Annotated in this window: 34 protein-coding genes, 1 tRNA gene and 1 pseudogene; 18 read left to right on the plus strand and 18 right to left on the minus strand. The window is 43.0% G+C overall.

Annotated features, from left to right (window positions below; translation table 11 throughout):
- The first annotated feature begins 97 nt into the window (after positions 1–97).
- A complete protein-coding gene (locus tag DXA54_RS22790) occupies positions 98–796 on the plus strand; it encodes a SprT family zinc-dependent metalloprotease (protein WP_008649174.1) in 699 nt (232 codons plus the stop codon).
- A gap of 124 nt (positions 797–920) precedes the next feature.
- On the opposite strand, the gene DXA54_RS22795 is transcribed toward DXA54_RS22790, so the two are convergent.
- Positions 921–1,316, minus strand: a complete 396-nt coding sequence (locus tag DXA54_RS22795; protein ID WP_004298257.1) for a hypothetical protein — start codon at positions 1,314–1,316, stop codon at positions 921–923.
- 172 nt (positions 1,317–1,488) lie between these two features.
- Between DXA54_RS22795 and rimP the strand changes: the two genes are divergently transcribed.
- The 8 genes from rimP (at position 1,489) to DXA54_RS22835 (ending at position 12,027) form a co-directional block, all read left to right on the plus strand.
- Entirely contained in the window at positions 1,489–1,956 is a 468-nt protein-coding gene (gene rimP, locus DXA54_RS22800) for a ribosome assembly cofactor RimP (RefSeq protein WP_004298256.1), read from the plus strand.
- Positions 1,957–1,958: 2 nt separating this feature from the next.
- Positions 1,959–3,254: a transcription termination factor NusA gene (gene nusA / locus DXA54_RS22805; protein WP_004298255.1), complete on the plus strand. Its 1,296-nt coding sequence runs from the start codon at positions 1,959–1,961 to the stop codon at positions 3,252–3,254.
- Between the two features lie 91 nt (positions 3,255–3,345).
- Complete coding sequence (gene infB / locus DXA54_RS22810; protein WP_008776069.1) at positions 3,346–6,444, plus strand: translation initiation factor IF-2; 3,099 nt, start codon at positions 3,346–3,348, stop codon at positions 6,442–6,444.
- Between the two features lie 186 nt (positions 6,445–6,630).
- Positions 6,631–7,164, plus strand: coding sequence for a CvpA family protein (locus tag DXA54_RS22815; RefSeq protein WP_008776068.1), 534 nt, complete (start codon positions 6,631–6,633; stop codon positions 7,162–7,164).
- Position 7,165: 1 nt separating this feature from the next.
- Positions 7,166–8,644 carry a Fe-S cluster assembly protein SufB gene (gene sufB, locus DXA54_RS22820; protein WP_008776067.1) on the plus strand — a complete coding sequence of 493 codons (1,479 nt, stop codon included), beginning with the start codon at positions 7,166–7,168 and terminating at the stop codon, positions 8,642–8,644.
- A 42-nt stretch (positions 8,645–8,686) separates the two neighbouring features.
- Positions 8,687–9,439 (plus strand): Fe-S cluster assembly ATPase SufC, encoded by a 753-nt coding sequence (sufC, locus tag DXA54_RS22825; RefSeq protein ID WP_004298251.1) that lies wholly within the window; start codon positions 8,687–8,689, stop codon positions 9,437–9,439.
- A 13-nt stretch (positions 9,440–9,452) separates the two neighbouring features.
- Positions 9,453–10,796 (plus strand): Fe-S cluster assembly protein SufD, encoded by a 1,344-nt coding sequence (sufD, locus tag DXA54_RS22830; protein WP_008649179.1) that lies wholly within the window; start codon positions 9,453–9,455, stop codon positions 10,794–10,796.
- Between the two features lie 19 nt (positions 10,797–10,815).
- Positions 10,816–12,027 (plus strand): aminotransferase class V-fold PLP-dependent enzyme, encoded by a 1,212-nt coding sequence (locus DXA54_RS22835; protein ID WP_008776065.1) that lies wholly within the window; start codon positions 10,816–10,818, stop codon positions 12,025–12,027.
- Positions 12,028–12,404: 377 nt separating this feature from the next.
- Here the strand turns inward: DXA54_RS22835 and DXA54_RS22840 are convergent, their stop codons facing one another.
- Together DXA54_RS22840 and DXA54_RS22845 are read right to left on the minus strand one after the other, a co-directional pair.
- The gene (locus DXA54_RS22840) at positions 12,405–14,594 is read right to left on the minus strand and encodes an alpha-galactosidase (RefSeq protein ID WP_008776064.1); all 2,190 of its coding nucleotides are present in this window, start codon (positions 14,592–14,594) and stop codon (positions 12,405–12,407) included.
- Positions 14,595–14,676: 82 nt separating this feature from the next.
- Positions 14,677–17,046: a TonB-dependent receptor gene (locus tag DXA54_RS22845; protein ID WP_120080742.1), complete on the minus strand. Its 2,370-nt coding sequence runs from the start codon at positions 17,044–17,046 to the stop codon at positions 14,677–14,679.
- A gap of 242 nt (positions 17,047–17,288) precedes the next feature.
- On the opposite strand from DXA54_RS22845, the gene DXA54_RS22850 reads away from it, so the two are divergent.
- From DXA54_RS22850 to DXA54_RS22865, 4 genes are all read left to right on the plus strand, one after another.
- Positions 17,289–20,117, plus strand: coding sequence for a two-component regulator propeller domain-containing protein (locus tag DXA54_RS22850; RefSeq protein WP_120080744.1), 2,829 nt, complete (start codon positions 17,289–17,291; stop codon positions 20,115–20,117).
- 476 nt (positions 20,118–20,593) lie between these two features.
- Entirely contained in the window at positions 20,594–22,798 is a 2,205-nt protein-coding gene (locus tag DXA54_RS22855; protein ID WP_120080746.1) for a sodium-translocating pyrophosphatase, read from the plus strand.
- A 90-nt stretch (positions 22,799–22,888) separates the two neighbouring features.
- A complete protein-coding gene (locus DXA54_RS22860) occupies positions 22,889–23,491 on the plus strand; it encodes a ribonuclease HII (protein ID WP_004298244.1) in 603 nt (200 codons plus the stop codon).
- A gap of 180 nt (positions 23,492–23,671) precedes the next feature.
- The gene (locus DXA54_RS22865) at positions 23,672–25,213 is read left to right on the plus strand and encodes a DUF5723 family protein (protein ID WP_061448386.1); all 1,542 of its coding nucleotides are present in this window, start codon (positions 23,672–23,674) and stop codon (positions 25,211–25,213) included.
- A 127-nt stretch (positions 25,214–25,340) separates the two neighbouring features.
- Here DXA54_RS22865 and DXA54_RS22870 read toward each other — a convergent pair whose 3' ends face one another.
- Together DXA54_RS22870 and DXA54_RS22875 are read right to left on the minus strand one after the other, a co-directional pair.
- Positions 25,341–26,270, minus strand: a complete 930-nt coding sequence (locus DXA54_RS22870; RefSeq protein ID WP_008776058.1) for a magnesium transporter CorA family protein — start codon at positions 26,268–26,270, stop codon at positions 25,341–25,343.
- 230 nt (positions 26,271–26,500) lie between these two features.
- Positions 26,501–28,951 carry a TlpA family protein disulfide reductase gene (locus tag DXA54_RS22875; protein WP_120080748.1) on the minus strand — a complete coding sequence of 817 codons (2,451 nt, stop codon included), beginning with the start codon at positions 28,949–28,951 and terminating at the stop codon, positions 26,501–26,503.
- A 172-nt stretch (positions 28,952–29,123) separates the two neighbouring features.
- On the opposite strand from DXA54_RS22875, the gene gpmI reads away from it, so the two are divergent.
- Positions 29,124–30,638: a 2,3-bisphosphoglycerate-independent phosphoglycerate mutase gene (gene gpmI / locus DXA54_RS22880; protein WP_032842877.1), complete on the plus strand. Its 1,515-nt coding sequence runs from the start codon at positions 29,124–29,126 to the stop codon at positions 30,636–30,638.
- 66 nt (positions 30,639–30,704) lie between these two features.
- Positions 30,705–31,286 (plus strand): DUF3109 family protein, encoded by a 582-nt coding sequence (locus DXA54_RS22885; protein ID WP_004298239.1) that lies wholly within the window; start codon positions 30,705–30,707, stop codon positions 31,284–31,286.
- On the opposite strand, the gene DXA54_RS22890 is transcribed toward DXA54_RS22885, so the two are convergent.
- From DXA54_RS22890 to DXA54_RS22950, 12 genes are all read right to left on the minus strand, one after another.
- A complete protein-coding gene (locus DXA54_RS22890) occupies positions 31,283–31,492 on the minus strand; it encodes a hypothetical protein (RefSeq protein ID WP_004298238.1) in 210 nt (69 codons plus the stop codon). The two genes, DXA54_RS22885 and DXA54_RS22890, sit on opposite strands and share 4 nt — an antisense overlap.
- Before the next feature lie 211 nt (positions 31,493–31,703).
- Positions 31,704–33,662, minus strand: coding sequence for a DNA topoisomerase (ATP-hydrolyzing) subunit B (gene gyrB, locus DXA54_RS22900; protein WP_004298236.1), 1,959 nt, complete (start codon positions 33,660–33,662; stop codon positions 31,704–31,706).
- Positions 33,663–33,860: 198 nt separating this feature from the next.
- Positions 33,861–34,115 carry a 30S ribosomal protein S20 gene (gene rpsT / locus DXA54_RS22905; RefSeq protein WP_004298235.1) on the minus strand — a complete coding sequence of 85 codons (255 nt, stop codon included), beginning with the start codon at positions 34,113–34,115 and terminating at the stop codon, positions 33,861–33,863.
- Between the two features lie 42 nt (positions 34,116–34,157).
- A tRNA-Glu gene (locus tag DXA54_RS22910) sits at positions 34,158–34,229 on the minus strand.
- A 527-nt stretch (positions 34,230–34,756) separates the two neighbouring features.
- Positions 34,757–35,731 carry a FimB/Mfa2 family fimbrial subunit gene (locus tag DXA54_RS22915; protein ID WP_120080750.1) on the minus strand — a complete coding sequence of 325 codons (975 nt, stop codon included), beginning with the start codon at positions 35,729–35,731 and terminating at the stop codon, positions 34,757–34,759.
- 31 nt (positions 35,732–35,762) lie between these two features.
- Positions 35,763–37,256, minus strand: coding sequence for an Mfa1 family fimbria major subunit (locus DXA54_RS22920; RefSeq protein WP_120080752.1), 1,494 nt, complete (start codon positions 37,254–37,256; stop codon positions 35,763–35,765).
- A 24-nt stretch (positions 37,257–37,280) separates the two neighbouring features.
- A complete protein-coding gene (locus tag DXA54_RS22925) occupies positions 37,281–38,696 on the minus strand; it encodes a DUF3868 domain-containing protein (RefSeq protein ID WP_120080754.1) in 1,416 nt (471 codons plus the stop codon).
- Positions 38,697–38,744: 48 nt separating this feature from the next.
- Positions 38,745–38,936: a hypothetical protein gene (locus tag DXA54_RS22930; protein ID WP_165863283.1), complete on the minus strand. Its 192-nt coding sequence runs from the start codon at positions 38,934–38,936 to the stop codon at positions 38,745–38,747.
- Positions 38,937–38,947: 11 nt separating this feature from the next.
- On the minus strand, positions 38,948–39,517 hold the full coding sequence (locus DXA54_RS22935; RefSeq protein ID WP_120080758.1) for a DUF3575 domain-containing protein: 570 nt from the start codon (positions 39,515–39,517) through the stop codon (positions 38,948–38,950).
- 12 nt (positions 39,518–39,529) lie between these two features.
- Positions 39,530–40,561 (minus strand): DUF3868 domain-containing protein, encoded by a 1,032-nt coding sequence (locus DXA54_RS22940; protein ID WP_120080760.1) that lies wholly within the window; start codon positions 40,559–40,561, stop codon positions 39,530–39,532.
- Between the two features lie 25 nt (positions 40,562–40,586).
- Entirely contained in the window at positions 40,587–41,258 is a 672-nt protein-coding gene (locus DXA54_RS22945; protein WP_120080762.1) for a DUF3575 domain-containing protein, read from the minus strand.
- A 349-nt stretch (positions 41,259–41,607) separates the two neighbouring features.
- Positions 41,608–42,567 carry a tyrosine-type DNA invertase cluster 3b gene (locus DXA54_RS22950; protein WP_120080764.1) on the minus strand — a complete coding sequence of 320 codons (960 nt, stop codon included), beginning with the start codon at positions 42,565–42,567 and terminating at the stop codon, positions 41,608–41,610.
- A 141-nt stretch (positions 42,568–42,708) separates the two neighbouring features.
- Between DXA54_RS22950 and recO the strand changes: the two genes are divergently transcribed.
- The 3 genes from recO to DXA54_RS22965 all read left to right on the plus strand — a co-directional run bounded on the left by recO (position 42,709) and on the right by DXA54_RS22965 (position 45,894).
- A complete protein-coding gene (recO, locus tag DXA54_RS22955) occupies positions 42,709–43,437 on the plus strand; it encodes a DNA repair protein RecO (RefSeq protein WP_022200135.1) in 729 nt (242 codons plus the stop codon).
- Between the two features lie 269 nt (positions 43,438–43,706).
- Positions 43,707–44,660 carry a hypothetical protein gene (locus DXA54_RS22960; protein WP_117513792.1) on the plus strand — a complete coding sequence of 318 codons (954 nt, stop codon included), beginning with the start codon at positions 43,707–43,709 and terminating at the stop codon, positions 44,658–44,660.
- 7 nt (positions 44,661–44,667) lie between these two features.
- Positions 44,668–45,894, plus strand: coding sequence for an acyloxyacyl hydrolase (locus DXA54_RS22965; protein ID WP_120080766.1), 1,227 nt, complete (start codon positions 44,668–44,670; stop codon positions 45,892–45,894).
- A gap of 44 nt (positions 45,895–45,938) precedes the next feature.
- Here the strand turns inward: DXA54_RS22965 and DXA54_RS22970 are convergent.
- Positions 45,939–46,191 (minus strand): annotated as a pseudogene (locus tag DXA54_RS22970) (hypothetical protein); the annotation flags it as partial.

Here is a 46,191-nt window from a genome sequence, read left to right on the forward strand (position 1 = left end):
AGCCTTTTTATTTTAATACACTATATAGAATCGCGGAGACGCTTACATTGGAATCTTCTTTTTTATTACTTTTGTGGCTGTTGATAGGAGGATTATAATGGATAAGATCGTAGAAGATGACGAATTAGGACGTCTGATAGTGCGTGTCAATTCACGTGCGAGGAGTCTTGTGTTTCGTACAAAGAGTGATGCTGTTTATGTTTCAGTTCCTCCCGGCACTACATTGAAAGAAGTGAAGCAGGCAATCGAGAATCTGCGTGGTAAACTTCTGGCCTCCCGTCAAAAATTAGCCCGGCCATTGATTGATTTGGGCTATAAAATTGATGCGGAACACTTTAAGTTGTCCTTGGTGTCCGGTGAAAAGGATCAGTTTTTGGCTAATTCCCGGTTGGGGGTTATGGAAATTGTTTGTCCGCCTCATGCGGATTTTACGGACGAGAAACTGCAAAGCTGGTTGCATAAGGTGATTGAAGAATCGTTGAGGCGGAATGCGAAAAGTATCCTTCCTTCACGTTTGGCTTCCTTGTCCAAGCAATGCGGACTTCCTTATTCGAGTGTGAAAATAAACTCCAGTCAGGGCAGATGGGGCAGTTGCTCGGCTCGAAAGGATATTAATTTGTCCTATTACCTGGTTCTGTTACCTTCTCATTTGATAGACTACGTGTTGCTGCACGAATTATGTCATACTCGCGAGATGAATCATAGCGAACGATTTTGGGTATTGCTCAATCAATTTACAGAAGGAAAAGCATTGGCTTTGCGGGGGGAATTGAGAAAGTATCGTACGGAGATTTAGAATACTTTATTGCCAGGATAGTGCTATCGTGTTGGCACACTTGTGTCAACACGTTGGCACAGTCGTGACAATGCGATGGCATGGTTGTGCCAATATGGTGGCACAGACTTAGTTAATACTTTTATTACTTGGCTAATTGTTTAATCCCGTCTGATTCTTTTTCGAACTGATAAGTTCCTCCTTTTTCACTAAGATCAAACGTAGACACTAATTCTGTGTTATTATCTACAATCAACAAGGCGCTCTGTTCGGCAAAACGTCCTATTTCTACAGTGTAAGGTTCTTCCGACATGGTTTTGTTGGAGATCAGACTGTCGTTGACAAATAAAGAGATAGAATCTCCGGCAAAACCTTTTACCAGACTGATCGTATAGCTTTCGATGAAATGACGTTCTTCCTGCTTTTCCCGTTGTAGCCGCATGCTCATATAGACAAAAATAACCACGACAAAAATGACGGCAAAAGCAAGAATTCCGTTACCTACCATAAACTGTTTATTTGTGTTGAGACGATGTGCCATAGTCGTTATTTTTTGAATTACGGCGTAAAGATACGAATATAGCACTGTTAATTCATACTTTTTTTCTTTAATGTTTTGTAGTCGAACAGATTATTTATATCTTTGCAACCGAAAACGGATGAAAGGTGGAGGGGCAATTAAGCTCCTTTTTTTGTTCTTATATAGCTAATAAATGATAGAAAAGAAAACTGTTTGTCAGATTGTAGAAGAGTGGCTGGAAGGAAAAGACTACTTTTTAGTAGAGGTAACCGTGAGCCCGGATGACAAGATTGTGGTTGAAATAGACCATGCAGAAGGTGTTTGGATTGAAGATTGCGTGGAGCTTAGTCGCTTCATAGAGTCGAAACTGAACCGCGAAGAGGAAGATTATGAACTGGAAGTAGGGTCGGCTGGGATCGGACAACCCTTTAAAGTTCTGCAACAGTATTATATCCACATCGGACAAGAGGTGGAAGTGCTGACCGGAGACGGACGGAAGCTGGCCGGTATACTGAAAGATGCCGATGAAGAGAAGTTTACGGTAGGCGTACAAAAGAAAGTGAAAACCGAAGGATCAAAGCGCCCGAAATTGGTAGAAGAGGACGAAACCTTCACTTATGAGCAAATAAAATATACTAAATACTTAATTAGCTTTAAATAGTTATGGCCAAAAAAGAAGAAACAATCAGCTTGATTGATACATTTTCGGAATTTAAGGAACTGAAGAATATCGATAGAACGACGATGGTTAGCGTACTCGAAGAGTCGTTCCGTAGCGTAATCGCGAAAATGTTTGGCACCGATGAAAATTACGACGTAATCGTGAACCCGGACAAGGGTGACTTCGAGATATGGCGTAACCGTGAAGTTGTGGCCGATGAAGATTTGACTAACCCGAATATGCAGATTTCGTTGAGCGAAGCACAGAAAATTGATGCTTCTTACGAAGAAGGTGAAGAGGTGACTGACGAGGTTATCTTTGCCAAGTTCGGACGTCGTGCGATCCTGAATCTTCGCCAGACACTGGCTTCCAAGATTCTGGAACTCGAAAAAGACAGTATTTATAATAAATATATAGATAAGGTAGGTACTATCATCAATGCAGAAGTATATCAGATCTGGAAAAAAGAGATGTTGCTTTTAGACGATGAAGGAAACGAATTGCTGTTACCTAAGACCGAACAAATTCCGAGCGACTTTTATCGTAAAGGTGAAACGGCCCGTGCAGTAGTTGCCCGCGTGGATAACAAGAATAATAATCCTAAGATTATCTTGTCACGTACTTCTCCCGTTTTCCTGCAACGCCTGTTCGAGATGGAAGTACCCGAAATTAATGATGGTTTGATTACCATCAAGAAGATTGCCCGTATCCCCGGCGAACGTGCCAAGATCGCGGTGGAATCTTACGATGACAGAATCGACCCTGTAGGAGCCTGTGTAGGTGTAAAGGGAAGTCGTATTCATGGCATTGTTCGTGAACTTCGCAATGAGAACATCGACGTAATCAATTATACATCGAACATTTCATTGTTTATACAGCGCGCTTTAAGCCCGGCTAAGATTTCTTCTATTCGTCTGAACGAGGAAGAGAAGAAAGCAGAGGTATTCCTCAAACCGGAAGAAGTTTCGCTGGCTATCGGTAAAGGCGGTTTGAATATCAAACTGGCCAGTATGTTAACTGAGTACACTATCGACGTGTTCCGTGAGTTGGATGAGAATGTAGCTGACGAAGATATCTATCTCGACGAGTTTAGAGACGAAATCGACGGATGGGTGATCGACGCTATCAAAGCTATCGGCATCGATACAGCGAAGGCTGTGTTGAATGCTCCTCGTGAGATGTTGATTGAAAAGACGGACTTGGAAGAAGAGACAGTGGACGAGGTAATACGCATTTTGAAATCGGAGTTTGAAGAAGAAGATCCTTCAATTGAAAATAAAGATGAAATTAAAGATTAAAAGTTGCGATACAATATAATGCAGCAGACTTTTATTTCTTAATTCTCAATTTTCAATTAAACAAGCTCCATTTATTCATTAATTTTAAAATATGACGATAAGGTTAAACAAAGTTACAAGAGATTTGAACGTAGGAATCGCGACGGTAGTTGAGTTCCTGCAAAAGAAAGGGCATACCGTTGAGGCTAATCCTAATACTAAAATTAGCGAGGAGCAATACGCTATACTCGTAAAGGAGTTTAGTACAGATAAGAACCTTAGACTTGAATCGGAGCGTTTCATACAGGAACGTCAGAATAAGGAACGTAATAAGGCGTCGGTATCGATTGAGGGCTTCGAAAAGCAGCCCGAAAAACCGAAGTCGGAAGATGTGATTAAGACAGTCGTACCTGAGGATGCACGTCCGAAGTTTAAACCTGTCGGAAAAATAGATTTGGATAAATTGAACGGTCGTAAACCTGAAAAGGTAGAGAAAGAACCGGAACAGAAACAGGAAGAACCGGTTGTGGAACGGCCTGTCGTTAAACCCGAAGTGAAAAAGGAGCCCGAGAAGAGAGAACCCGAGGTGAAGGAGGAAGAGGTGGTGACACCTCCTGTTTCTGTAGTAGAGCCTACTCCAGTGGTGGTTGAACCCGTAGTAGTGCCGGAACCTGTAGTGGAGACGAAGCCGGTAGAAGTTGAAAAAGTAGTAGAAGAAGTGAAAAAAGAAGAGCCGAAGGTAGTAGTAGCTGCACCTGTGAAGGCGGAAGAACATAAAGAAGAAGAAAAGGTGGAAACTGCACAGGCTGAAGTAACCCCGGTAGCGGAAAAGGCTCCGGAGGATGATGGTGTTTTCAAAATCCGTCAACCGGAATTAGGCGCAAAGATTAATGTGATCGGTCAGATCGACTTGGCTGCATTGAATCAGTCTACTCGTCCCAAGAAGAAATCGAAGGAAGAGAAACGTCGCGAACGTGAAGAAAAGGAAAAAATCCGTCAGGATCAGAAGAAGTTGATGAAGGAAGCTATCATCAAGGAAATCCGTAAGGATGATTCTAAATTGGCGAAGAGCGGACCTAAGGACAGTGCGGAAGCGGCTGCTAACAAGAAGAAACGTAACCGTATCAATAAAGAGAAGGTGGACGTTAACAATGTTGCAACCTCCAACTTTGCTGCTCCAAGACCTAATGTACAGGGTAAAGGCGGCAATAGTAACGGTCAGGGTGGCCAGGCCAATGGACAGGGAAATAACAACAGAAGAAATAACAACAATAAAGATCGCTTCAAGAAACCGGTTATCAAACAGGAAGTGAGCGAGGAAGACGTAGCAAAACAGGTAAAAGAAACCCTTGCACGTCTGACAACCAAAGGTAAGAATAAAACGTCCAAATACCGTAAAGAGAAACGTGAAATGGCTTCCAACCGTATGCAGGAACTGGAAGATCAGGAAATGGCAGACAGCAAGGTATTGAAGTTGACCGAGTTCGTTACGGCTAACGAATTGGCAACGATGATGGATGTTTCTGTTAACCAGGTTATCGCTACTTGTATGAGTATTGGTATCATGGTTTCCATCAACCAGCGTTTGGATGCTGAAACCATCAATCTGGTGGCTGAAGAATTCGGATTCAAGACTGAATATGTAAGTGCGGAAGTGGCACAAGCTATCGTTGAAGAAGAAGATGCTCCGGAAGATTTGCAACCGCGCGCTCCGATTGTAACGGTGATGGGACACGTTGACCACGGTAAGACTTCTTTGCTTGACTATATCCGTAAGGCGAATGTAATTGCCGGTGAGGCCGGAGGTATTACCCAGCATATCGGTGCTTATAACGTGCAATTGGAAGACGGTCGTCGTATTACATTCCTCGATACTCCGGGTCACGAAGCGTTTACCGCTATGCGTGCACGTGGTGCCAAAGTAACGGATATTGCTATCATTATTGTGGCTGCCGATGATAACGTGATGCCACAGACGAAAGAAGCGATCAATCACGCGATGGCTGCCGGTGTACCTATTGTATTTGCAATCAATAAGGTAGATAAACCGACTGCAAATCCGGATAAGATTAAAGAAGAACTGGCTGCAATGAATTACCTTGTTGAAGAATGGGGTGGTAAATATCAGTCACAAGATATCTCTGCCAAGAAAGGTATGGGTGTGGAAGACTTGCTGGAAAAAGTATTGCTCGAAGCGGAAATGCTCGACCTGAAGGCAAATCCGAACCGTAATGCTACGGGTTCCATCATCGAATCTTCACTGGATAAGGGACGCGGATATGTAGCTACTGTATTGGTATCTAACGGTACTTTGAAAGTAGGAGACATCGTATTGGCGGGAACCAGCTACGGACGTGTGAAGGCTATGTTCAACGAACGTAACCAACGCGTCAAGGAAGCAGGACCTTCCGAACCGGCATTGATTCTGGGATTGAATGGTGCTCCTGCCGCAGGTGACACATTCCATGTAGTCGAAAGCGATCAGGAAGCTCGTGAGATCACTAATAAACGTGAGCAGCTGGCTCGTGAACAAGGTTTGCGTACGCAGAAGATCCTTACATTGGATGAATTGGGTCGTCGTATTGCTTTGGGTAACTTCCAGGAATTGAACATCATCGTTAAGGGTGACGTGGATGGTTCTGTGGAAGCGTTGAGCGATTCGTTGATTAAGTTGTCTACGGAACAAATTCAGGTAAATGTTATCCATAAGGGTGTGGGAGCAATTTCTGAATCTGATGTTTCTCTGGCTGCTGCTTCGGATGCGATTATTGTCGGATTCCAGGTACGTCCTTCGGGTGCTGCCGGTAAGATGGCCGACCAAGAGGGTGTTGACATCCGTAAGTATTCTGTCATCTACGATGCAATCGAAGAGGTAAAGGCTGCTATGGAAGGTATGTTGGCTCCGGAAGTAAAGGAACAGATTACTGCAACCATCGAAATCCGCGAAGTATTCAATATTACGAAAGTCGGTCTTGTAGCCGGAGCAATGGTGAAGACCGGAAAGGTGAAACGCAGCGACAAGGCTCGTTTGATCCGCGATGGTATCGTAATCTTTACCGGAAACATCAACGCATTGAAACGCTTCAAGGACGATGTGAAGGAAGTAGGTACAAACTTCGAGTGTGGTATCAGTCTGGTGAACTGCAACGACATGAAGGTAGGCGATATGATCGAGACATTCGAAGAAATAGAAGTGAAACAGACGCTGTAAATATAGTAAGGTTATAAGTGTATTATAATGTTATAATATAGCAGAGGTCATGATTGATAAAGAGGTGGTAATGTGGTACTGTTTGCAGAACACCACCTTACCACCTTATTTTTTATCATTCGGCACCTTCTCATTATAATCAGCTTATATACGACTTATTGGTTTATAGCTTATAACATAATAAATGTGGCAACGATTGATATAATTATCCTTATTGTAATAGGCGCCGGAGCGATTGTAGGTTTTGTAAAAGGCTTCATTCGTCAGTTGGCTTCTATTTTGGGGTTAATAGTCGGTCTGTTGGCAGCGAAAGCTCTGTATGCTTCTTTGGCGGAAAAGCTTTGCCCGACAGTGACGGATTCAATGACAGTTGCGCAAGTGTTGGCTTTTATCATGATCTGGATTGCCGTACCATTGATCTTTGTATTGATTGCCTCGCTATTGACAAAAGCAATGCAGGCTATTTCGTTGAACTGGTTGAATCGCTGGTTAGGAAGTGGGCTGGGAGCACTTAAGTTTCTGTTGTTAACGAGTGTAGTGATTGGTGCGATAGAGTTTGTGGACAGCGATAATAAGTTAATTAGTGCAACAAAAAAGGAAGAATCTTTGTTATATTATCCGATGGAAACGTTTGCGGGGATCTTTTTCCCTGCTGCGAAGAATATGACGCAACAATATATATTAGAGAATAAAGATAAAGATGCAACAAGAACCCAATAAAATGAAACCCAATCAGAAAGACGAACTTGAAAAGAAGACTGATAATGAGTTTGTCCGGAAATTTGCGGAGGAGAAATATAAATACGGTTTCACCACAGAGGTGCATACGGACATCATTGAGCGTGGACTTAATGAAGATGTCATTCGTCTGATTTCATCGAAAAAGGACGAACCGGAGTGGTTGCTGGAGTTTCGACTGAAAGCGTATCGCCATTGGCTGACGCTGGAAATGCCTACCTGGGCACATCTCCGTATCCCTGAAATTGATTATCAGGCGATTTCTTATTATGCCGATCCGACAAAGAAGAAAGAAGGACCGAAGAGCATAGAGGAAGTCGATCCTGAACTGATAAAGACGTTTAATAAACTGGGAATTCCTTTGGAAGAGCAAATGGCTCTTAGTGGAATGGCAGTGGATGCCGTTATGGACTCTGTTTCCGTAAAGACTACCTTCAAGGAAACGCTGATGGAGAAAGGAATTATATTCTGCTCGTTCAGTGAAGCCGTGCGGGAGCATCCGGATTTGGTGAAGAAATATATGGGCTCGGTAGTAGGTTATCGGGACAATTTCTTTGCAGCGTTGAATTCCGCAGTGTTCTCTGACGGCTCTTTCGTGTATATTCCGAAAGGAGTACGTTGCCCGATGGAGCTTTCCACTTATTTCCGTATCAATGCCCGTAACACGGGACAGTTTGAGCGTACGCTGATTGTAGCGGATGATGATTCGTATGTTTCTTATCTGGAAGGATGTACGGCTCCGATGCGGGATGAAAATCAGCTGCATGCCGCTATCGTTGAGATCATTGTGCACGACCGTGCAGAAGTAAAATACAGTACCGTTCAGAACTGGTATCCGGGAGATGCAGAAGGCAAGGGCGGTGTATACAACTTTGTGACTAAACGCGGTAACTGTAAAGGAGTGGACAGTAAATTATCCTGGACACAAGTGGAAACCGGTTCGGCAATCACCTGGAAATATCCTTCCTGTATCCTGACGGGCGATAACTCGACCGCTGAATTCTATTCCGTAGCTGTAACGAACAACTATCAGCAGGCAGATACCGGAACGAAGATGATTCATCTGGGTAAGAACACTCGTAGTACGATTGTAAGTAAAGGCATTTCTGCCGGACATAGTGAGAACTCCTATCGTGGGTTGGTACGCGTGGCCGAGAAAGCGGATAATGCCCGTAATTATAGCCAGTGTGACTCTCTGTTGCTGGGAGATAAGTGTGGTGCACATACCTTCCCGTATATGGATATTCACAATGAGACGGCAGTGGTAGAACATGAAGCTACGACAAGCAAGATTAGTGAAGACCAGATATTTTATTGCAACCAGCGCGGTATTCCGACAGAAGATGCTATCGGACTTATTGTGAACGGATATGCAAAGGAAGTGTTGAATAAACTTCCGATGGAGTTTGCGGTAGAAGCACAGAAGCTGCTTACCATCTCATTGGAAGGAAGCGTGGGGTGATGTTGACTTTTTAATAGTAAATCGTAAAATCGTAAATATATCATGTTAGAAATAAAAGACCTGCATGCCAGCATTAATGGCAAAGAGATATTGAAAGGTATTAACCTGACGGTGAATCCCGGTGAGGTGCACGCTATTATGGGACCGAATGGTTCCGGTAAAAGTACGCTTTCCTCCGTATTGGTGGGTAATCCGGCTTTTGAGGTAACAAAAGGTTCGGTCACTTTTTATGGAAAGGATCTGTTGGAGTTGAGCCCCGAAGATCGTAGCCATGAAGGAATCTTCCTTAGTTTCCAGTATCCGGTGGAAATCCCGGGTGTGAGCATGGTGAACTTTATGCGTGCTGCTGTGAATGAGCAACGTAAATATAAAGGTCTGCCTGCACTGACCGCCAGTGAGTTTCTGAAGCTGATGCGTGAGAAACGTGCGGTGGTAGAGTTGGATAATAAACTGGCTAACCGTTCGGTGAATGAAGGCTTTTCCGGTGGTGAGAAGAAACGGAACGAGATTTTCCAGATGGCTATGCTGGAACCGCGTTTGAGCATCCTCGACGAGACAGACTCCGGTTTGGATATTGATGCGCTCCGTATTGTTGCGGAAGGAGTGAACAAGCTGAAAACTCCTGAAACAAGTACAATCGTTATTACCCACTACCAACGTTTGCTCGATTATATCAAGCCTGATATTGTGCATGTCCTTTATAAAGGTCGTATCGTAAAAACTGCCGGACCGGAACTTGCTCTGGAACTGGAAGAAAAAGGATACGATTGGATCAAGAAAGAAGTAGGAGAATGACAAATATAAAACGATGATGGTTGAACAACAATATATAGAACTTTTCTCACAGACGGAAGCGATGATCTGTAAGCATAGTGCCGAAGTGCTGAATGCGCCTCGTGCGTCAGCATTTGCCGATTTTGAGCGACTCGGATTTCCGACCCGTAAGATGGAGAAGTACAAATATACGGATGTGAGCAAGTACTTTGAACCGGATTTCGGTTTGAACTTGAATCGTTTGGCTATTCCGGTCAATCCGTATGAAGTGTTTAAGTGTGATGTGCCGAATATGAGTACCTCCTTGTATTTTGTGGTAAATGACACATTTTATAATAGAGCGCTTCCCACAGGAAATCTGCCGGAAGGTGTGATTTTCGGTAGTCTGAAAGAAGTGGCCGAGCAACACCCGGAATTGGTGAAGAAATATTACGGTCAACTGGCAGATACCTCTAAAGATGGTGTGACTGCTTTCAATACCGCTTTTGCACAAGATGGCGTTGTCTTTTATGTGCCGAAGAATGTGGTGGTGGAAAAAACAATCCAGTTGGTAAATATCCTGCGTGCAGATGTTAACTTTATGGTGAACCGTCGCGTACTGATTATCCTGGAGGATGGCGCGCAAGCCCGTTTGCTGATTTGTGACCATGCAATGGATAATGTGAACTTCCTGGCGACACAAGTTATTGAAGTATTTGCTGGTGAGAATGCGGTATTCGATATGTATGAACTGGAAGAAACACATACAAGCACAGTTCGTATCAGTAACCTGTATGTAAAGCAAGAGGCCAACAGCAATGTATTGCTCAACGGAATGACTTTGCATAATGGTACTACCCGCAACACGACCGAAGTGTTGCTGGCAGGAGAAGGAGCTGAAATAAACCTCTGTGGTATGGCAATTGCCGATAAGAACCAGCATATAGACAATCATACAAGTATTGACCATGCCGTACCGAACTGTACCAGCAATGAGCTGTTCAAGTATGTACTCGACGATCAATCGGTAGGTGCGTTTGCCGGATTGGTACTCGTGCGTCCCGATGCACAACATACGAATTCCCAACAGACTAACCGGAATCTTTGTGCTACGCGTGATGCAAGAATGTATACACAACCTCAATTGGAGATTTATGCGGATGATGTGAAATGTTCGCATGGAGCAACAGTAGGTCAGTTGGATGAAGGTGCATTATTCTACATGCGTTCGCGCGGTATTGCAGAGAAAGAAGCCCGTCTGCTGTTGATGTTCGCATTTGTCAACGAAGTGATCGATACCATTCGTTTGGAAGCGCTGAAAGATCGTTTGCATCTATTGGTAGAGAAACGTTTCCGTGGCGAGTTGAATAGATGTCAGGGTTGTGCCATTTGTAAGTAACCACTAAAAAATAATGAACGTGGATATTCAAAAGATACGTGAAGATTTTCCGATATTGAGCCGTACGGTTTACGGTAAACCTTTGGTTTATTTCGACAACGGTGCGACAACACAGAAACCCCGTCTGGTGGTTGATGCGTTGGTGGATGAATATTATTCCGTCAATGCCAATGTGCATCGCGGCGTACATTATCTTTCCCAGCAAGCTACGGAACTGCATGAAGCTTCCCGTGAAACGGTACGTGAGTTTATCAATGCCCATAGCACGAATGAAGTTGTCTTTACACGCGGAACAACAGAAAGTATCAACCTGCTTGTTTCCAGCTTCGGCGACGAGTTTATGGAAGAAGGGGATGAAGTGATTGTTTCCGTGATGGAACATCATAGCAACATCGTTCCCTGGCAACTGTTGGCTGCCCGTAAAGGAATTGCCATAAAAGTAATTCCGATGAATGATAAAGGTGAACTTCTGCTGGATGAATATGAAAAACTATTTTCCGAACGTACGAAAATAGTCAGCGTAGTTCATGTATCGAACGTACTGGGTACAGTGAATCCGGTGAAGGAGATGATCGCAACAGCTCATGCGCATGGTGTACCTTGCCTGATAGATGCTGCACAGTCTATTCCTCACATGAAAGTGGATGTACAGGAGTTGGATGCCGATTTTCTGGTATTCTCCGCCCATAAGATATATGGCCCGACAGGTGTCGGAGTGCTTTACGGAAAAGAAGAATGGTTAGATCGCCTTCCACCTTATCAGGGAGGAGGAGAGATGATTCAGCATGTCTCTTTCGAGAAGACCACTTTTAATGAACTTCCTTTCAAGTTTGAAGCCGGTACGCCCGACTATATCGGAACTACCGGACTGGCAAAAGCCCTTGATTATGTGAACGGACATGGCATTGAACAGATAGCCGCCCATGAGCATGAACTGACAACTTACGCTTTGCAACGTCTGAAAGAAATCCCCCATATACGTATATTCGGTGAAGCAGCCGAACGGGGAGCGGTCATTTCTTTCCTGGTGGGAGATATCCATCATTTCGACCTCGGCACGTTGCTGGATCGTCTAGGTATTGCCGTGAGAACAGGGCATCATTGTGCACAACCTCTCATGCAACGTCTTGGCATAGAAGGAACTGTACGTGCTTCGTTTGCCATGTACAATACCAAATCGGAAATAGACACTTTGGTGGCAGGAATTGAACGTGTCAGCAAGATGTTTTAAAGATATGAGCTGCTATTCCTGTGGAGTAGCGGCTTTTTTTATTCTTTAACTAAAAAAAGAGGGCCTCGAGTGCAGTGATTTGAGCTTTCGTGCGTCTAATAGGTAAAGAAACAAAATGTTCATTGAATATCAGGAGGGTCGTGAGACCATGCTTATATTATATAAATTCTCTCTCTTTAACATTAATGCAGCTATATCGTAAAAAGTTACGGTGTAGCTGCAACTTTTTTAGAGACTTCCTCCGTCTAATAGAATAGTTGTAACCATTGAAACAGCTGTTGCGATTGAAGATGAATTGAATATTATTGTATGTAAAAAGAAAGGGGAAACGCTGATAACAGCGAATCCCCCTTTTTTATCGATTATTTCCTTCCTTTTTATTCAGCAGTCAGCTCAATTACGCGGCTGAAAGCCTGATTTGTTGTGAAAGCATTGATTCCCACTTTCATCAGATAATCTCCTGAATAAGTTTTCTCATTGGCAGCCAGATTCGATTTGGAATTCGGCATCAGGTTGATTTCTTTCACCTTATACATTTTCTTCGCATCCAGTCCCTGAAGTTTTACCGGGAGCAGTTTCTCACCGAAACGTGGGTGGATATCGTAGGTATAAAGCACAGCTTTGTTCTTATCCGGTGAGGCATACATGAGAGACATGTGATTGCCATCGTAGGGAGAAACCAATCTGTATTGATCGCCGTCCAGAATCACTTTTTTCAGACGCGTCCAGTTGGCAACTGCATTCTGGCAGTAAGTCTGTTCGTCTGCATTCAGTTCCTTCAGTCCAAGGTCAAAGCCCAGTTTGCACATACTTGCCACATCCGTACGGAACTTCACGCTTGTGTTCTTGTTCCAGCTGGTTACGTGTGCACACATGGCTTTTGCCGGGAAGATTTGTGAGAATCCCCACTGGATAAACAGACGTTCTATCGGGTCTGTGTTGTCGCTGCACCAGAATTCTGTGTAATATTTCAGAGCTTCGTAGTCGCAACGGGCGCCACCGCCGGAGCAGAGCATCATTGGCACGTTTGGATATTTGTCTTTGATACGTTTCAATACATTGTATATACCACGTACATGGTCGATATAAAGCTGTCCCTGTTTATTTTTTAAATATGGAGAATAAACATTTGTAATTGGAGAGTTACAGTCCCATTTAAAGAAAGCCACTTCCGGATTCTCTGTCAGGATCTTATCCACTACACCATATACAAAGTCCTGTACTTTCGGATTGCTAAGATCGAGTACCAGCTGATTACGGTAATAATATGTTTCGCGGTTAGGCAGTTGGATAGCCCAGTCGGGATGTTTTTCGAACAACTCACTTTTAGGGTTAACCATTTCCGGTTCAATCCAGATACCAAATTTCACTCCGGCTTCTTTGGCAGACTGTACAAGGGCAGGAATACCGCCCGGCAGTTTGGATCTCATCACTTCCCAGTCACCCAGTCCGGCATTGTCACTGTTGCGTGGGTGCTTGTTGCCAAACCAGCCGTCATCCAGCAGGAACATATCTACACCAAGATGTTTAGCTTCCTTCATCAGTTCGGCAAGCAGTTCCTCATTGAATTTGAAGTAAGTATTTTCCCAGTTGTTTAATAAAGTCATACGGTCGCCTTGTCCGTCTTTCAGCTGATAGTTGCGTGCCCATGCGTGAAGGTTGCGGCTGGCTTCGCCCGTACCGTTGTTGCTGAAAGTAAAGATGAATTCAGGAGTTGTAAACACTTCATTCGGCTTCAGTTCATAATCAGATGCATAAGGATTGATGGCGGGGATTACACGGAGGTTACCTACGTTGTCCACTTCGAAAGTGAACTGGAAGTTTCCTGTCCATCCGATAGTACCTAGCATGGCACGTCCCTGCGCTTCCTGTGCCGGTTGTTCAAAACCAAGCTCAAAGAACGGGTGGGTGTGCATGGCAGCACGGCTTCCCAGTTTGGTGTCGATCACCTTTTTACCGAACAACAGAGGTTGTGTGCTCATTTGTGCTTCTTTTGCCCAATCGCTACTGAATTCTGTCAGGTAATATTCGTTTCCGGAGAAATAAAGCATGGTGGAAGCATAACGCCATAAGGTCACAGGCTTCTTTTCAGCATGTTTGATTTCGCTCCACGTCTTGATGACGTTTTCTTTCGGATAAGCGATGTAATGCAGTGTGACTTCTACCGGATACTGATTATCTTTTAGTTGAATAATCGTTTCCGTTCCGCCCGCCACTGCCTTCTGCTCGGAGGATATATAGCGGAGAATCGTACTCGGGTTCCCGTCATTGTGCGTGATAGCTACAGCCGGTTCAAAATAATCTTCGGCGCCGGAGCCCGGATATACTTCCCATCCGCGGGTGGATACGCTACCGTCACTTCCTCCTTTTACGTAAGGAGAAAAGTTGTTGATGTCTTTCTCGTTCAGTAACTTATCGCCCAGATAAGCCTGATAGAGTCGTCCGTTAGGAGCTACTTGGAGAATTAAGTCTGTGTTGTCCGTTGCGATGCGGATAACGTTCTTTTCCTGGGCGTCCACTTGCGCCAGGGTAAACAATGCCATAAGTAATACGAAAAGTTTCTTCATGGTTTTTTAATAATTAATTAGGTATTAGTTAGTTTGTGGGCATAGAATGCCGCAAAGATAATTATAATTCGTCAGGAATGAACTAGAATTTAATGCTTGCGCTAAATTCTACGGTAAATGGGCGTAAATAATTTCCACTCATATAGTTGCCGGCATACTGGGCAGCTTCTTCTTTGGTAATCAGTTCCGAACCGTTGATGGTTCCGCTGGCCCCCTTCTGATTCAGGAAGTTGATGACTGTTGCCCCTAAAGAAAGATGCTTGTTTACATTCCAGTTGATCCCCCCGAAAGTTTCCCAGCGACCGTTGAAATAGAGGGCTTCCTGGAGATTGGCGTAAGTCTTGCCGAAATAGCGGAAACTAAGCCAAAGGCGTAAGTCCTTCGTGATATTATAGCTTGGGTCGAGTTCGACAAGAATCTGCGGAATCTCTTTTACAATCATCCCATTGGCGTTGACAGACATTTCCGAACCATCGTTGAATGTGACGCTTGCGTTATAGTTCTTGTAAACAGGTTTCTGATACGTGAACAGAGCGTGCAGGTGAAAACCTTTGAACGGGTCGATTTCGGCAGATGTGGTCCATCCCAGTGTTTTGATATTATAAATAAGCAATACGGTCTTTCCTTCTTCCGTTCCCGGTTTCGTCAGGTTTTGCTGGTCAATATTATTAGATTTAGAGATATAGGTAACCATAGAGGTGAGGTTGATCCACTTGTTCTTGTAGAACAAACCGCCACGGATTAACGGTATGGTGACACGTTTGTATTGCTCTTCCGTAGGACCTGTTCCGGCATATTCGTTGATACGTGGGAAGCGGGTGGCTACTGTTCCGTCGGCAGTCAGGCCGAATTGCCCGGTTACGTTGTAAGCGGCGCGGAGCGTGGCGGCATAGTTCAGTTTATCCTTTACCACTTTGGCGGGATGAATGCTGCGTTGTGTGGCAATGATATTTCCTGTTTCTTCCTCTTTGCTATAAGTGGTAAAGTCGCCGATGCGGAAACCCGGGAAACGGGAAGCGGATATTTGATCGGCACTCATCCGGTAATATTCCAGGCGTCCGCCATAATAGATATTGAATTGGGGAGTTACTTGCCAGTTGTCTGTAAAGTAAAGGGCGAGTTTATTTTCATATCCCTTTGTATATTCGGGACTAAGTTCGTTGTACCCGTATGTCTGTACGCGCTGACCGGTCAGGGTGGGGTCCAGGGAACTTGTAGTTGTGGAAGTCAGCAACTGTGGATAGTTCTGTACGGTGGCCATCCATTGCAGAGAAGAGGAATAATAATCAAGATGGTAATACCATTCGTTCACTCCCAGACGCAGATCATGGTTGCCAAAGGTCTTGTTTAGCTCGGAAGTGATTAGGAAGTTTTTCACTTTGCCTACGTGCAACCAGGTGCGGCGACCTTCTGCCAGTCCCTCATACGGATCACCGTTTGATAACGTAAAACCATCGTTGGCGGTTACTTCGCTGATGGTGCTGCCTCCGAAGTCGACATAGTTGGCACGTGGAGCATCCATATATTTCAGATTGAATTTCCATAGCAGAGCGTTCCTGAAACGATAATCGGAGATCAATGCAATCTCATTGGCACGGTTTTCAGAACCATTGCCCAAGTTCCATGTTTTCATCTTTCCGTCTCTTACGTCCATGTATGGGAAAGAACCGTTCTGCGGAACATAAGAATTTGTTCCCAGTTTGAAACCGTCTATCTCTTTGACCGAGCCGTCGCCGACATAGATAAAAGGAACTGCATTGGTATAGCTGGCCGGATTTTCACTGCGGGAGTGTTTGTAGAGCAAAGATATTTTGCCGCGTCCGTTGTTGAAGAGACGGGTCAGGCCGGCATGATAAATCTCTGTGCGGTCTGCATAGTTCGTAAATTCCAGGTCGAAACTTCCCGGGTCGAAGTTCTGGTAAATGCTTGCCGTGTAAAGCCATTGGTCATTGATGGCTCCTGAAACATTGAAGTCGAAGTTCTGCATACCGAAATGATTGGTGCGGTAGTTTAATATACCTTGGAAATCCTTTTGTCCCAGTTTGCTGAATGAGTTGACGGAGTAAGCAATATTACCGGTCGTGATGGCCGATTCGGAAGGAGATAAAAGTCCTACTTCTCCCAGGCTGCTGTCGCTACGCCAATGAGCGGCAAGTTTGTGAACGGTAGAGGAATATACGGCAGGAAGTCCATTCTCATAGACATTAACGTCCTCGCTGGGAAGTCCGATTTGAATTTCGCGGGGTTTGTTGGCGTCAGAAGCATTCAGCATCACATTGCGTTCGCCTTCTTCTGATTCTTTTTTAGTAGAGTTGGCAGGAATCGTATCCTGCTTCATTTCGGTTCGGTTCGTCTTTTTCTTGTTCACCTGAATGTTCGCTGCATTCCCGTTGGAAGGAATCAGTTGCAACAGGGTTGCTAGAGTAAGGCAACTAAAGGTTACTTTTTTCATCACTTGTATTCATTTAAAGATTTGGAAGTTCACATCGGTTGTGTCATTTTGACGAAGGCAAAGATAGGAGGAGGAGAAACAAGTGGCTATACTCTTTTTTGTCAAGATGTGCAAGAGATGTTTCAAGTGTGCGATAGCCCTTTGCAGTGCGACATTTATTGCCATCCGTGCAACAAATGTTTCATCCTTCCTATGCATTTAGCGTAAAAAAAACTATATTTGTCGCTATCTAATATCTGTGTATGAAAAGGAAATTGCTGCTTTTTCTCCTTTCTATTTGTTTTTTCCTTCCGGATTTTGCCGCGACGGGACAGTATAACTTTATCCGTGTAGATGGAGGAAGCGGTCTTTCGAACAGTCATGTCAAGTCCATTATTCAAGATAGTTACGGTTTTATCTGGCTGGGTACGCGCAACGGTCTTAATCGTTATGACGGCGTGTCGATGAAGCTTTATAACTGCTATGACGAAACTTTGCAGCATGGCAATCAGGTCATATCCGCTCTTTTTGAGGATAATCACCGTCAATTATGGGTAGGTACGGATGATGGTGTTTATATTCAGGAGCTTGCTACCGGGAAGTTTTCGTTCTTTGATGCCCGCACAGAGAGCGGAGAGCAAATCAGATACAACTGGATTGAAGATATTCTGGCAGATCATTCAGGAAATATCTGGGTGAATGCACCGAATCAGGGAGTTTTCCGCTATCAGGTGGAGACGGGTAAACTGTTCCGCTATATTCCCTGTCCCAGTAAGGATAAAAGCAAGGACTTTCCGCAGTCTATCTGTGTAGATAAAGAAGGTACGGTCTGGGTGGGTACGTATGGAGCGGGAATTTACCGTTACAGTCCGGAGCAGGATAAGTTTGTGCCCTATGCAACAGAAGCACTTAAAGGGGATTTCATCTTTACTCTGTGCGATTATGGCGATGAGCTGATTGTCGGAGTGCATGAAGAGGAACTGAAACGGTTCAATAAAAAGACCGGAGAAGTGAGTATATTCCCTGCGCCCGAAGTACATCGAAAAATTATCCGCTACGCTGTTTGCTTCGGAGACGAGCTGTGGGTGGGTACGCAGAATGGCGTTTATGTGATTAATGAGAAACACAACAGTGTGCAACATATTCCTGCCGATGCCGGAGGGAAGTATGGGCTTGGAGATGCTATCGTCGATAAGATTTATCGTGATCGTGAAGGGGGAACCTGGATCTGTACGCAATTTGGAGGAGCCAGCTATCTGCCTGTACGTACGCTCGATTTTTCGGTTTATCTTCCGGGAGCGCCCGGTACAGTCAGCGGACGACGCATCAGTGAATTGGCGGAAGGAAAAGACGGAGTGGTGTGGGTTAGTACACAGGATGGCGGTGTTTGCTACTGGAATCCGGGAACACAGACTTTCACTAAAATTCCCCAGTCGCCTGACCGTCAGAATGTATTAAGCCTGTTCGCTTCGGATGATTTGGTTGGCGCAGGTTACTTTAAAGGGGGCATCGACCTGATTGTTCCTCAAGATCAGGTTCAGACGTTCTATCCCGCACAACTTGGTATCAGTGAAGGTTCCGTGTTTGCCCTTTACCGCGATCGTGGGGGAGCAATCTGGTTGGGGGATGGCTGGAACATCTTCCGTTCGGCCGACAAAGGACAGACTTTTGAGAAAATGGAGCAATTCGGGTATGCTTATATGCGTGATATTCTCGAAGATAAATCCGGCAATATATGGGTGGCAACGATGGGTAGTGGAATATTCCGGTATCATCCGCAGACAGATCAGATGGTCAGCTATAAATGTATACCGGGGGACAGCACTTCTATCGGAACGAATGAAGTGACAGGTATTTCGGAGGATAGTAAAGGCTTTATCTGGTTTTCTACAGACCGGGGTGGATTGTTGCGTTTTAACCCCGAAACCGGAAGATTCAGGACATACACCAAAGCGGACGGGCTTCCGGACAACGTAACATATAAAGTCGTGGAAGACCGGCAACATCGTATCTGGTTCGGAACAGACCGTGGACTGGTTTGTCTTTATCCGGAAACAGACAGCCTGCAAGTTTTCAACCGAAATGACGGGTTACCTGATAACCAGTTTAACTATAAATCGGCCTTGGCTGCCTCTGATGGTACTATTTGGATGGGAACTATCAATGGATTGGTCTCTTTTAATCCGCAAATTGTCCATCCGAATACTTTTGTGCCTCCAGTCTATATCACCGGAATGTACGTGCAGGGACGTGAAACTCCTTTCACGGCGGATGGTGTGCAACTGCCTTACCGTTCTAACGTCAGCTTTGATTTTGTTGCTTTAAGTTATACCTCACCGGGTGCAAATCGCTATGCCTACAAAATGGAAGGGATAGATAATGACTGGAATTATACATCTGATGTGCATACAGCGTCTTATGCCCAGCTCCCGCCGGGAGACTACCTGTTCCGTGTGCGGGGCAGTAATAATAATGGTGTCTGGAATCAGGAAGAAGCTACTTTATCAGTGCGTATTCTTCCACCTTGGTGGCGTACAGTGTGGGCTTACCTTATCTATATCATTGTAGTGTCCGGCAGCTTTGTCTTGACTCTTCGCACCTATCGCCGCCGGGAAGTACAAAAGATCCGTGAGCAGCAATTATTGGCAGAACTGGCGCGTGAGCGTGAATCCCATCGTACGCATGAGATGTTTATTAATCAGATCACTTACGGAGCTTGTACTCCGCAAGGGGGTGCGATGTCACGGGCTGATGAACAACTGATGTCCCAACTGATAGCCAAAGTGCGTGAGAATCTTTCCGACGCCAATTATAATGTGGAAGCATTGGCTGCAGCCATGAATATGTCCCGCTCCAGCCTGCATCGTAAGATTAAGGCGCTGACCGATCTTTCTTCACTCGACTTTATCCGTATCATCCGATTAAAACGTGCGGCAGAACTATTGCAGGAGGGAGAATTGCGCATCAACGAAATCTCTGACAGAGTAGGTTTCCAGTCGCCTTCTTACTTCGCAAAGATATTTCAGAAGCAATTCGGAGTTACTCCTACAGAGTTTGCCCAACAAAATAAGCAGAGAATGGCAGAGGGTTAGTAACTATGGGCTATTATTCGTTATTTTATCATGGGGTGGTGAACAGGTTTTAGCTCCTTTCGGTACTGGAATGGACTAATCTTAGTTCTTCTAAGATTTAATTGGTAATATGCGATGATTTAATATTCATCATATATAGATTTATTCGTCTGACAGTTGTTGAACTTTCGTCTGGCAATTGTTGTTCTTTCGTCTGACAATTGTCAGACGAAAAAGAAACAGCTGTCAGACGAATAAATTCATGTATCATTAGCCATAACCCCATTAGGTATCAAAAATAAATCTGCACAAGCTCGAAATTAGTTCATTTCCGTATAGAAATGAGGGAATGAAGTAAATAACTACAGTGTGCCCATTTTGTTTAAAGAGATTAAAAGATAGAATAATTCAGCTTTATAAATTCTTTCTTTTTTACTTGCTTATTTCATTTGATTTCCATACTTTTAGCCTCCGTAAACCCTTTAAAAATTGATCCTATGGACAACATTCTTTTCTGGCTGGTTCCAGTCGCTTCCGTGTTAGCCCTCTGCTTTGCTTATTACTTTCATAAGCAAATGATGAAAGAGAGCGAAGGTACACCCCAAATGATAAAGATAGCTGCTGCTGTGCGCAAAGGAGCTATGTCTTATCTGAAACAGCAATACAAAATAGTAGGTTGGGTATTCTTGGGATTGGTTATTTTGTTTTCAATTATGGCCTATGGCTTTCATGTACAGAACGCATGGGTTCCCGTTGCTTTTCTTACAGGCGGATTTTTCTCCGGGCTTTCCGGATTTTTAGGGATGAAGACGGCGACTTATGCGTCGGCTCGTACCGCTAATGCCGCCCGTAATTCTCTGAATGCAGGGTTGAGGATTGCTTTCCGAAGCGGCGCGGTGATGGGATTAGTTGTAGTTGGCCTGGGATTGCTCGATATATCTTTCTGGTATCTGTTGTTGAATGCAGTGATTCCTGCTGATGCGCTGACACCTACTCATAAACTCTGTGTGATTACTACTACCATGCTGACTTTCGGTATGGGTGCTTCTACGCAAGCACTCTTTGCCCGTGTAGGTGGTGGTATCTATACGAAGGCAGCCGATGTTGGAGCCGACTTGGTAGGTAAAGTAGAAGCCGGAATTCCGGAAGATGACCCTCGTAATCCTGCTACTATTGCCGATAATGTAGGTGACAATGTAGGTGACGTGGCCGGTATGGGAGCCGATTTATATGAATCTTACTGTGGCTCGATTCTGGCAACAGCTGCACTGGGTGCTGCTGCTTTTATCCATTCGGCAGATACAGTGATGCAATTCAAGGCAGTTATTGCTCCGATGTTGATTGCAGCTGTTGGCATTATCCTTTCTATTATAGGGATATTCGCTGTCCGTACTAAAGAGAATGCGACCATGAAAGACTTGCTCGGTTCATTGGCTTTCGGTACGAACCTTAGTTCCGTGCTTATTGTTGCAGCTACATTCTTAATCCTGTGGCTCTTGCAACTAGATAACTGGATTTGGATTTCTTGTGCCGTAGTAGTCGGACTGGTAGTAGGTATTGTCATCGGACGTTCTACGGAATATTATACTTCTCAATCTTATCGTCCTACCCAGAAACTAAGTGAAAGCGGTAAGACTGGTCCTGCTACCGTCATTATTTCCGGTATTGGTTTGGGTATGCTTTCTACAGCTATTCCTGTAGTTGCAGTAGTGATTGGTATCATTGCCTCCTATCTGTTGGCTTCCGCAGGTGATTTCGGTAATGTAGGCATGGGATTGTATGGCATCGGTATTGCAGCTGTTGGTATGCTTTCTACCTTAGGTATCACATTGGCAACGGATGCTTACGGTCCGATTGCGGATAATGCGGGAGGTAATGCGGAAATGTCCGGCCTGGGTGCTGAAGTTCGCAAACGTACTGATGCGCTCGATTCATTGGGTAACACAACTGCCGCCACGGGAAAAGGTTTTGCAATCGGTTCCGCTGCGCTGACAGGTCTGGCTTTGCTGGCTTCTTATATTGAAGAAATCCGAATCGGTCTGACACGTCTTGGTAATGTAGACCTGACTTTTGCAGATGGAAGTTCTATCAGCATAGCAAATGCCACTTTTATCGACTTCATGGATTATTACGAAGTACACTTGATGAATCCAAAAGTACTTTCGGGCATGTTCCTCGGTTCAATGATGGCTTTTCTGTTTTGTGGTTTGACAATGAATGCAGTAGGACGTGCGGCAGGTCACATGGTTGACGAAGTGCGTCGCCAGTTCCGTGACATAAAGGGTATTCTGACTGGAGAAGCCGAGCCGGATTACGAACGTTGTGTTGAAATATCGACAAAGGGTGCGCAGCGTGAGATGGTTATTCCTTCCTTGATTGCTATTATTGCTCCGATTCTTACAGGATTTATCTTTGGCGTTCCCGGCGTACTCGGCCTACTGATTGGTGGTTTGAGCAGTGGTTTCGTATTAGCTATCTTTATGGCTAACGCTGGAGGTGCATGGGATAACGCAAAGAAATATGTGGAAGAAGGTAACTTTGGTGGAAAAGGCGGTGAAGTGCATAAAGCAACCGTAGTAGGAGATACAGTAGGTGATCCGTTTAAAGATACCTCCGGTCCGAGTTTGAATATTTTGATAAAACTTATGAGTATGGTGGCCATTGTGATGGCAGGACTTACTGTGGCCTGGAATTTATTCTAAAAAAGCAGAAGGGAAAGTAAGAAAAAGGAGACAATACAAGTCTCCTTTTTTAATTTGAATTACCTTTGTATCAAAATAGAAGCGATAAATATGTTATTACCTTATTTGAACGAGAATCTGATTGAAGCCGGATGTGATGAGGCCGGTCGTGGATGTTTGGCGGGAGCGGTTTATGCTGCTGCAGTTATTCTTCCGAAAGATTTTAAAAATGAACTGTTGAATGATTCCAAACAACTGACGGAAAAGCAACGTTATGCATTACGCGAGGTAATAGAGAAAGAAGCGATTGCTTGGGCGGTTGGCATTGTGTCACCGGAAGAAATTGATGAAATAAATATCCTGCGGGCTTCTTTTCTGGCGATGCATCGTGCAGTGGATCAGTTGACCACCCGTCCCCAACATTTACTGATCGACGGTAATCGTTTCACTAAATACCCCGGTGTTCCCCATACTACAGTAGTGAAAGGAGACGGGAAATATCTTTCGATAGCAGCAGCTTCAATTTTAGCCAAAACATATCGAGACGATTATATGAACCGTCTTCACGAAGAATTTCCATATTATGACTGGGACCACAATAAAGGTTATCCAACTAAAAAACATCGTGCCGCCATTGCCGAACGTGGCACTACTCCTTACCATCGCATGACGTTCAATCTGTTGGGAGATGGCCAGTTGACTTTGAGCTTCTAAAGTCGCTTTGTTTCATTTTACACACATTTTCTACATTTTTTTGCAGAATAAGCACGATTTTGTTACGGATAACCGTGAAATTGTTCCGTTTAGGCTAAAAAAGTGTTGCCTAGTGCTTTTATTTGTTATTGAAATGCTATATCTTTGCGAACAATAATAAGAATTAAAAAGTTTAAAATCATGGCAACGAACAAGCTATTATGGTCTTCTAAGCTCATTGGGGTATTTTTTATTATGTTGGTTTGCACTCTTTCTGCAAATGCACAGTTTTTACGTACTTCCTATTTCATGGAAGGTACTCACTATCGTCAACAACTGAATCCGGCTTTAACACCGACTAAAGGTTACTTTAACCTTCCAGTGATCGGTGCTGTTAATGCAACGGTTGGTTCTACTTCGTTAGGCTATCAGGATATCATTGATATTATTGATGATGGCGATGATTTCTACACCAAACCGGATTTCATGAATCGTCTGAAAGATAATAATAAATTGAATGTGAACTTCAGTACAGAAATTCTTTCTGCAGGATGGTATAAAGGAAAAAACTTTTGGTCATTCAATATCGGTCTTCGTACAGATATCGGTGCTAACCTGACAAAGAATATGTTTACCTTCTTGAATGAGATGGAAACAGTTGAAGAAAACTGGAGAAATAGTAACTATGATATTAGTGGTCAGCAATTGAACATTAATGCTTATACTGAAATTGGTTTAGGACTTTCACGTCAGATTAATAGCCGTTTGACAGTTGGTGCTAGAGTGAAAGCTTTATTGGGTATTGGTAACATGGAGTTGAAACTTAATAGAGTTGCGATGAGCGCTAATTTACCTAGTGATCAACAAATAAATCAGTGGTCAAGTGAGAGCTATTGGAATTCTATGACCCCTTCACAGGCAGCACAGGCAGCACAAGAATTAAAGGATAAGTTTAATAACTATCATGCAAACTTGACTGTTGGTGCCGAACTGAAAAGTTCTTTCAAAGGCTTGGAATTACAAGAAGAAGAGGGTAAAGATTATGTAACTGACTTTGATTTCGATAGCGGTAAATTGGGTATAGCTGGGTACGGTTTTGGTATCGATTTAGGAGCTTCTTATAAAATATTGGATAATCTGACTGTATCTGCTTCTGTTCTTGACTTAGGTTTTATCTCTTGGTCAAAATCAAGTACAAAGATTGCATCTGCTAATCCGGATCCGATTGATATTAAAGGAAGTACCTATGCAAATATGGTTGATCCGAATAATCCGAATACTGTTATGAACGCTGTAAATCAGTTGCAGAATGACGCTCAAGGATATATGGACCGTGTAACAAATGGTGATGTACTTGACTATGACATGTTGCAACTCGAAGTAAGCGATGCTAAAGAATCTCGTAAATCTCGTCTTGCTTCTACCCTAGTATTAGGTGCAGAATATGGATTCTTCAATAACAAATTAGCAGTGGGTGTATTGTCAACCACTCGTTTTGTACAGCCTGATGCTCTTACAGAATTAACATTCTCTGCAAACTACCGTCCGAAAAGCTGGTTCAATGTAGCACTTAGTTACTCAGCTATCCAGTCAGCCGGTAAATCTTTCGGTCTGGGTCTGAAATTAGGTCCTCTGTTTGTCGGAACTGACTATATGTTCTTAGGCAAGAACTCTAACTCTGTGAATGGATTCGTTGGAGTTTCTATTCCGTTGGGCGGAAGAAAAGCAAGTAAAGAAGGATAAGATATTTTAATTTCTCTCTCTAAACATTCTCTTTTAATTAATTCTCTATAGAATAAAAAACGTATAATTTACAGCTTACCGTCTTAGAATCCTCTAAAGGATCACAGATGGTAAGCTGTTTTTTGTATTAGAACCATTTTATCTTCCGGAATATCACAAACGCAAGAGTTGACAATCCGATGGAAAATAGTACGATCAAAGAGAAAGCAAAGGGTACCTCTTCCAGATGAATATCCACATTCATACCATAGAAACTGGCAATCAATGTCGGGAGCATCAGGACGATGGACAGACTTGTCATGCGTTTCATGATTGTATTCACGTTATTGGAGATAATGGAGGCAAAAGCATCCATCGTTCCCGTGAGAATGTCACTGTAAATATTCACCGTGTTAAGTGCCTGTTTCAATTCGATAATCACATCTTCCACTAGTTCAGTGTCCAGATAATCCGTATCCTGGAAAATAGTCCTTAATTTTCCTATCATTACTTCATTTCCACGGATGGAAGTATTGAAGTAGACCAATGTTTTCTGCAGTCTCATCAGCCGGAGCAGGTCCTCGTTGCGGATGCTTCGTTCCAGTTCCTTTTCTGCGGCGCTGATGTCTATGTTTATCTGCTTTAGGTATTTCAGGAACCATACGGCAGAAGAATAGATGATCCGAAAAATCAGATCCAGCTTGTTGCGTACAACAATCCCTTTTCGACGGGTATGCTCTATGAAATCCGGTAGCAAATCGGTGTTGTGATAACAGACGGACACAATAATCTCGTTATTGGTGATTATTCCAATCGGTACAGTGTCGAAGGGCAGGCTGCCGTTCTGCTTGTTCTGCACAGGGATACGAAGAATGGTCAATAACCAATTACCTTCTGTGTCCGTACGCGGACGTTCGTCTGTATCAGCTATATCATTAAGAAATGATTCGGGTACGTTGAGAGTTTGAGTTAGAAATTCAAAGTCATCATTATTCGGGCATACTACATTTACCCAGCTGTTAGGAAGCCATTGAGCTTTTTCCACAAAGCCGGCTTCACAATAAAGATACGTTCTCATCTTATTGCCTCCTTTCGTTTGTTTTACACGAGCAGAGGCATCAGGTTTCAATGACTCTGTTCGCTTTAATTAATACTAGTTGTGCACGTTCGCGGGTTTGAATCGTCCATATTTCTATGATTTTAATTTAAAAGCGATGCAAAGGTACGGAAAAATGAAGAGGGTTCCGCCCTTTGTATCGCTTTTTTTGATATTCTTTTATTTGTGCCCTTTATTTAGAGGCTCCGATCCTATTCTGCTTTTCCTTCGAAATGATTATCCAGATATTTCCTGATATTGTAACTGCTTAAACGCTCTTTGGATATGCTGCCATCTTTTTCAACAAGTTCATAGTGTGGAATACCATTGAACTGGAATAGTTGACGCAGATAATTGAACTCTGCCTCCGAAACATAATAACAGGCTTCTCCTTTTAGATTCTTCTCTATATATTTTTTGTAGTCTTTCTCGGGCGAATCTTTCTGACTTGTGATATAGATGAATTGAAACTCCGGATGATCTTTATATTTTTTGCGTAAATCGGCAGTTGCCTCTATTCCTGCACGACAAGGGCCACAAGTCGTTGCCCAGAAATCGACAAACAGAACCTTACCTGAATGATTCTTTATGATGTTGCGGAATACTTCAGTCGCTTTTCCATCAGGCAACTGATAAGATCTTGCCCTATCTTTCGGGTGTGTCTTTTCCAGCACTCGTTCAGCTTCTGATGCGAGAAACGGTTCGGTGAATATTTGTTTGATGCTATCCACATATTCATGAGCTATTTGGCTGTCTTTGATATTTCCTAAATTAAAATTAAGGCTCCGCACTTTGGCTATTTGCCAGAGCAAAGGGTTGGGAGTAGGATATAATTGTGCAATGATGGAATCTTTCTTGAAATCATATTTCTGGTTCATTTTTATAAAGATTCTATCCTTATCCTGCTGGGATTCTTCCTTTTTCTCGGAATATAATGCCACATATTCTTGTATGAGTTTTTGTTCTTTTTCATAGAGCGATGCCATCTTCTCGTTCTCTGCAATTAGCTGCCTCATTATAATTTTGGCAGTAGTTCCGGCCAACTTCTCCTGTCTAAGTCTTATTGCTTCCTGCTCCTTATTTAGTTTCACACCTTTTTCTTTAAGGAAAGTCAATAGAGGTTTCTTCGGATAAGTATAATCAATGCTGTCTGATGGAGAAAAAGACTGGTCGGAATATGCTTTCCGGAACAAGTCCATATATTCGAAACGGTTGATAAATGTACTTGCGTTTGTGTTTGCAAGTACGGTTACATCATTGAGTGGCATATCTTTCAAGAAACTGTAATAGGAATCGTCTTCCTTTACTTTCAGCGCCTGATTGGTGCTATCTTGCTTTGCGTAATAATCTCTGCTCATCAAGAAATCAAAAAGCATACTTCCGGCTTGCAAATCTACCTTGTTCTTTATCAGATGAACTGCCTTGAGAGAGGGCTGATAGATTTGGCTTACAGAGTCTGCAACCTGTTTCCATTGTGCAATGATAGGCTTCATGTGCTCCTTGTATTGGTCGGGAGTTAATGTCTTTTGTGATTTCGATAAGTCCTCATAGCGATAGGTTATCAGGTTATCAAAGTCTTTCAGCAGGTAGGAGAGAGAAGCGGATGGACCCATATATGCTGTGTTCCTGATAGGGAAGTAATGATCGCGTGCACGGCTGCGTGCCATTACAGCTTCCCAGTCGATATACATGGTGAGAGTTTGTCCGGGTTCAATATAGAATGGAATCCAGTTGTGTCCCAGTACTACCGATGATTCTATCGGATGATTAATGATAAATCGACAGCTAAAACTACCGTTCGGGGCTATCTGGATGACGGTCGGATAATCTTCACGGGTCAGTTCATTTGACAGATAAATAAGACCGGTGTCAAATCCTAAACGAGGATCGTATCCGTTTATATACCCTTGCAGATAAGTTGAATCCTGGCGGAAGAATTGCTTAAAATCAGGTTCTGCAGCAACCTGTGTAATCGGAGTTCTCTCCTTGCTGTACACTAATTCTTCCGCTCCTTTCTGCTGAATCTTACACGTGCCGTCTTTTTGCGGGGTGAATGATAAAGTCATTTCCTCCTGACTCTCTCTATCTTTTAAAGTCATTTCAATCCGCTTTCCCTTTTTTCGGATATTTGCATTGGTGTATATCCGGTTATTCAGAATGCTGATGGAGTCGTAAACTCCATATTCCCATGAACCGGAACCGTCTGTCTTGAACCAATTGCCTTTGATGGTGGCTAGTGGAGAAGAATCTTTCCTCTTTTGCGGGACCAGCGATATGTCATAAATATTGCCTTCGGGGTCAGTAGGATTGAGAAAATGAATGGTCTGTGTTTCTGACGGTAACGGCTCGAAAACCAGCACATAATCCATCGTTCCTGAATCCGGCATATAGACTTCTTTTTTGAGTTCGATACCTTCAGCACTTTTGAACAGATATTTCTTGCCGGTTGCGGCATCTTCCAGATAGGTATCTCCATCTTCCATGATCCACCAGTGTGGGCGGAAGATAGCATGAATATATACTCTTGTGTTCTCGGGAGTGCGCTCTATGCGGGTGATGTTGGAAATACTTCCCGATCGGGCTTTGAAAGGTGGATGGTCGATTGTTTGTGCGGATACTATACCCGATAACAAAAGTAAGATACAAAATAAAGTTGTTTTCATAATAATAGTTTTTCGATCAATATATTGAAAGTACTTTTACAAAGTAAGAAAAATATTCATAGCCTGGTGCACTTCTGCCCTGTAACTTAACATAGATTAAACGTTTACGTAACCATCTTTTTTGTACCTTTGCGCCCGAAAATCAGAGTGATAATTTAAATATTGAAATATTATGAGTAAGAAAGCCCTTTTAATGATCCTCGATGGTTGGGGATTAGGTGACCAAAAGAAAGATGACGTAATCTTCAACACTCCCACTCCTTACTGGGATTATCTGATGACTACTTATCCTCACTCTCAACTTCAGGCAAGCGGTGAAAACGTAGGTTTGCCCGACGGGCAGATGGGTAACTCGGAAGTAGGTCACTTGAATATCGGTGCCGGACGCGTAGTTTATCAGGATTTGGTAAAAATCAATCGTGCATGTGCTGACAATAGCATCCTGAAAAATCCTGAAGTCGTTTCTGCTTTCTCTTATGCAAAAGAAAACGGAAAGAGTGTTCACTTTATGGGGCTGACTTCTAACGGTGGCGTACACAGCTCACTCGTTCATCTCTTCAAACTTTGCGATATCGCTAAAGAATATAATATCGACAATACATTTATCCATTGCTTCATGGATGGTCGTGACACTGACCCGAAGAGTGGTAAAGGCTTTATCGAAGAACTTTCTGCACACTGTGAGAAATCAGCAGGCAAGATTGCTTCTATCATCGGCCGTTATTACGCTATGGACCGTGACAAACGTTGGGAACGTGTAAAAGAAGCTTATGACCTGCTTGTAAACGGCATAGGTGAGAAAGCTACCGATATGGTTCAGGCTATGCAGGAGTCTTATAATGCAGGTGTTACAGATGAATTCATCAAACCGATTGTGAATGCCAACTGCGACGGAACAATCAAAGAAGGTGATGTAGTTATCTTCTTCAATTACCGTAATGACCGTGCCAAAGAGTTGACTGTTGTATTGACTCAACAAGATATGCCGGAAGCAGGTATGCACACCATCCCAGGGCTGCAATATTACTGTATGACTCCGTACGATGCTTCTTTCAAGGGCGTTCATATCCTGTTCGACAAAGATAATGTATCTAATACATTAGGCGAATATCTTGCTTCTAAAGGCTTGAGCCAACTTCATATCGCTGAAACAGAAAAGTATGCGCACGTAACATTCTTCTTCAATGGTGGACGTGAAACTCCGTTTGATAAAGAAGATCGTATCCTTGTTCCTTCTCCCAAAGTGGCTACTTACGACTTGAAGCCGGAAATGAGTGCTTTCGAAGTAAAAGACAAATTGGTGGCTGCCATCAACGAGAACAAATATGATTTCATCGTAGTGAACTTCGCTAATGGTGACATGGTAGGTCATACCGGTATTTATGAAGCAATCGAGAAAGCTGTTATTGCTGTAGATGCTTGCGTGAAAGATGTAATCGAAGCTGCCAAAGCACAGGATTACGAAGCAATTATCATTGCCGATCATGGTAATGCTGACCACGCTTTGAACGAAGACGGTACTCCGAACACTGCTCACTCTTTGAACCCTGTTCCTTGTGTTTATGTAACAGAGAACAAAACTGCGAAAGTAGAAAACGGTCGTCTGGCAGATGTTGCTCCGACTATTCTCAAGATTATGGGTCTGGCTGCTCCGGCTGAAATGGACGGAAACGTTTTGATTAAGTAATTTAAATTTCTATAATTGGGAGGGCGGAGTAGAACTCCGCCCTTTTTGTCTCACATAAGGTTTAAAATGATACAAATAGGTGATGTAGTAGTGTCTCTTGATGTATTTCAGGAGAAGTTTCTTTGCGATCTGGGTGCCTGCAAGGGCGCTTGTTGCATTGAAGGTGATGCCGGTGCTCCGGTAGAGCTGGATGAGGTGATGGAGCTGGAAGAGGTTTTGCCGGTTATCTGGGACGAACTGGCTTCGGAAGCACGTGCGGTGATTGAAAAGCAAGGGGTGGTATATACGGATCAGGAAGGTGATTTGGTGACTTCTATTGTCAATAATAAGGACTGTGTGTTTACTTGTTATGATGAGAATGGTTGCTGCTATTGCGCGATCGAAAAGGCCTATCGAGAGGGAAAGACTGCCTTCTATAAACCGGTGTCCTGCCATCTTTATCCTATCCGGATTGGAGATTACGGACCTTATAAAGCGGTGAATTATAATCGTTGGGACGTATGCAAAGCAGCGGTTTTGCTGGGAAAAAAAGAGAATCTTCCCGTATATCAGTTTTTGAAAGAGCCTTTAATCCGTAAGTTCGGTGAAGAATGGTACAAAGAGCTGGTCACTGTTGCCGAAGAACTGAAAAAGCAACAGTACATTTAAATTCTCTTCCGGTTCTTGCGTATGCAATATACCTGATATAGTAAAATACACAATGCGATAATAATTCCGCATGCCGGTATCATCCATACTTCCGGATGAATAATAATCAAGAAAATACAAGTGGCGATTACGCAGGAAGTCAATACAATAAGAAACAACCTGATCTTTGCAAATAACGGATTAGGAGCAGTAGTTTTCATTTTCATAGTTATGTTTTCTTTGCTTTTTATGCAAGATAGTGATTTTGTATGGAAAACGTTTCTGCTGTTAGGTTTTATTAAGAGATGGACGGTTGATCGATTTGAATATGAAAGCCCCTTTGGGCAAAAGAAAAACGCCGATCGAAGGATGTTCCTTCGCCATCGGCGTTTCCTCGTTGTAAGATGTGAGGTTGGTTTATAAAACGTAATTATTTAATTATGTATCGATATTTGCATACGTTGCATTCTCTTCAATAAACTCGCGGCGTGGCCCTACATCTTCACCCATCAACATAGAGAAGATATAATCAGCTTCTGCGGCGTTGTCAATATTTACTTGTTTCAGCATACGGTTTTCGGGGTCCATGGTTGTTTCCCACAATTGCTGGGCGTTCATTTCACCCAAACCTTTGTAGCGCTGTGTATGAATTGCATTTTCCGAACCGCCACCGTAAGTGTCAATAAACTTCTGGCGCTGTGCATCTGTCCAGCAATACTCTTCTACTTTACCTTTTTTGCAGAGGTAGAGCGGGGGAGTAGCGATGTACAAATAGCCATTCTGGATAATCTGTGGCATATAGCGGAAGAAGAATGTCATAATCAGTGTGTCGATGTGAGAACCATCGACGTCGGCATCGGTCATGATGATAATCTTATGATAGCGCAGCTTCTGTATGTTGGCTTCCTTGCTGTCTTCGTCAGTTCCGATAGTTACACCGAGAGCTGTGTAGATATTGCGGATTTCATCACTTTCCAAAGCCTTGTGATACATGGCTTTTTCCACATTCAGAATCTTACCGCGTAATGGGAGGATAGCCTGGAACATACGGTTACGTCCCTGCTTGGCAGTACCACCTGCCGAATCTCCCTCGACAAGGAATAATTCACATTTTGAAGGATCCTTATCCGAACAGTCGGCTAATTTACCCGGCAGACCACCACCCGACATCGGCGATTTGCGTTGTACCATTTCACGGGCTTTTCTTGCTGCGTGACGTGCGGTAGCCGCGAGAATCACCTTGTCTACAATCGTTTTTGCTTCCTTCGGATGTTCTTCCAGATAATATGCCAATACTTCACCCACTGCTTGGTCAACAGCACCCATCACTTCGTTGTTACCCAACTTCGTTTTAGTCTGTCCTTCAAACTGTGGTTCAGCTACTTTCACAGAAATAACGGCAGTCAAACCTTCACGGAAGTCATCTCCCGAGATTTCAACCTTCACCTTTTCCAGCATCTTGCTGTCTTCGGCGTATTTCTTCAACGTACGGGTCAGCGCACGGCGGAAACCTGCCAAGTGTGTACCACCTTCGATAGTGTTGATATTGTTAACGTATGAGTGAACGTTTTCGGAGAATCCGGTATTGTACATGATAGCCACTTCAATAGGAATTCCCTGTTTTTCCGAGTTCAGATAGATAACGTCGTTAATCAAGTGCTCGCGTGAAGACTCGATAAAACGTACAAACTCTCTCAAACCTTCTTCTGAATAAAACTGCTCACCCTTGAAGCTTCCGTCCTCGTTCACAACCCGACGGTCCGTCAGGGTGATGCGGAGACCAGCGTTCAGATAAGCCAATTCGCGCAGACGTGAAGCCAGAATCTTGTAATCGTATACCGTTTCTGTAAAGATGGTATTATCCGGCCAGAATTGTTGGCGGGTTCCAGTGATGTCGGCTGTACCGACTTCTTTTACAGAGTAAAGCGGTTTACCGATCTCATACTCCTGCTGATAGATTTTACCATCGCGGAATACTTGCGTAGTCATGTGGGTAGACAGCGCGTTTACGCAAGACATACCTACACCGTGCAAACCTCCGGATACCTTGTAAGAACCCTTGTCGAATTTACCTCCGGCATGCAGTACGGTCATGGCAACTTCCAGTGCCGACTTCTTTTCTTTCTCGTGATAGTCCACCGGAATACCGCGTCCGTTGTCCTGTACTGTGATTGAATTGTCTTCGTTGATTGTTACTTCGATATGGTCGCAATAACCGGCCAATGCTTCGTCGATAGAGTTGTCAACGATTTCGTATACCAAATGGTGAAGTCCCTTGACGCTGATGTCACCAATGTACATCGCAGGGCGTTTTCTTACTGCTTCAAGACCTTCCAATACCTGGATGCTATCCGCAGAATAAGACCCGTTATTGGGAGTGATTTGTTCTTCGCTCATAATTGCCTTTCTAACTTTAATAACAGAGCAAATATAGTGAAAATTGTCGACTTGGCGAAGAATAATCAGTGAAAAATAAAGAATGCGGGTTGATTCTCCGCTTTCTTGATAAGTTTGATATTCAGTTGGTTATAAACAAGAAAGGCCGAACTTAAAAGTTCAGCCTGAATGCTATATAGAATTGCTAAATTCTTATTATTAAGCGAGCTTGTTGATGTAAAGAGCCAACTTAGATTTCAGATTGCTAGCTTTGTTTTTGTGAATGATGTTCACTTTAGCCAACTTATCCAACATCTTTGTAATGCCTGGGTACATTGCAACTGCTTCTGCTTTATCAGTAGTTGCACGAAGCTTTCTAACAGCATTTCTCATGGTTTTGCCATAATATCTGTTGTGAAGTCTTCTTGTCTCTTCTTGTCTGATTCTTTTCAGTGATGATTTATGATTTGCCATCTCGACTAATCTATTTTTTTAGTTCTTTATTCTTTTAACTTGTAGCCCGTGGGGGAATCGAACCCCCCTTTCAAGAATGAAAATCTTGCGTCCTAACCGATAGACGAACGGGCCATCCTTTGTTGCATTTCTGCATTTTGCTTTCTCGAATCTGTGTTTGTTTCTCGATTGCGGATGCAAAGGTAGGAACTTTTTTGAAACTGGCAAATGATTTATAGGAATTTTTTCATTGAATATGTGTTTTTTTCAAAGTGACCATTCTTTTATGTTGATATTCAATAAAATATACGGTTTCAGTTTTTATAAAAAAATCTTATCAGTGAAAAAAAACTGGAAGGTGTTCTCTTCCATATACCTTATTATATTGTAGTGGAATAAAAAGGCTGCTTATTTTTGTGATTTCTCTTGTAACAAAAAAAGTGCATTCTCTCCTCGCTTGGACAGAATGCACTAAACACAAACAAAACAAACAATTTTAATAAAACGATATTTTCTTTGAAAAACCGTTTTATTAAGACGCTACATGTAGTGGGAAACATTACATGAGCAGAGGGCAAAAGAGCCCACTAGGGTACTTCGCAGTAGCCTTTGTAAATACATCTCACCTAAATATTGTTCACATACTATTTCGTCACACGTTTTTAAGACTCCAGTTCGGAGTTGTTCAGGCGTATAATCCATCCGTTAACTTGCATTCTTGGGCATATATGCGGAATTCCGGTATCTGATGGCTGGATAAAGAACAAAAGCGTATATGAGTCCTGACGGTCGAGATACTCCTGGTCACTCATTTCACCTATATCATTGTAGATTTTGGATAACAACAGATATTGAGTGAGTGGGAGACGAAGAATGTTCTGGCCGCTTGGTATATGTTTGATCGATAAGGTTGTCTGATCTCCTTTCATGATACGTAATGTATTTAATCTCGCATGGATGACCAGAGTTTGCTCGGACATTACAGCCACTTCCTTCTGGTATGGAAGATAGTAGACTGGAGTTGTACCGACCGGTGTGTTTGTGTAGTCTATTATTCCGTTGGCAGATTCCAGAGTAAAGGAAAAGTCCTCTTGACTTAGAGGGGCATTTGCTTCATCTTGAAGAATGCATGAGAAATAATTAGTATCTTTCACTAAATTGGCGGTAATAACCTGATATTTTTGACTAATAGTAATATTTTCAAGGCTACTGTAAAAGAGTGCATTCAGTTTCTTGTTTGACTGATTCTTATTATCGCATGCCAGTGATATATTCAGGGACCTTCGTTCCGTTTGTCCAGCTTTGAGATTAGGGAGCTGGTACATGTGGTTGGATGTCCCTCCCCATATAAGCAAACGATAAGTTCCTTCGGGAAACGGCACTCTTACCATACAGTAGCCTTGATGTAATGTAATGCTGTCTACGTCCACTCGATCCACATATTTATCATCCTTGTCGAAAGCAAGGATGGTAATGTCGCTTACTTGTGTGGAGGCAGCGTCCACATCTAGTATATTATAGGTATACGAGATTTTCAGCCAAGTCCCGGAAGGGCAGTCTGACAAGTCGTCGTTCACCCAGTTGCAGGATGAGAACAAGGCGATGGCACTGATAATATAGAGTAAAAATGGACGCATTTATAATAAATTTAGTTCGGGTGGCCAATACTTATTCAAGTTCTACATCTTGATTACGTACGGCCCACGGAAAAACATTGAAATTGATGTCTAGTTCGGCTTTATATTCATCCGGCTGATCCGGGTCGATGAAAGGTTCGCCGCTACCGAGTCCTGCAATTTTGTTGACTGACAATCTGTATATATTGTTGCGTACGATACCGAATTCCATAACACCCATTTCCGGAGAATTATTATCAAGGTGTTTGATCCAGTAATTGTAATAACAAGAGTAGTTTTCCGTTTTCTTGAAACGTTTGATACTATATCGGGCTAGTTCTTCTGTTGTCGAGTTGTCAGTGACATCATTGGGCAAATTATTAAGGACTAGTTTACGGATTGCATCTACGCTGGTATAAAAGTTGTAATTGAAGTAGAACATATTAGTCGGCCAGTTGGACTGATTGCTAACTACATCGCCATTTTCATTGAAAACGCGGTCGGGGGCAATATCCATGTTGGCTTTGAACATAACTCCCGTGCTGTATGCGTTCAGTTGGGCGTCAAGGAACATACAGTTTTCCAGGCAGTAGATATGTGACCAACTGTTAGCTTGCGCCATACCTGCCCAGTTGCCGTCGTTGATATCCAACTGTACTAGAGCTTGTGCAAAGAAACCATCAGCGTTTGTAAAGTCCCCGGCATTCTCCACTGTTTTCTTGAAGAAATAAGGATCGATAACATAACCATTGTTGTCGTTGATATCACCGAAGTTTTCATCAGTATATGAATCTGGTTCCTGGAAACTGTTCAGTACCGCTGTATGGCGGAAAGTATAGAACTGGGTTGCCAGGTTCAACATTCTGAAATTGTTCAGTTTGATTGTACAGTAGGTCTTTCCGGCTGGGTCTGTTAGCGGGAAAGTTTCCTGTGTTTGAGTCAGTTCGACTTTGGCAACCACGCGTTCGAGACCAATAGATACACTGGTCACTTTATCGGAATCTGTAGGTTTCTTCACTTCAACGTTCAGATTGGCAGCTCCACGATTGGTCATAACGAAACCGTTTTCGGGTACGCTTGGAATTTTTCCTGCACTGTAAGTAACGGCATCAACTGCATTCAGAAAAGCCTCTTGTGTGCTGATATTTCCAGTGATTGCTTTTCCGTTAGCTATGGCAAAGATGTTATAAGTTCCCGGATTTACAGTGATTTTGTCAGCGGTGTACTGTATGTTTTGACCGCTCGTAACTGTCCGGTTGATGTTCTTCAGTTCCTGCTGATCTTTGAGCGTTTTTGTGGTCGAGTCAAATAGATAAACTGTGAGACTCTTTACCGCATATTCTTCTTTCGAACCTTCGGTGGTAACGCCGGACGATTCGGCACTTCGGCTGGTAGCAACGTTTGGAATCTCGAAGAACAAGGCGAGATTACCATTTGACTCTGAATGAGTGTCATCGGCGATGACCACATCTGCATCATTGATGCAACTGTACTGTGTGACTGCCGCGAATAAAAGCAGTGACATTAATTTACTGAATCTTTTCATTTTACATTTGATTTTAATGAGTATTTATTTTAATTCAAGGACTAATTGCAGATTATTATCCGCTTGTGATAGTCCTGCTTTTTGAGCTTGTCTGAATAAGTACTCTGCTTCCTCATAGTTATTTTTAAGAAAGCATAGAACTCCTTTTGCTAATATTGTTTCCGGTACTTCCGGAGCTTTTTCCAGATAAGTGGCAGCTGTTTGGACGTCTCTTTGCATCAAGGCTATACAGGCGGCATTCAAGTTGGCTGTGGGATTATCGGGAAATAGTTGTACGGCAGTCATGAAAATCTGATTATAAGTTTCGCTTCCAGGTGTACTGGCAAGTGCGAGACGAAACATTTCTTCAAGACTCAAATTTTTAGGGTTTGTAGTAAAGACTTTCCGGGATTCTGCAAGAGTAAACGGGCGTACACGATATTCAATAGTGTAGTCGGAATGTCTAAGTAGAGTAAACCAATGCTTCAGGACAAAATCGTAGAATGCAGGGAAGTGTTTTTTTAACTTTCTCTCCTTGCTGTCGGGGTGAATGTCGCTTGTTATGGTTTTTATTATCGCTTCTTTCTCTTGAAAAGTCGTATCACAGAGAAGAGCTTCAAATCCTTCCCAATCTTCGGGAGTATAGTCTGTCCGGATATGCGCTCCGTCGAATGCATATAGCTGATTTACATACTCTTTCACAGATTGAGTACGTTCACGGGCCAACTTCTCATTGAGTCGGTAAGGTCCATCGGGTGAAGCATAGCCGTGAATGCTGATGTGTGTGATGGTAACGTTGGTGTCATTTTTAATGGTGTTGATTGTTTCAATAATTTTATTCAGTTCTACTGTATTGTTGCTGTATGTTTCGTATATAGCAGTCACATTGACAGGAAAATCAATAAACGCACACCCTTTTTCTTCTCTGATTTTCGAGGTTTCCACTTGGGGAGTCAGGAATACGAGTTGTGGAATAGGGGTTGGCTGTGGGTGTAAACGGGCGATACAAGTGAAATTTTCTTCACCCGGAATCCCACAGCCACAGCTTTTCTCAACGAGTGAGAGAGTGGCATGATTCATCCAACTTTCGAAAGGTACAGATTGCAGATAATGTATTGTCTGCCGACTTCCGTTTTTTCTTTGCAATGCTTCGGCTTCTTTTTCCTTCTTGCCGGCTTCGCGCAAAAATATGATGTGTTGTTTTCGGCTGTTGATATAGATCGGTGGTAATTCCAACCGGTGTTCCAGACTGTCACTGACAACAGGTATCAATGTCATTGATTCATTGGGCAGGAAGTCACGAGTGACTTCTATTCCAATAGAAACCAGTAATTCTTTCCCGGCCTTGTGCAGGCTGGAGGAAGTGGCTCGAACAGTGCCATCATCTCCTGCTACAGGTGTCTGTGCCTGAAGAGAAAGAGATAAGATGGCTGCAATGATAAAAGTTCCTCCTGTTTTCATAATTTTACAACTAAATGACTCCTTATCCGTAACAAAAGCAATCATAACTCACCATGGATAAATTCGTGAAATGATTCCTTGCTGCTGCAATGCTTTCAATATCTTCATGTCCTTTATTGATCTGCTGATGCCTCCATGTCCTAGATAATATACTCTCCATGGGGTAGAACGGCATTGACGTGCTATTCGTATGTAGATACTTCTTTTTCTGGAGAACCAGACTTTCCATAAACTTTTCATCCTGTTTTATTTTAAAATAGATAAACTAAACTTATTGAAGCCTTACTAGGCCCTATGTAATGATAATCACCTTTGTCCCGTAATCCGGCGCATTTCTTGACGCAGTTGTATTGCTTGTAGCGGATAAAATCGTATCCTACTCCCAGACTTGTTTCTATATTCCAATGATCATTCAGCATCCAGTGATATCCGGCACTGATACCTCCGCCTGCCAGCCATCCTTCATATCTGTACTTTTTCAACCCGGCGAATATACCGAAAGGCAGTTTTTTCCCTCCGATATTGAATTGTGCCCCATTGAGGTAAGTACCCCAGAAAAAGCCGTTAAACTTCTGGCAAGTCCAGTATTTATATTCTGGTTGTATCAGCCAATAGCGGTTCACATATTTCTCTTCCCGTTTCCATGGTCGCAGACTGCCGGTCAGTTCAACTGTGCTTTTATTTCCGATGGCATATGAGACTCCGGCCTCGAGAGCCCCCTCTATTGCAGGAAGCGCATTCACCCTGACTGCTACTTTCTGTGAGTGACAGTGGAGCCAACCAACTGATAAGAACAGGAATAAGAATAAGAAATATTTCATTGTATCTGCTCGTTAAGGACGTTTATTATTTTCAAAAAATACATTCAGATTGTAAGAAGCCTCTTCTGACCCTTCTGTCTTAGCGGCCTTTAACATACGAATGCCTTCGTATGTGTTTCCAGTCATTAGCTCATATACACCCCGGCAATTCTTGTAAGCAAGGTTGTCATGAGGAGCCATCGATAAAAACTTGCTTATTGATTGAGTATTTCCTTGTTCGATGGCGGCAGCGGCAGCGTTCAGGTTGGCGATGGGGTGTACAGGATACAGTTTGACACTGATGTTAATAATTTGGTAAAACTTGGCTTTGTTATCTGCATACGACAGAGCTACGGTATAGAGTTCGCGGAGCGACAACATTTGTGGATTGACGTCAGCCATAATCTTAGCCTCTTCAAGATTAAAATTCAACTCTTTCTGATTTCGTATATCTACATCATCCGTAGCCGGAGAAACATACGAACCTTTATATTTCATTTTTGTGGTTGTCGTATCGGCCTGAGACGTGTTTTCTGCTGTTGACGTAGCCTCGTCCGGATTCTTTTGGAGGGATGGGAGTGCAGCAGGTTGAGATGTAATGAGTAAAGTGTCTTTCAACGCTTGTTCGCTTTCAGGACGGATGATTGTTCTCCGAAGGAGGAGAGTTGCGTGGTTCATCCAATCTTCTGCGGGCAACGAAGTCCGGTAAGCGATGGTGCGGGAATGACTTTCGCCGATACCGGCAACGAGGTAGGTTGCATCCTCTTCTTTATGCCCGCTTTTTTTTCGTAATATCTGGTTGCGCAGATATAATTTCTGTTTTTGTTTGCCGTTCAATAGGATGGAGGGCAGTAAGATTTTCTTTTCCTGTCCGGTTAAGACGGGCGTTAGTCTGACGGCATTTTTAGACTCCATATTTTCTATTTCTACCGATACATCCATGGAGAGTAGTAATGAATCTGCCCGCACTCCGAGAAAGTGTGGAGTAATATCCAGTTTAATGTTTTGTGCCGGGAGTAGATTGCATATCAATAAGCTGAAAAATATGAATGCTTTCGTTTTCATTTTATGTGGTTATTATTAGGTTGATTTATCGGATGAAATATATGATTGATATCCCTGCTTGTGTAGGTCCCCAGTAGTTGCAGCTTGATTTTTCCAATAGGGCTGCACCTTCAGACTGTCCGTAGCGTTTATAATTAAGGTGTGCATATCCGAGTGAGATTCCTGCTTCCAGGTTCCATTGAGGGCTGATCATCCATTGATAACCGTAGGAAATGCCGAAACCCGCCAGATTGCCTTGATATCTGTTATGAGCAATCTGCCTGTTCTCAATACCCAGCATTTTCCCATCGCTGAATCCCCAAGGGAGCATTCCTCCAAAATTGAACAAAGCATAGTGTAGCTGAAAGCCGATAAAATTTCCTGTGAATGCTTCATTAAACCATTTACGGTATTCCGGCTGTAACAGGAAATGTTTCATCTTTTTGTTCCCTCCGAAGTCCCAGGGATTGTAATTGAGAGAAAGGCTGATGGTATGTGTATCGTCACATCGCACTTCTCCTCCCATGTTGAGAGTAGTGGTTAGATTGTAAAGCAGATTGCTTTTAATGGCTATATTTTGTCCGCAAAGGTTTGAAGCAGGCAGAATACATGTAACAAAGGCAATGATGGCTAGCCCATGTTTAATGTTTGCCGCATATCTCCACCTGTTGCTGGCAGCAGGCCTTTCATTTTTACTGATATCGGGTTTGTGTGTCATAATTATTTGTTTATGTGTATCTGTTACTTCTTAGGTAACGGAACTCCTGTTTAATGACAGGAGCACATGGGGGAAAAGTAAAAAAGACAGTGGTCTTTTATTGATATACGTCTCTGGAAGCTTTCGGACAGAAAAAACGGTCCGATGATTGGCAATAGATAGTTGGAACATGAACTAAAAGTGATTCGTGTTCTCATATCTTATTTTATTCTTCGGAAGAAGTTGAATAAAATAATCTATAATTAATTTGGAATGTAATACTCTTTTTATATATCTTTGTGCAGTATTTATATCCGTTACCTAAGAAGTAATGGATAAGGTAGATTGCTGATAGATAGCTGCTTATATTTTATTGATGACTTGTGCTGTAAGATTCTACGTAAAAACAATTCAATTGGTTGGCTTCTGTTCTTTTCTTCAAACCAAAACCTTTCAGATAAGTTTGTGTGGTTTTTATTGATTTATGTCCTAATGATTCACTGATCATTTCAATAGGGATTCCCTGGTATTTGGCATTTGTTGCCCAAGAATGCCGGATAGTATATGAACTGACAGGTGATTTTAGGTTTAGCTCTTTTGACAGGCTTTTCAATTGATTGTTGAATCGGCGGAGGGCTGACTGATATTCCTTATATATGCTTTCTTCTTTTCGTCTCTTATCTCCTTTCATTATATTAAATAGGTAGTCTGGGCAATCTTCTCTCGGCGGATTGTTGTTACGCAGTCTGTTTATCTCTTTCTTGGAGGTGTCTAGGATTTCAAGGCTTATTGGTGTGCCTGTTTTTATGCGATTGTATCTAAGGATTCCGTGTTCCAATGCCGATTTTTCTAAATGTGCGAAATCAGAGAACGGCATACCGCAGAATTGGAACATCAACCGTGCGATAGCTTGCGTACGGATTAAGTGTTGGGATTGAGGGGCTTTGTAGAGAAGTGTATGCAGTTCGCTGACCGGGAGCGCCTTTTTCTGTCGTACATCTACGCCAGTGTATACGTCACGAAACAGCCGGGGGATAAAGCGGGCTACCCCTGCTTCTACACCACGATTATAGATGCTGCGCAACATACGCATATAGGTTGAAACTGTGTTTGGCTTCAACCCATGTTCGTGTAGGTGCTGCCCGTATCGTCTCAAACTATCGCGAGTGATCTGCCCGAAAGTTATGCTGGGAGTACCACAGAACCTTGTGAATGACAGAATTGCATTCTTATACACATGTGCTGTCGAATAACGACCTTCTTCCTGTAAATTCCGGATGTATGCTTTGGCGCATCCGGTAAATCCGTTTTTATTACTTTTTCGTTTCATAAGCTTGTTTATCTTTACTTGTTATTCAGGGACTATAACAAAAGTAGTTATCTTTTTTGTTGTTAATGCCTTTAAAATCTCTCCGATTACCTTGTATTTTTTGTAGCTTTGCTTCGGATTTGGAAATGAGGTTATTCAGTTATGCTGCAGAAAACGAAAGGAATAGTTCTTCATACGTTGAAATACAATGATACTTCTATCATTGTAGATATGTATACGGAGTTGTCCGGCAGAGCTTCTTTCCTTGTAACAGTGCCTCGTTCGCGAAAAGCGGCTGTGAAATCCGTACTTTTCCAACCGTTATCTTTTATTGAGTTCGAGGCTGACTATCGGCCTAATGCAACACTTTATCGTGTGAAGGAAGCGAAATCTTTTTATCCATTTTCTTCCATACCTTATGATCCGTATAAGTCTTCGATGGCACTTTTCCTGTCGGAGTTTCTTTACAGGGCTATCCGGGAGGAGGCAGAGAACCGTCCGTTGTTTGCCTATCTGCAACATTCTATCATTTGGCTGGACGAGTGTGGAGAGGGATTTGCCAATTTTCATCTGGTTTTTCTGATGCGTCTTTCGCGTTTTCTGGGGCTTTACCCGAACCTGGAAGATTATCATACCGGCGATTACTTCGATTTATTGAATGCCTGTTTCACTTCCATTCGTCCCCAATTACATTCTTCTTATATCAATCCTGAAGAGGCCGTCCGTCTCCGTCAGTTGATGCGCATGAACTATGAGACCATGCATCTTTTTGGTATGAGCCGTGCGGAGCGTACTCGTTGCCTGACGATTATGAATGATTATTATCGTTTGCATCTGCCTGACTTCCCGGCATTGAAATCACTGGAGGTATTGAAAGAACTGTTTGATTAATTAGTAACTTTTCTCCATTCAACTGTTCTAGCTAGTTTTCATTCTTGAAACACGAGTGCGGTGCTTTTCAATTCTGTCGTTCCCTTGTCGTGTCGAGTCCATTTACTTGCCATATATTGTTTTAGCAGTGTTTTAGCGTCCGCCACTGTATGCGGCAATTAATCAGGTGATAATAACACTTTTTAATGCGGGTTTGTATGCTGTTCCTGAAAATATATGTTACTTTTGTCCGTAGAGAACAAAAGAGAATGAACAAGAGAGAAAACAATATGAAAAGATTCCTATACCTGACGGTCTGTCTTCTCATCCTGGGGGAGTTTTATGGTTGTAACGGAGACGTATTTGTCGACGACTTCCGTCCTTCCGATTCCGAACTGGCGCTGGACGGGAACGGGGATGTTGCCACTATTCAATTTGCAGCTGCCAATTGGGATTGGTTAGCAATGTATACAGCTTCTAGTCTTCCCGTTCAATATAAAGTATATGATGCGGACAATCGCTTGGTAACAAATGACCAAGGTCCATCGCTGAACGGATTGGGAAAGATTGTGTGCACCGGAGAGATGATTGATTTCACCATCGAACGTGTTCATCCCGAAGAAGTGAAGATAACGGTGGGCGAGAATGCCCTTTCCGCTCCTTTTCAATTCCTGCTCACGGCAAGCAACGAATATGAGTGGCAGGAGATACACGTCGAGATTTCTCCGGGAGACAGATATGTGATGGATAGTATCATTTATTCTTTGAATGCATATTCTTACGATCCGGAAAACAAGATAGAGAAAAAAGAAGGCGTCTCCTTTCATAACTTAACAGATGTTTCGTCTACATACACGTTTTTTCCTTTCGAGTCTTTTTACCATTTTATGAGGTTCAAAAGCGATGTGCCCGAAGCTTTTCAATTACTGGGCGAAGCCGGTCTGACAGTGGAAATACCAAGTATGAAAGACGGATATTTAGTGATGAACGGCAAACGGGCGCCATTCATTTCTGAGCAACAAATGTTGCCTTGCCCTAGTACGGAACAGAACAAAGACATAATTCCTCCCCGGACTTCTCGATACTACACCTTATCGATGATGTATGATTGGTTGGAAACGAGATATACCCTCTATGTTTCTCACTCCAAAACCAAGAAACAACGAATCGTAACCGGCACGTTGCATAGCGAAATGCCTGTAAAATATTATATAACACACAAGGATATACCTTTCAACAACTAGCATATCAATGATTAGAAATAGGAATGCCATACGGTTGCTGTGCCTCTTTTGCCTTCTGGTATATCCGGCAATCAACGCAAATCTGGAAGCCCAGACAATCATCGGACAACGGAACGACAGCGTCAGCCATTCCCTGATTCGCCATCAGCTTGGCTTTGACATTCGTCCGGGCTATATCGTCTCCACCCATAGTTTTCTGCAAGGAGACAATATGCAGCAAAAGAAAATCGACCAATCGCTTTCTTTCCATCTCAAGTACGCTTTCAGATTTAGCAAAGAATCCAATCTCGGCAGGCTCTTTCCTCATACCTATCAGGGCATTGGCGTTTCCTACCAGACCTTCTTTAGTCCCGTTGAATTGGGAAATCCGGTGTCGGTATACGCTTTTCAGGGGTCACGTATCGCGCAACTGTCGCCCCGTCTATCGCTCGATTACGAATGGAACTTCGGAGCTTCTTTTGGCTGGAGGAAATATGACGAACTATCCAATCCGCAAAACGTGTTGATTGGCTCCAAGATCAATGCGTACATCAATCTCGGCTTTTTGCTGAACTGGCAAGTTCACAAGTACTGGAAACTGGCGGCAGGTGTAGATCTCACCCATTTTTCCAATGGAAACACGCATTATCCTAATGGCGGTCTTAATGTTATTGGAGGAAGAATCGGCATCGTACGCACTTTGGACGCGGATGAGGCACCCGGTTCCATCACTCCTAGACGGCTCTTTATAAAGCCTCACGTCAGCTATGACTTGGTGATCTACGGAGCCACCCGCAAAAGAGGACTGATTGGAGACGATGTGTCGAGTATGATTCCTGGTTCGTTCGGTGTGGTGGGCATCAATTTCGCCCCGATGTATAATTTCAACAACTATTTTCGGGCAGGGCTTTCTGCGGATGCGCAATATGATGAAAGTGCCAATCTTAAGGAGTATAGAGTGGGCGAGTTTTACTCAAGCGATTTGAAGTTTCATCGTCCTCCTTTCCGTAAGCAATTTGCCATGGGGTTATCTCTTCGGGCAGAACTGGTGATGCCTGTTTTTTCTATCAATGTCGGTGTCGGTCGGAACCTGATATACAGCGGTGGTGATATGAAAGGGTTCTACCAAATTCTGGCTCTCAAGACTTACGTCACACGCCATTTGTTTTTGCACGTGGGGTATCAGTTGAGCAAATTTAAAGACCCCAACAATCTAATGCTGGGGCTTGGATATAGATTTCATGATAAACGATGAAAGGGCAATCTTCGTTTGTTAATAACCTCCTTTTCTCAATTTAATTAAAATGTAAGTCCTCCTAATTGGATTATTCCATTATCTTTCCAAATATAATTAACTTTTACTTCTGTGATACCGGCGTCAGGATATCGTTGCTGATATTCTGCTGTTTTATCACTCTGTAGGATATATCCGTATCCCAATGATATTCCTGTAGCAAATTTAAAACCGAATTTTTCTGTTTTATCGTCATACATTAGGGTTAAAGAGTAAGCATTCGAAGAAATGCACCTTTTACACTTTGAGGTTTGGTTG

This window comes from Bacteroides sp. OF03-11BH (assembly GCF_003604005.1).
GTDB classification, from domain to species: Bacteria; Bacteroidota; Bacteroidia; order Bacteroidales; family Bacteroidaceae; genus Bacteroides; species Bacteroides ovatus.

What these genes read in the sequence shown, in the direction of transcription:
- DXA54_RS22790 (WP_008649174.1), top strand. Translation starts at nt 98, where the DNA reads ATGGATAAGATCGTAGAAGATGACGAATTAGGACGTCTGATAGTGCGT.
- DXA54_RS22795 (WP_004298257.1), bottom strand. Translation starts at nt 1,316, where the DNA reads ATGGCACATCGTCTCAACACAAATAAACAGTTTATGGTAGGTAACGGA.
- rimP (WP_004298256.1), top strand. Translation starts at nt 1,489, where the DNA reads ATGATAGAAAAGAAAACTGTTTGTCAGATTGTAGAAGAGTGGCTGGAA.
- nusA (WP_004298255.1), top strand. Translation starts at nt 1,959, where the DNA reads ATGGCCAAAAAAGAAGAAACAATCAGCTTGATTGATACATTTTCGGAA.
- infB (WP_008776069.1), top strand. Translation starts at nt 3,346, where the DNA reads ATGACGATAAGGTTAAACAAAGTTACAAGAGATTTGAACGTAGGAATC.
- sufB (WP_008776067.1), top strand. Translation starts at nt 7,166, where the DNA reads ATGAAACCCAATCAGAAAGACGAACTTGAAAAGAAGACTGATAATGAG.
- sufC (WP_004298251.1), top strand. Translation starts at nt 8,687, where the DNA reads ATGTTAGAAATAAAAGACCTGCATGCCAGCATTAATGGCAAAGAGATA.
- sufD (WP_008649179.1), top strand. Translation starts at nt 9,453, where the DNA reads ATGATGGTTGAACAACAATATATAGAACTTTTCTCACAGACGGAAGCG.
- DXA54_RS22840 (WP_008776064.1), bottom strand. Translation starts at nt 14,594, where the DNA reads ATGAAGAAACTTTTCGTATTACTTATGGCATTGTTTACCCTGGCGCAA.
- DXA54_RS22845 (WP_120080742.1), bottom strand. Translation starts at nt 17,046, where the DNA reads ATGAAAAAAGTAACCTTTAGTTGCCTTACTCTAGCAACCCTGTTGCAA.
- DXA54_RS22850 (WP_120080744.1), top strand. Translation starts at nt 17,289, where the DNA reads ATGAAAAGGAAATTGCTGCTTTTTCTCCTTTCTATTTGTTTTTTCCTT.
- DXA54_RS22855 (WP_120080746.1), top strand. Translation starts at nt 20,594, where the DNA reads ATGGACAACATTCTTTTCTGGCTGGTTCCAGTCGCTTCCGTGTTAGCC.
- DXA54_RS22860 (WP_004298244.1), top strand. Translation starts at nt 22,889, where the DNA reads ATGTTATTACCTTATTTGAACGAGAATCTGATTGAAGCCGGATGTGAT.
- DXA54_RS22865 (WP_061448386.1), top strand. Translation starts at nt 23,672, where the DNA reads ATGGCAACGAACAAGCTATTATGGTCTTCTAAGCTCATTGGGGTATTT.
- DXA54_RS22870 (WP_008776058.1), bottom strand. Translation starts at nt 26,270, where the DNA reads ATGAGAACGTATCTTTATTGTGAAGCCGGCTTTGTGGAAAAAGCTCAA.
- DXA54_RS22875 (WP_120080748.1), bottom strand. Translation starts at nt 28,951, where the DNA reads ATGAAAACAACTTTATTTTGTATCTTACTTTTGTTATCGGGTATAGTA.
- gpmI (WP_032842877.1), top strand. Translation starts at nt 29,124, where the DNA reads ATGAGTAAGAAAGCCCTTTTAATGATCCTCGATGGTTGGGGATTAGGT.
- DXA54_RS22885 (WP_004298239.1), top strand. Translation starts at nt 30,705, where the DNA reads ATGATACAAATAGGTGATGTAGTAGTGTCTCTTGATGTATTTCAGGAG.
- DXA54_RS22890 (WP_004298238.1), bottom strand. Translation starts at nt 31,492, where the DNA reads ATGAAAATGAAAACTACTGCTCCTAATCCGTTATTTGCAAAGATCAGG.
- gyrB (WP_004298236.1), bottom strand. Translation starts at nt 33,662, where the DNA reads ATGAGCGAAGAACAAATCACTCCCAATAACGGGTCTTATTCTGCGGAT.
- rpsT (WP_004298235.1), bottom strand. Translation starts at nt 34,115, where the DNA reads ATGGCAAATCATAAATCATCACTGAAAAGAATCAGACAAGAAGAGACA.
- DXA54_RS22915 (WP_120080750.1), bottom strand. Translation starts at nt 35,731, where the DNA reads ATGCGTCCATTTTTACTCTATATTATCAGTGCCATCGCCTTGTTCTCA.
- DXA54_RS22920 (WP_120080752.1), bottom strand. Translation starts at nt 37,256, where the DNA reads ATGAAAAGATTCAGTAAATTAATGTCACTGCTTTTATTCGCGGCAGTC.
- DXA54_RS22925 (WP_120080754.1), bottom strand. Translation starts at nt 38,696, where the DNA reads ATGAAAACAGGAGGAACTTTTATCATTGCAGCCATCTTATCTCTTTCT.
- DXA54_RS22930 (WP_165863283.1), bottom strand. Translation starts at nt 38,936, where the DNA reads ATGAAAAGTTTATGGAAAGTCTGGTTCTCCAGAAAAAGAAGTATCTAC.
- DXA54_RS22935 (WP_120080758.1), bottom strand. Translation starts at nt 39,517, where the DNA reads ATGAAATATTTCTTATTCTTATTCCTGTTCTTATCAGTTGGTTGGCTC.
- DXA54_RS22940 (WP_120080760.1), bottom strand. Translation starts at nt 40,561, where the DNA reads ATGAAAACGAAAGCATTCATATTTTTCAGCTTATTGATATGCAATCTA.
- DXA54_RS22945 (WP_120080762.1), bottom strand. Translation starts at nt 41,258, where the DNA reads ATGACACACAAACCCGATATCAGTAAAAATGAAAGGCCTGCTGCCAGC.
- DXA54_RS22950 (WP_120080764.1), bottom strand. Translation starts at nt 42,567, where the DNA reads ATGAAACGAAAAAGTAATAAAAACGGATTTACCGGATGCGCCAAAGCA.
- recO (WP_022200135.1), top strand. Translation starts at nt 42,709, where the DNA reads ATGCTGCAGAAAACGAAAGGAATAGTTCTTCATACGTTGAAATACAAT.
- DXA54_RS22960 (WP_117513792.1), top strand. Translation starts at nt 43,707, where the DNA reads ATGAAAAGATTCCTATACCTGACGGTCTGTCTTCTCATCCTGGGGGAG.
- DXA54_RS22965 (WP_120080766.1), top strand. Translation starts at nt 44,668, where the DNA reads ATGATTAGAAATAGGAATGCCATACGGTTGCTGTGCCTCTTTTGCCTT.